The sequence below is a fragment of the Enterococcus avium ATCC 14025 genome (genome assembly GCF_000406965.1).
Classification (GTDB): Bacteria; Bacillota; Bacilli; order Lactobacillales; family Enterococcaceae; genus Enterococcus_A; species Enterococcus_A avium.
On sequence record NZ_KE136357.1, the window covers coordinates 1016853 to 1073670 of the forward strand.

The 56818-nt window shown below is 39.7% G+C and carries 62 protein-coding genes and 2 tRNA genes (1 of these 64 running past the window's edge); 16 read left to right on the forward strand and 48 right to left on the reverse strand.

Annotation, left to right across the window (positions count from 1 at the left end):
- Positions 1-103 precede the first annotated feature (103 nt).
- Both OMU_RS04785 and gad read right to left on the reverse strand, forming a co-directional pair.
- Positions 104-421: a DsrE family protein gene (locus OMU_RS04785; protein WP_016178837.1), complete on the reverse strand. Its 318-nt coding sequence runs from the start codon at positions 419-421 to the stop codon at positions 104-106.
- Positions 422-444: 23 nt separating this feature from the next.
- A complete protein-coding gene (gene gad, locus OMU_RS04790; protein ID WP_016178838.1) occupies positions 445-1845 on the reverse strand; it encodes a glutamate decarboxylase in 1401 nt (466 codons plus the stop codon).
- A 267-nt stretch (positions 1846-2112) separates the two neighbouring features.
- On the opposite strand from gad, the gene OMU_RS04795 reads away from it, so the two are divergent.
- On the forward strand, positions 2113-3882 hold the full coding sequence (locus OMU_RS04795) for a Na/Pi cotransporter family protein (protein WP_016178839.1): 1770 nt from the start codon (positions 2113-2115) through the stop codon (positions 3880-3882).
- 185 nt (positions 3883-4067) lie between these two features.
- Positions 4068-4325, forward strand: coding sequence for a hypothetical protein (locus OMU_RS04800; RefSeq protein ID WP_016178840.1), 258 nt, complete (start codon positions 4068-4070; stop codon positions 4323-4325).
- 42 nt (positions 4326-4367) lie between these two features.
- On the opposite strand, the gene ade is transcribed toward OMU_RS04800, so the two are convergent.
- The 6 genes from ade to OMU_RS04830 form a co-directional block, all read right to left on the reverse strand.
- A complete protein-coding gene (gene ade, locus OMU_RS04805) occupies positions 4368-6107 on the reverse strand; it encodes an adenine deaminase (RefSeq protein WP_016178841.1) in 1740 nt (579 codons plus the stop codon).
- Positions 6108-6349: 242 nt separating this feature from the next.
- Positions 6350-7795, reverse strand: a complete 1446-nt coding sequence (locus OMU_RS04810) for an FGGY-family carbohydrate kinase (RefSeq protein WP_016178842.1) — start codon at positions 7793-7795, stop codon at positions 6350-6352.
- A 41-nt stretch (positions 7796-7836) separates the two neighbouring features.
- Positions 7837-8613, reverse strand: coding sequence for an SDR family oxidoreductase (locus OMU_RS04815; protein ID WP_016178843.1), 777 nt, complete (start codon positions 8611-8613; stop codon positions 7837-7839).
- Positions 8614-8655: 42 nt separating this feature from the next.
- Positions 8656-9582 carry an electron transfer flavoprotein subunit alpha/FixB family protein gene (locus tag OMU_RS04820; protein WP_016178844.1) on the reverse strand — a complete coding sequence of 309 codons (927 nt, stop codon included), beginning with the start codon at positions 9580-9582 and terminating at the stop codon, positions 8656-8658.
- Positions 9582-10370, reverse strand: a complete 789-nt coding sequence (locus tag OMU_RS04825) for an electron transfer flavoprotein subunit beta/FixA family protein (protein WP_016178845.1) — start codon at positions 10368-10370, stop codon at positions 9582-9584. The genes OMU_RS04820 and OMU_RS04825 overlap by 1 nt, the downstream gene beginning before the upstream one ends.
- A gap of 373 nt (positions 10371-10743) precedes the next feature.
- Positions 10744-12231: an FAD-binding oxidoreductase gene (locus OMU_RS04830; RefSeq protein WP_016178846.1), complete on the reverse strand. Its 1488-nt coding sequence runs from the start codon at positions 12229-12231 to the stop codon at positions 10744-10746.
- 213 nt (positions 12232-12444) lie between these two features.
- Here OMU_RS04830 and OMU_RS04835 point away from each other — a divergent pair, with 213 nt between their 5' ends.
- A complete protein-coding gene (locus tag OMU_RS04835) occupies positions 12445-13161 on the forward strand; it encodes a MurR/RpiR family transcriptional regulator (RefSeq protein WP_016178847.1) in 717 nt (238 codons plus the stop codon).
- Between the two features lie 19 nt (positions 13162-13180).
- On the opposite strand, the gene OMU_RS04840 is transcribed toward OMU_RS04835, so the two are convergent.
- The 6 genes from OMU_RS04840 to OMU_RS04865 all read right to left on the reverse strand — a co-directional run bounded on the left by OMU_RS04840 (position 13181) and on the right by OMU_RS04865 (position 17997).
- On the reverse strand, positions 13181-13798 hold the full coding sequence (locus tag OMU_RS04840; RefSeq protein ID WP_016178848.1) for an ABC transporter permease: 618 nt from the start codon (positions 13796-13798) through the stop codon (positions 13181-13183).
- Positions 13798-14706 carry an osmoprotectant ABC transporter substrate-binding protein gene (locus OMU_RS04845; protein WP_016178849.1) on the reverse strand — a complete coding sequence of 303 codons (909 nt, stop codon included), beginning with the start codon at positions 14704-14706 and terminating at the stop codon, positions 13798-13800. Before OMU_RS04845 ends, OMU_RS04840 begins: the two co-directional genes overlap by 1 nt.
- 4 nt (positions 14707-14710) lie before the next feature.
- Entirely contained in the window at positions 14711-15331 is a 621-nt protein-coding gene (locus OMU_RS04850) for an ABC transporter permease (protein WP_016178850.1), read from the reverse strand.
- An 11-nt stretch (positions 15332-15342) separates the two neighbouring features.
- The gene (locus OMU_RS04855) at positions 15343-16464 is read right to left on the reverse strand and encodes an ABC transporter ATP-binding protein (protein WP_016178851.1); all 1122 of its coding nucleotides are present in this window, start codon (positions 16462-16464) and stop codon (positions 15343-15345) included.
- A gap of 77 nt (positions 16465-16541) precedes the next feature.
- Complete coding sequence (locus OMU_RS04860) at positions 16542-17318, reverse strand: SDR family oxidoreductase (RefSeq protein ID WP_016178852.1); 777 nt, start codon at positions 17316-17318, stop codon at positions 16542-16544.
- A gap of 106 nt (positions 17319-17424) precedes the next feature.
- Positions 17425-17997, reverse strand: coding sequence for a glycerol-3-phosphate responsive antiterminator (locus OMU_RS04865; protein ID WP_227132110.1), 573 nt, complete (start codon positions 17995-17997; stop codon positions 17425-17427).
- Positions 17998-18421: 424 nt separating this feature from the next.
- On the opposite strand from OMU_RS04865, the gene OMU_RS04870 reads away from it, so the two are divergent.
- The gene (locus OMU_RS04870; RefSeq protein ID WP_016178854.1) at positions 18422-19681 is read left to right on the forward strand and encodes an MFS transporter; all 1260 of its coding nucleotides are present in this window, start codon (positions 18422-18424) and stop codon (positions 19679-19681) included.
- Positions 19682-19725: 44 nt separating this feature from the next.
- Here OMU_RS04870 and OMU_RS04875 read toward each other — a convergent pair whose 3' ends face one another.
- Both OMU_RS04875 and OMU_RS04880 read right to left on the reverse strand, forming a co-directional pair.
- Positions 19726-20133, reverse strand: coding sequence for a pyridoxamine 5'-phosphate oxidase family protein (locus OMU_RS04875; protein ID WP_016178855.1), 408 nt, complete (start codon positions 20131-20133; stop codon positions 19726-19728).
- Positions 20134-20153: 20 nt separating this feature from the next.
- Positions 20154-21041: a diacylglycerol/lipid kinase family protein gene (locus OMU_RS04880; RefSeq protein ID WP_016178856.1), complete on the reverse strand. Its 888-nt coding sequence runs from the start codon at positions 21039-21041 to the stop codon at positions 20154-20156.
- 191 nt (positions 21042-21232) lie between these two features.
- On the opposite strand from OMU_RS04880, the gene OMU_RS04885 reads away from it, so the two are divergent.
- On the forward strand, positions 21233-21556 hold the full coding sequence (locus OMU_RS04885) for a DUF960 family protein (RefSeq protein ID WP_016178857.1): 324 nt from the start codon (positions 21233-21235) through the stop codon (positions 21554-21556).
- 20 nt (positions 21557-21576) lie between these two features.
- Here OMU_RS04885 and OMU_RS04890 read toward each other — a convergent pair whose 3' ends face one another.
- Positions 21577-22014 carry a universal stress protein gene (locus OMU_RS04890; protein WP_016178858.1) on the reverse strand — a complete coding sequence of 146 codons (438 nt, stop codon included), beginning with the start codon at positions 22012-22014 and terminating at the stop codon, positions 21577-21579.
- A gap of 206 nt (positions 22015-22220) precedes the next feature.
- On the opposite strand from OMU_RS04890, the gene OMU_RS04895 reads away from it, so the two are divergent.
- From OMU_RS04895 to OMU_RS04910, 5 genes are all read left to right on the forward strand, one after another.
- Entirely contained in the window at positions 22221-22592 is a 372-nt protein-coding gene (locus OMU_RS04895; RefSeq protein WP_016178859.1) for a hypothetical protein, read from the forward strand.
- Positions 22593-22654: 62 nt separating this feature from the next.
- Positions 22655-22737: transfer RNA gene (locus OMU_RS23155), tRNA-OTHER, on the forward strand.
- Positions 22738-22906: 169 nt separating this feature from the next.
- Positions 22907-24574 (forward strand): autotransporter outer membrane beta-barrel domain-containing protein, encoded by a 1668-nt coding sequence (locus OMU_RS04900; RefSeq protein WP_196004055.1) that lies wholly within the window; start codon positions 22907-22909, stop codon positions 24572-24574.
- A gap of 188 nt (positions 24575-24762) precedes the next feature.
- Entirely contained in the window at positions 24763-25017 is a 255-nt protein-coding gene (locus OMU_RS04905; protein ID WP_016178861.1) for a DUF5960 family protein, read from the forward strand.
- The gene (locus tag OMU_RS04910; RefSeq protein ID WP_016178862.1) at positions 25004-25264 is read left to right on the forward strand and encodes a hypothetical protein; all 261 of its coding nucleotides are present in this window, start codon (positions 25004-25006) and stop codon (positions 25262-25264) included. Before OMU_RS04905 ends, OMU_RS04910 begins: the two co-directional genes overlap by 14 nt.
- Before the next feature lie 27 nt (positions 25265-25291).
- On the opposite strand, the gene OMU_RS04915 is transcribed toward OMU_RS04910, so the two are convergent.
- Positions 25292-25717 (reverse strand): universal stress protein, encoded by a 426-nt coding sequence (locus OMU_RS04915; RefSeq protein WP_016178863.1) that lies wholly within the window; start codon positions 25715-25717, stop codon positions 25292-25294.
- A 625-nt stretch (positions 25718-26342) separates the two neighbouring features.
- Entirely contained in the window at positions 26343-26603 is a 261-nt protein-coding gene (locus OMU_RS04920) for a hypothetical protein (RefSeq protein ID WP_016178864.1), read from the reverse strand.
- Positions 26604-26728: 125 nt separating this feature from the next.
- Here OMU_RS04920 and OMU_RS04925 point away from each other — a divergent pair, with 125 nt between their 5' ends.
- Positions 26729-27412, forward strand: a complete 684-nt coding sequence (locus OMU_RS04925; protein ID WP_227132112.1) for a hypothetical protein — start codon at positions 26729-26731, stop codon at positions 27410-27412.
- A 56-nt stretch (positions 27413-27468) separates the two neighbouring features.
- Here the strand turns inward: OMU_RS04925 and OMU_RS04930 are convergent, their stop codons facing one another.
- Positions 27469-27831 (reverse strand): universal stress protein, encoded by a 363-nt coding sequence (locus OMU_RS04930; protein WP_016178866.1) that lies wholly within the window; start codon positions 27829-27831, stop codon positions 27469-27471.
- 227 nt (positions 27832-28058) lie between these two features.
- Complete coding sequence (locus OMU_RS04935; RefSeq protein ID WP_171030556.1) at positions 28059-28796, reverse strand: C39 family peptidase; 738 nt, start codon at positions 28794-28796, stop codon at positions 28059-28061.
- Between the two features lie 183 nt (positions 28797-28979).
- Here OMU_RS04935 and OMU_RS04940 point away from each other — a divergent pair, with 183 nt between their 5' ends.
- A complete protein-coding gene (locus tag OMU_RS04940) occupies positions 28980-29540 on the forward strand; it encodes a GNAT family N-acetyltransferase (protein ID WP_016178868.1) in 561 nt (186 codons plus the stop codon).
- A gap of 21 nt (positions 29541-29561) precedes the next feature.
- Here the strand turns inward: OMU_RS04940 and OMU_RS04945 are convergent, their stop codons facing one another.
- Both OMU_RS04945 and OMU_RS04950 read right to left on the reverse strand, forming a co-directional pair.
- The gene (locus tag OMU_RS04945; RefSeq protein WP_016178869.1) at positions 29562-29990 is read right to left on the reverse strand and encodes a universal stress protein; all 429 of its coding nucleotides are present in this window, start codon (positions 29988-29990) and stop codon (positions 29562-29564) included.
- Between the two features lie 66 nt (positions 29991-30056).
- Positions 30057-30488 carry a universal stress protein gene (locus OMU_RS04950; protein ID WP_016178870.1) on the reverse strand — a complete coding sequence of 144 codons (432 nt, stop codon included), beginning with the start codon at positions 30486-30488 and terminating at the stop codon, positions 30057-30059.
- 616 nt (positions 30489-31104) lie between these two features.
- On the opposite strand from OMU_RS04950, the gene OMU_RS04955 reads away from it, so the two are divergent.
- Positions 31105-31320, forward strand: a complete 216-nt coding sequence (locus OMU_RS04955) for a hypothetical protein (protein ID WP_016178871.1) — start codon at positions 31105-31107, stop codon at positions 31318-31320.
- Positions 31321-31406: 86 nt separating this feature from the next.
- Positions 31407-32135 carry a class I SAM-dependent methyltransferase gene (locus OMU_RS04960; RefSeq protein WP_016178872.1) on the forward strand — a complete coding sequence of 243 codons (729 nt, stop codon included), beginning with the start codon at positions 31407-31409 and terminating at the stop codon, positions 32133-32135.
- A gap of 27 nt (positions 32136-32162) precedes the next feature.
- On the opposite strand, the gene OMU_RS04965 is transcribed toward OMU_RS04960, so the two are convergent.
- From OMU_RS04965 to OMU_RS04975, 3 genes are all read right to left on the reverse strand, one after another.
- Entirely contained in the window at positions 32163-32438 is a 276-nt protein-coding gene (locus OMU_RS04965) for a holin (RefSeq protein ID WP_016178873.1), read from the reverse strand.
- The gene (locus OMU_RS04970) at positions 32431-32646 is read right to left on the reverse strand and encodes a BhlA/UviB family holin-like peptide (protein ID WP_016178874.1); all 216 of its coding nucleotides are present in this window, start codon (positions 32644-32646) and stop codon (positions 32431-32433) included. The genes OMU_RS04965 and OMU_RS04970 overlap by 8 nt, the downstream gene beginning before the upstream one ends.
- Before the next feature lie 271 nt (positions 32647-32917).
- Positions 32918-33307, reverse strand: coding sequence for a hypothetical protein (locus tag OMU_RS04975; RefSeq protein WP_016178875.1), 390 nt, complete (start codon positions 33305-33307; stop codon positions 32918-32920).
- A gap of 207 nt (positions 33308-33514) precedes the next feature.
- Here OMU_RS04975 and OMU_RS04980 point away from each other — a divergent pair, with 207 nt between their 5' ends.
- Together OMU_RS04980 and OMU_RS04985 are read left to right on the forward strand one after the other, a co-directional pair.
- On the forward strand, positions 33515-33841 hold the full coding sequence (locus OMU_RS04980; protein ID WP_016178876.1) for a helix-turn-helix domain-containing protein: 327 nt from the start codon (positions 33515-33517) through the stop codon (positions 33839-33841).
- A 4-nt stretch (positions 33842-33845) separates the two neighbouring features.
- Positions 33846-34313 (forward strand): ImmA/IrrE family metallo-endopeptidase, encoded by a 468-nt coding sequence (locus tag OMU_RS04985; protein ID WP_016178877.1) that lies wholly within the window; start codon positions 33846-33848, stop codon positions 34311-34313.
- A gap of 100 nt (positions 34314-34413) precedes the next feature.
- On the opposite strand, the gene OMU_RS04990 is transcribed toward OMU_RS04985, so the two are convergent.
- The 22 genes from OMU_RS04990 to OMU_RS05090 form a co-directional block, all read right to left on the reverse strand.
- Entirely contained in the window at positions 34414-34647 is a 234-nt protein-coding gene (locus OMU_RS04990) for a hypothetical protein (protein WP_016178878.1), read from the reverse strand.
- Between the two features lie 75 nt (positions 34648-34722).
- Positions 34723-34923, reverse strand: coding sequence for a cold-shock protein (locus OMU_RS04995; protein ID WP_016178879.1), 201 nt, complete (start codon positions 34921-34923; stop codon positions 34723-34725).
- Positions 34924-35360: 437 nt separating this feature from the next.
- Entirely contained in the window at positions 35361-35642 is a 282-nt protein-coding gene (locus OMU_RS05000) for a DUF1905 domain-containing protein (protein ID WP_016178880.1), read from the reverse strand.
- A gap of 123 nt (positions 35643-35765) precedes the next feature.
- Positions 35766-35862 (reverse strand) — tRNA-Sec (locus tag OMU_RS23160).
- Positions 35863-36014: 152 nt separating this feature from the next.
- The gene (locus OMU_RS05005) at positions 36015-36368 is read right to left on the reverse strand and encodes a DUF1622 domain-containing protein (RefSeq protein WP_016178881.1); all 354 of its coding nucleotides are present in this window, start codon (positions 36366-36368) and stop codon (positions 36015-36017) included.
- Positions 36369-36831: 463 nt separating this feature from the next.
- Positions 36832-38898: an LTA synthase family protein gene (locus OMU_RS05010; protein ID WP_016178882.1), complete on the reverse strand. Its 2067-nt coding sequence runs from the start codon at positions 38896-38898 to the stop codon at positions 36832-36834.
- A 265-nt stretch (positions 38899-39163) separates the two neighbouring features.
- Positions 39164-40966, reverse strand: coding sequence for an FtsX-like permease family protein (locus OMU_RS05015; RefSeq protein WP_016178883.1), 1803 nt, complete (start codon positions 40964-40966; stop codon positions 39164-39166).
- Between the two features lie 11 nt (positions 40967-40977).
- On the reverse strand, positions 40978-41730 hold the full coding sequence (locus OMU_RS05020; RefSeq protein WP_016178884.1) for an ABC transporter ATP-binding protein: 753 nt from the start codon (positions 41728-41730) through the stop codon (positions 40978-40980).
- An 80-nt stretch (positions 41731-41810) separates the two neighbouring features.
- Complete coding sequence (locus OMU_RS05025) at positions 41811-42170, reverse strand: YxeA family protein (RefSeq protein WP_016178885.1); 360 nt, start codon at positions 42168-42170, stop codon at positions 41811-41813.
- Between the two features lie 483 nt (positions 42171-42653).
- The gene (locus OMU_RS05030; protein ID WP_016178886.1) at positions 42654-43199 is read right to left on the reverse strand and encodes a CD3073 family putative ECF transporter S component; all 546 of its coding nucleotides are present in this window, start codon (positions 43197-43199) and stop codon (positions 42654-42656) included.
- Complete coding sequence (locus OMU_RS05035; RefSeq protein ID WP_333493918.1) at positions 43192-43695, reverse strand: CD3072 family TudS-related putative desulfidase; 504 nt, start codon at positions 43693-43695, stop codon at positions 43192-43194. The genes OMU_RS05030 and OMU_RS05035 overlap by 8 nt, the downstream gene beginning before the upstream one ends.
- Before the next feature lie 16 nt (positions 43696-43711).
- Positions 43712-45088: an L-seryl-tRNA(Sec) selenium transferase gene (gene selA / locus OMU_RS05040; protein ID WP_016178888.1), complete on the reverse strand. Its 1377-nt coding sequence runs from the start codon at positions 45086-45088 to the stop codon at positions 43712-43714.
- Between the two features lie 15 nt (positions 45089-45103).
- A complete protein-coding gene (locus OMU_RS05045) occupies positions 45104-46228 on the reverse strand; it encodes an aminotransferase class V-fold PLP-dependent enzyme (protein WP_016178889.1) in 1125 nt (374 codons plus the stop codon).
- On the reverse strand, positions 46229-48118 hold the full coding sequence (gene selB, locus OMU_RS05050) for a selenocysteine-specific translation elongation factor (RefSeq protein WP_016178890.1): 1890 nt from the start codon (positions 48116-48118) through the stop codon (positions 46229-46231).
- 4 nt (positions 48119-48122) lie between these two features.
- The gene (locus OMU_RS05055; protein ID WP_016178891.1) at positions 48123-48389 is read right to left on the reverse strand and encodes a putative Se/S carrier protein; all 267 of its coding nucleotides are present in this window, start codon (positions 48387-48389) and stop codon (positions 48123-48125) included.
- An 82-nt stretch (positions 48390-48471) separates the two neighbouring features.
- Positions 48472-49062 carry a sulfurtransferase-like selenium metabolism protein YedF gene (gene yedF / locus OMU_RS05060; protein ID WP_016178892.1) on the reverse strand — a complete coding sequence of 197 codons (591 nt, stop codon included), beginning with the start codon at positions 49060-49062 and terminating at the stop codon, positions 48472-48474.
- A 42-nt stretch (positions 49063-49104) separates the two neighbouring features.
- Positions 49105-50127 carry a selenide, water dikinase SelD gene (selD, locus tag OMU_RS05065; RefSeq protein ID WP_016178893.1) on the reverse strand — a complete coding sequence of 341 codons (1023 nt, stop codon included), beginning with the start codon at positions 50125-50127 and terminating at the stop codon, positions 49105-49107.
- Between the two features lie 210 nt (positions 50128-50337).
- Positions 50338-51906: a hydantoinase/oxoprolinase family protein gene (locus tag OMU_RS05070; RefSeq protein ID WP_016178894.1), complete on the reverse strand. Its 1569-nt coding sequence runs from the start codon at positions 51904-51906 to the stop codon at positions 50338-50340.
- Positions 51894-52991, reverse strand: coding sequence for an S-methyl thiohydantoin desulfurase family protein (locus OMU_RS05075; protein ID WP_016178895.1), 1098 nt, complete (start codon positions 52989-52991; stop codon positions 51894-51896). The genes OMU_RS05070 and OMU_RS05075 overlap by 13 nt, the downstream gene beginning before the upstream one ends.
- Positions 52992-52994: 3 nt before the next feature.
- The gene (locus OMU_RS05080) at positions 52995-54287 is read right to left on the reverse strand and encodes a cytosine permease (protein WP_016178896.1); all 1293 of its coding nucleotides are present in this window, start codon (positions 54285-54287) and stop codon (positions 52995-52997) included.
- Positions 54288-54420: 133 nt separating this feature from the next.
- Entirely contained in the window at positions 54421-55911 is a 1491-nt protein-coding gene (locus OMU_RS05085; protein WP_071879931.1) for a PucR family transcriptional regulator, read from the reverse strand.
- Between the two features lie 179 nt (positions 55912-56090).
- Positions 56091-56818: the 3' portion of a sulfite exporter TauE/SafE family protein gene (locus OMU_RS05090; protein ID WP_016178898.1), read on the reverse strand. Its footprint extends 154 nt past the window's final position; 728 of the gene's 882 nt are visible here — the last part of the coding sequence; its start codon lies off the right edge, out of view — the gene reads right to left on this strand; it ends in the stop codon at positions 56091-56093.

Sequence of the window (56818 nt, forward strand, 5' to 3'; positions counted from 1 at the left end):
AAAAAATATGCGGCGCACAGAACGCGCCGCATATCAGACTAAGTTTTATTCAAATTTGTCTTCACCAACACGATTTGACGAAGAGCCCGTTTTGATCGATAATTTAACACTTAATATAAGAATACCCACGCTCCTGCAACTCTACTAAACCAATCACTCCAGATTCAATGATCTCCACTTGCTCGTGCATTTGTTTTGAACGGACATGGAATGTGCGCATCGAATGATGACAGGCTTGATAAGTGATATTCGGATACTCCTTCATAAACTTGATCACTCGCGGCAGTAAATATCCTTGAATCGCTTCACCATTCATCAATAGTACGATATCCGCATCTGGCTCTGACAACAGGATATGCTCGATATCATGACGGGCCTCTCTAATCATTCCCAACTCATCAACATGAAAAACGACTTTCATTTGTAACGCCTCCTCTGATTCAATTAATGGGTAAATCCATAATTTTTTATTTCAGTCTCTTCATGAAAAACTAAGTGACTATTTTCCAATTCTTTGATCGCTTCCTTCAGATCTTCAATAAAATCATAAGCCATATTCATCCCAAAATCACTGCGCACCACAATTCGTTGAATAACTTGATACTCCAAATTTTTAGGTAGCGGATAAGAAGGAACCTGCCACCCCTTCATTAATAACCGATCGGATAAATCATAAAGCGTCCACCTGCGCGCTTCATCTTTTGCCAATTTATAACAGACTAGCGGCAATTGACTACCATCATTGATGATCTCAAAATGTCGTGAACGTTCGATTTCTTTCGCTAAGTAAACTGCTACATCATGCGTTCGTTGATGTATGCTCTGATAACCATCAAAACCAAAACGTACGAAATTGTAATACTGACCGATCATTTGAGCTGCACTGTGAGAAAAATTGATAGCCATCGTTGGCATTTCTCCACCTAGATAACTGACTTTAAAAACCAACTCCTCCGGCAAATATTTTTCATCTCGCCAAACGATCCAGCCAACGCCAGGATAGACCAGGCCGTATTTGTGTCCGGAAGTGTTGATAGAAATCACGTTTTTTAACTGAAAATCCCATTCTAGCTCTGGTTCGACAAATGGCGCATATAGCCCACCTGAAGCTGCATCCACATGGATATAAACTTTGTGTTGCGTTTGCTGATTATATTCTTCAACTAATTGATCTAATTTTTTGATATCATCATATTGTCCTGTGTAGGTAATTCCTAAAATACCCACAATTCCAATCGTATATTCATCTACAGCTTCCAACGCCTTTTCAACGTCCAATGACAAGTGGTCCTCTGACATTGGAATTTCTCGCAGCTCAATATCCCAATAGACGCAAAATTTTTCCCAACAAACTTGGTAGCCTGAAGAAATAATCAGATTGGGTTTCTTCGCTTGGATATTCACCCCAAGTTTCTCTGCTCGCTTGCGCCAAGCAAATTTCATCGCCATACCGCCTAACATACAGGCTTCTGATGAGCCAATCGTAGAAGTACCGATGTATTTTTCTGGTCCTCGCGCATGCCACAAATCAGCAATAATGTTTACACAACGATTTTCCATTTCTGCGGTCCGAGGATACTCCGATTTATCAATCATGTTTTTATCCAGTGTCTCACTCATTAATTTGACTGCTTCTGGCTCCATAAAGGTTTGGCAGAAGGTTGCTAGGTTCAAACGAGAATTTCCTTCATCTAATAGATCATCCTTGATCATTTGGTATGCAATTCGCGGCTCAATTGATTTTTCACCTAACTGATAAGAAGGCAATAATTCATCTTCATTCACTGAACCAAAAATCGGTTCCAAGTAACTTGCCTCGCGTCGATCTTTCTTTCCATAAAGCATTCGACTACATCTCCTCTATTTATAAATAATGCGCGTTCCATTCCGATTGAAAAAACTTTTTACTACTTTAAGAGTAGCTGAAAGCGCTAAAAATTTCAAAAGAATTCCATCCATTTAACTGCTTCATCTAGTATTTATTTCAATTCCGACAAAATAAATCGGTTTTTTCAAAAAAAATAGCGCTTTTTTAAATAAAAGACTTTCTTTTTACTTGTGAATCTATTATTTTGGTAGTAGCATGCAAAAAAAATTAGCGGAGGACGCATTATGTCTTATCAAGAAATGCTTTTCACCTTCTTAGGTGGACTAGGAATTTTCCTTTTCGGGATCAAATATTTAGGGGATGGTTTACAAAAAGCTGCCGGAAACCGACTAAGAGAAATTCTAAATCGCTTCACTTCAACCCCTTTTCGCGCTGTATTGGCCGGAATCATTGTGACGGGCTTGATCCAAAGCAGCTCAGGTACCACTGTCTTAGCCGTTGGACTGGTTAGCGCTGGCTTCATGACCTTACGACAGGCTATCGGAGTTATCATGGGGGCGAACGTAGGGACGACTGTCACCGCTTTTATTATTGGATTTAATTTAAGTGCATACGCGCTGCCGATCATTGGCGCGGGGGCGATTTTGCTCTTTTTCTCGAAACGAACCTCTTTACAATCAATTGGGCAGATCTTATTCGGATTTGGTGCTCTTTTTTATGGTTTAAAATTAATGGGAACTGCTATGGACCCACTAAAAGATTTGCCGCAATTTAATCAATTAATGCTTAGTGTTGCTGATTATCCTGTCTTGGGTGTTGGTATCGGTACGCTCTTGACGATGGTTCTACAAAGCTCAAGTGCCACGATTGGTATTTTACAACAATTGTACATGCAAGGCAGTGTCACGCTAACTGCTGCACTTCCAATCCTCTTTGGAGATAATATTGGAACGACTATTACAGCGATCATCGCCTGTCTTGGCGCCAGTGTTTCCGCAAAGAGAACCGCAGCCTCTCACGTGATTTTTAACCTTGTAGGTGCGATTATTTTTACCTTGCTACTGTCACCATTTACAAAACTGGTTATGTTATTCGCAAATTCATTGGGATTGAATCCTGCCATGCAGATAGCCTTCGCTCATGGGCTTTTTAATATGTCAAATTTAGCAATCCAATTCTGGTTCATCCCTCAAATTGAAATGCTGGTGAAAAAGATTGTCCCTGGTAGTGAGAAAAATTTAAATATTCGTTCTGTCACTTTAAGTGAACCAATCATTCATACATCTTCAGTTATGGCGATTGAGCAAGCCAAAGGAGAAGTCATTCAAATGGGCCGCTACGTTCTTTCCTCAGTAAAGTCTGCGCGCAAATACTATAACGATACAAAAGAAGAATGGCGCGATGATGTTTTACAATACGAAGATGCAATTAACCAATGCGATATTGAACTAACCGAATATTTAGTCAAAATCTCTGCGACTGTTCTTACACCCTTGGAAAGTCAAGAACAAGCAATGCTGCTGGAGTTCACTAAGGATTTCGAACGCATCGGGGATCATTCAATGAATATTATACGCTACGTTGAGGAATCGATCGCTCTTGAGGAGAAACAACGAGCAAAAGATAAGCGGAATCGAACCAAATCCAATAGCAACCGTGAGACCTTCTTGCTTCACGATGAACATCTTGAATTGCTTTTTGATAAAGTGTTAAAAAATATACGCGATGCCCTGCAAGTCTTAGAAAATGACGATATCGAACTTGCACAAAAAATGTTAGACCGTGAAGAAAATATCAATGAACTCGTAGAATTACTGCGTAAAAAATACATTCGTCTAATGACCAAGGGCGAAGGTCGTGCCGCAGATGGTGTTTTACTGATCGATATCAGCTCCAACCTTGAACGTTCCAGCGACCGCACACTACACATCGCGAAGTATTTCTTAGGAAATAAATACAACTTCAAATACGATACATCAAACTTCCATTATGAAAAACCGGAAGGGGAAACTTCAGACGATTCCATTGGCGATAATGGTGAAGTATTAGATTAAAAACGCCGCCTACTTTTCTTTAAAGGAGAAGTAGGCAGCGTTTTTACTTATCACATTGGTTCTAGTTTTTTTTCATCCATTTATTTCAACCTTTCACAATCGTAAGTCCATCACTGCTTTTGTAAGTATTTTAGCCTCTATTTCCTTGATATGATGAATACATCAAAGAAAGGGAGTTGGAATTTATGGATACATTTACGATTGTTTTGTTGGGCTGGGGACTTTATTCAGTGATTAGCTACTTTGAAAAACGCGGTGAACGAGGTAAAGCGATCCTTTCAACTATGCTAATCAGTTTCGTCATTGTTTTAGGAAACTCGTTTGGTAATTTTTCTGGTATATCGCAACTAGGGTTACCAAAACTAATAGTAACAGTTGGAGTGAGCGTACTAATTCTTTCATTCTTCATTTTCTTACCCGTACTTTTTAAAGCAAAAAGATAAAACTAGGACAAAGATTCGCGAATGAATCTTTGTCCTAGTTTTTTATGCTTCTACCGAGACCGGTACAATTTCGAACTTCGTTACATCTACTAACCCAATGTCTGTAATTTTTAAATTAGGAATGACTGCTAGAGACATAAATCCTAATGTCATGATGGGATCAACGTTATTTGAAACTCCTAATACTTCATGAGCTAGTCGATTAATTTCCGCTTCTTGCTGGGCTACTTCTTCACCAGTGAGATCGCTCATTAGTCCTGCGATCGGTAACGCCATATTACCAATGATTTTTCCTGATTCAATCAGAACTACGCCGCCCTCTTGCTCTTTGAGGGCTTGAACGGCTGCCGCCATATCTTCGTCGTTCGTTCCAGTTACAATCAAATTATGAGAATCATGGGCAATTGATAGACCAATCGCACCTTTTTTCACACCATACCCCTTCAATAATCCCACAAAAGCATTGCCTGTATTATGATGGCGTTCAATAACCGCGATTTTTGTAACATCTTGCTTTGGATCAAAAACAAACTGACCCTGGTCATCTCTTTTCACAGAAACAATGGCTTCATTAGTTAAAGCTTCTTGCGGAATCACTTCAATCGCCCGTGCTTTATCGCTAGTTAGGTTCAACTTCAATTGTTCCTTTTGAAATTTATCGATATGAACACTTGATTGCACCTTTTCTGTTGAAATTCGTTTCACAGTTGGTAGATAGGTACCTTTTTCAGCAACTAACTTCCCTTTAATATAGGTCGCTTCAATTTCTGGCTGAGCCAAATCAGAAAAGATAACTAAATCCGCCCTTAAGCCTGGTGCGATGGCTCCGCGATCTGTTAATTGGCAGCATTGAGCCGCATTGATGGTCGCCATTTGGATTGCTCTCAAAGGTGAAACACCTTCTTCAATACAAATTCTAATGCTATTGTCCAAGTGTCCTTTTTCTAGTATCGTTTTCGCTTGCAGATCATCTGCTGATAAGACACAACGCTGATAATTATTATCCGTTACTCCGTTTAATAGCGTCCGTAAATTTTGCGTAACTGATCCTTCTCGTAAGAAGACGTACATTCCACGAGCAATCCGATCCTTAAGTTCCTCCACTGTAGAGCATTCATGATCATTGGCGATACCCGCCGCAGCATAAGCATTTAATTCTTCATTAAAAACCATCGGCGAGTGTCCATCTATTCGCAATCCTCGTTCTTTTGCGGCTAATAGTTTATCCAGAACCTCATCTTGAGCGTGGATCACTCCGGGAAAATTCATGAACTCCGCTAATCCATCTACCTGTTTTTTTTCAAAGGAAGAGATCATATCTGCCGCTTCTATTACAGCACCAGCATTTTCCATATTCGTAGCCGGTACACATGAAGGCATCATGTAGCGTATATCCAGCGCCGTTTCCTTTGCGGCCTCTATCATATAATCCAATCCTGACAGGCCAAGAACATTAACAATCTCATGTGGATCCGCTAGCACCGTTGTCGTTCCGTGAGGGACCAGCAAGCGACTAAATTCCTCAGGTGTCACGTAAGAGGACTCCACGTGGATATGGGGATCAATAAACCCAGGCGCTACAATTTTTCCTTTAAGATCGATGGTTTCTTTACCCTGATACTCCCCATTGATCCCTGCGATCTTGCCATCAACGATCGCTAAATCGCCAGAAATCATCTCTGCTTGATAGACATCGATCACGTTTGCATTTTTTAAAACTAAATCAGCCGGTTCACGACCTGCTGCTACATCGATCAATCGTTTTAACGCCTTTTTATCCACTTGCTTCTCTCCCTTTTGTAAATATTTTTTCTATTATATCAGGGTTGAGGATACGAATCACTAGCAAATGTGTTATTTTAAAAATAATTCTTAATTGAGAAATTTCGTTTCTTTTATTTCTCTGTTTTTCACAAATATATCCATATTTCAGATATGCTTGCATCCCTACTTATAATAAAAAGAAGCAATTCCCTTTTGAACGGAACCGCTTCTTCGTAAATTACACACTATATATCAAAAAATTAGCCTTCTGGATGCAATACATGATAGGTTTTCTTCAACACTTCATCGGTGTAATCCGTCAAACTCTGATAAACCTCTTCATTTAACTGTTTATAGACCACCACATTGTCTGGGTTTGGAGTGAACACATCTTTTACTTTTACCATTTTTTCAACAGCTTCTTCATAGGTTTCATAGATTCCCAAGCCAACTGCGGCATTGATCGCAGCCCCAACGCTGGCGCTACCGTTCACCACATTTCGTTTGACCGGTAAATTGAAAACATCCGCAAAAATCTGCATCAGTAAATCACTATTTGAACCACCGCCAGTTACGATAACTTCGTCGATTGGATGGCCCATTTCGTCCGTCATGTTAGTCACATTATTTTTCATTGTGTAGGCAATACCTTCCAAGATCGAACGGTATAAATAACGATAGTCATGATGAGCGTTGAAGCCGATCATCACACCGCGTTTGAATGGCTCCCAAGGATTCGCCAACCAATCCAATTTCGTCATCAATCCATCACTGCCCGCTGGGATATTGGCAGCCTGTTCATTCAAGTATTCCTCTTCACTGATCCCTTGATAATTCGAACGAATACTGATTTTCTCGCCTAAAAGATCTTTGAACCAAGAGACGGTCCACATCCCACGCCGAATACCATAGCCTTCATAAATATAGCGATTCGGCATTGAGGATAGGATGCCCCAATAATTGACCGCATCACTCGGAGGCATTTCTTTGCCCATCATCATGCTGCAAATATATGTCCCTAGAGATACCAACGCGCTTGAATCCTGAATCAATCCAGCACCTAATGCCTCAACAGCCTTGTCACTGGTTGTCGCAAAAACTGGCACTCCTTCAGGCAAGCCTGTTTTCTCACTGGCTTCTTTTGTAATTGTTCCTAATTGATCTCCTGGGTTCACTGTTTCAAATAACATGTCTTCGGGAAGATTGTATTGTTTCAATACCTCTTCATCTGTCGACCAGTCCCATGTCTGATAATCAACGGGCCATTGCCCAAAGTTATTGCCGATATTATCTTTAAACTCACCCGTCAAACGATGCGTGATGTATCCGCTCGTTGACGTCACGTATTGAACTTCAGGATTGTCATGGACATAAGGTGTAGACGTACGTTTGTCCATCCAGCTGATGACTGGCTGAGCTAATGTACCATCCTTTTTCAAAAGCACGCGGCAGCAGCGGATAAAACCTAAGCCGATTCCCACAATATTTTCTTTCCGAATACCAAATTCATCCATCGCTTTCATTGATGCACTGCATAACGCATCCCATAAATCATCACCAGGATGCTCCACAACCACATCATCACCTAAGTGCATCGGACGCAATACTTCTTTTCCTTCACCCACGATATTGCCTTCTAAATCAAAAATGACGATCTTGGCACTCTGGCTTCCACCATCAATACCGACGATATATTTCTTTTCCATAGTCTCTCCTTTTTGATTTTTTCTTCTATTATATAGATAAACTATCGTACTAAGAATCCACCATCGACAGCCAAGATATGTCCGTTAACGAAATGTGAGGCTTCCGAAGCCAAGAAGGCTGTGGCACCCATCAGATCTGCAACATCTCCCCAACGTCCTTCTGGTGTGTGATCCACGATCCATTTGCTGCGTTCTGGGTCTTCGATCGACGCTTTTGCCGCATGGGTCTTGAAATACCCCGGTGCGATACCGTTTACTTGAATATTGTATTGAGCCAATTCATCACAGTAAGCTTTGGTCAAACCAGCTAAACCATGTTTAGAAGCTGCATATGCTGGCGCCCACTGTCCTCCTAAAAACGAGAACATAGAACAGATATTGATGATTTTTCCGCTCTTTTGAGGAATCATTACTTTCGCTACTTCATGACTCATGTCAAAAGCGGCTGTCAAATTGATACTAATGGTTGGGTCCCATTTGTCACGACCATAGCTCACTACATCATCACATGGGCAAATGCCGGCACAGTTTACTAAAATATCCACCGAACCAAATTCAGCTACACATTTTTCGACGACTTCTTGGCATACGCCGTCTTTGGTAATATCCGCTTCCATATATGCCGTTTTCGCGCCACGTTCAGCTAAGATCGCATTGAATTCTGGATCATCTGGCATGATTGACGGCATAAAGATATTTGCGCCTGCTTCTGCCAATGCCAATGAGAATGCTTGCCCTAGTCCAGTATTCCCTCCAGTTACGATTGCATTTTTCCCCTTGATATGAAACATGTCCATCTTAAAGTCTTTGATTTCCATTTGTTTACCTTCTTTTCCTTTTATTTTTTTACCCGATTGGGATTATTCCTTAAGTTTGGTACTTAGTTTCCTTGCAAATTCCGCCGCATCGCCATGAACGACGAGGCTGGCTAAATAATTCATTGGTGCCCCAAGATCCGTATTCACCGAAATAATCTCTTTTACATTTTTTAACCCTTCAATATGCTGAGTTGATCCATAAATCCCTAAAGCGATATAGAGTTCCGGACTGACAGTCTTGCCCGATTGTCCCACTTGGATTTCCCGCGGGGCTTTTTTACGATCCACAAGCTGTTTCGATACGGCGACAACGCCGGTCAATTCCTTCGCTAAATCCTGCAATTGTTCGATCGGCTGGGTAAAACCGCCGCCCGCTGAAACAATCACGTCAGCCTCGCGAATATCTGTTGCCGTCTGTTCACTCTCTATAATTTCAAGCACTTCGATTGATGACGCTTTCAAATCTGTCGGTATAAATTTGACGATCTCTGGTTCTGTACTCAAGTCTTCTGTGTGAAAAACATTCGGATGGACACTAGCCATGATCGGTGAGGATTCACAGACGATACTTGCCATGATATTGCCTGAAAAAGCTGGCCGGATCAATTTCTTCCCACGTTTGTCGACATCGATATCGGTAATATCAGCCACTAATCCTACCTCAAGCCGCATCGCCAAACGTGGTGCTACCATTCGTCCAAAATCCGTTGCGAGAATAATAATGCTGTCAAATTGATATTCTTCATGGACTTGCTGAATAATATCCGTCAATACGCGACTATCCTTCATTTGGATAGCTGGTGCCTCAACGCTGATCACCGCATCAAGCCCCTTAACTTTTTCAGACAAATTGATTCCTAAACCATAAATATAGGCTTCTTCATTGCCGGCCAAACGTCTCACTACATCAATCAAGTCCAATGAGTAGTTTATATTTTCATTATCAATCAAAATGAGTCCTTTAAACATTATAAGTACCCCTTTTCTTTGAGAAAACAAACCACTTCATCGATACCTTCGTCGTCGACCTTCACTACCTTATGTTCTACCTGCTTACGTTTTACCACGATATTTTTTCTTACCTTCGTTGGCGAGCCCTTACCGCCAATCTGCTCTGCCGGCAACTGCAAAACTTCATTATCTACCAATGCAAATTGGTCATCCACGTTTCTACCGATATTTTCATAACGTACAAAACCTAAACGCAAGTTCATTTGATGCGTCACACTTAATACACTGGGATTTTGAATTTTCAAACGGTAAGTCATTTCTTCCTGCAAAGCCTCCACAATCGAAAATTCCTGCTTCACTTCTTTGATGGCGATGATATTAGAAAACTGATTCAATCCCAATATTTCTGCGATTTGCGGACCAATATGTCCGGTTCCTCCATCTAAAGTATGTGTACCAGTAAGCAATACATTATACTCTTGTGAAGCCAAATAACTGGAAATGATCCGACTAGTCGCCAGCGAATCGCTCCCAGCAAACCGTCGATCACTTATCAGAACAGCTTTATCAGCACCTAAGCGAACAAAATCCTTCATTTCCTCTTCCAATTTCAACGGTCCCATCGAAACGACTTCTACAAATGTGGAGGGATCTTGTTTTTTCTGCTTCATGGCCCATGCCAAGGCATTTTTATCATCTGGATTTAGAATCATACGAGAAGTCTCACGATTGATCTTATCCGTTTCATAATCGTATTCAAACTTCTCCGTATCTGGCACAAATTTGACTAAACAAATGATTTTCATTCAAGCCCTCCTTGTTCACTTGTTCATTTTAATGGATTAATTTTTTTCCAAAAAATTAGTTTGCTTTTCACGCCGTATATTATTCTGCTATACTGTTCGATTGGTGCATTTGCCTGACATATATTTTAACGCGCTCTGTGCGTTATATACTGCTAAAAGCAGAACTGACATCCTTGTTCATTTTAATGGATTAATTTTTTTCCAAAAAATTAGTTTCTTTTTCACGCCGTATATCATTCTGCTACACTGTTCGATTGGTGCATTTAGCTTGACATATATTTTAGCGTGCTTTGTGCGCTATATACTGCTAACAGCAGAACTGATATTTTTATCCTTTCATTCAAGGGCAAAGATTCGCCCTTGAACAAATCATTTATTTCTGATACTTATAGCCTTCTTGAACTGGGTAGATATTTCCGAAACTCATAACACCTTTTGGATCAAATGCTTCCTTCAAGGTTTCTAGCATGTAGTACGCCGATTGATGTTCTTCTTTTGTCCATTCATTTCGATATTTCCCAATCCCGTGATGGTGACACATCGAACCGCCTAATTTCAGTGTTTCTTCCACAATGATTGCTTGAATCGGATGATGGTAGATCTTCATTTCATCCTCTGGTTCACAGTTAATCTCGTAGTTGTAAACAAAGTACATATTCGTTCCGTTCAAATAACTATGAGAAGAGTGTCCGCCCAACATAGTTAAATCATTCGCACGCGGAAATTCGTTGCGAATTCTATCAATAACGTTGTTGTAGATTTTCGTAATTGTTTCCCAATCTGCGGAAACTTCGGTGGTGTAGCCGTCGTGCTTGTCGTTGTCGATCATACCTTGGATCTCATCGTCAATCGTTTGTTGTGTCCAGTTTAATTGATTAAACCAGTTTTCGATCAATTGAGAATCGACCTGCTTGACGATGCCGTCTTTGAATTTTTCAACCGCTTCTTCGATTCCTTTACCCGTTGCCTCGACAATTCCTGCAGGTCCTTCTGCCATAAAAATCAAGACGCATTTTCCTTCATAAAAATGATAGAAATGCTGACGCGCATCTTCTGGCGAATAGGTCCGAGCAACCGATGGACGATAACCGTTGACCATTACTTCACGCAGGACTTTTACACCATCTTCTACATCGTTTACTAGATAGCCATAAAATTTATTATTATCTGGATAATATTTAAAGATCTTCACCGTAACTTCCGTGATGTAGCAAAGCGTTCCTTCATTCCCAATCACGATGTGCCGAATATCTGGACCGCCTGCACGACGAGAAATATTTTTGATGCGAGAAATGTGACCATTCGGGAAGACACATTCAAGTCCCACCACCATATCTTCGATCCCGCCGTATAACGTTGAAAATTGTCCAATTGAACGTGTTGCGACTAATCCGCCATATTGTGCGATTGGTTTTGATTGTGGCGAATGACCTGTCGTGTAGCCGATTTTTCTTAACTCATCTTCCAACGCCTGCAGCGGCACACCTGCTTGAACAGTCGCCTGCATGTTATAAGGATCGATTTTCAATATCTTATTCATGTGAGAACCGTCGATCACTAATGCCAAGTCCTTCCAGTTTTCCAAGCCACCCTCAGTCGCAGTCTGACCACTTCGCGGAATCACATTGATATCGTTCTCGTTGCAATACATCAATAAATTTTTGACTTCTTCGACATTGTTTGGATAAACGACTGCAGTCGGCAGCGGATTATCTAAAACACCTTTTGCTTTCATGTATTTACGATAACGGTCAGAGGCCGCGTCGTATAAAGTCTCGTGATCTGTGACGACTTGTTTGTCAGAAACAATATTTTTTATATCTTTGATAATTGCTTCTTTCACCAATGTTTCAGAATTCATTCAATTAACTCCATTCATCTTTTTTAGAAAGCGCTTTTCTTGAATTCAGTATAAAGGGCTAAAAACCATTTTACATTAAAATTTAATTAGATTTTCTATGTTTTTGCGATTTTATTTATATATTTGGAAAATTTTCCATAAGATGATTGCTTTTTTTAAATAGACTATGCTATTCTACTGTCAAGGCATAGAATGTAAAGGAGCCCATTCAGAATGAAAATTCAATTGGATCGTTTAAACGATTTGGAAATAAAAATCCATAACCGTCTGATAAAAGAAAGTCAGTCTCAGCCAAACTTGACAATTACCGAAGCAGCGAAACTGACGGAGGTTTCCCCTTCGAAGATTTCTAAGCTGGTTAAGAAAATGGGCTTTTCCGGCTATAAAGAATATTTTCGTTTTCTGACCGGAAAAGAATTAATCAAACAGAAGAAATTAAATAGCGAGTTTGCACGTATTCAAAATTTCATGGAGAATTTCGACGAATCCTCGGTCGACTATCTAGCCGATCTCATCCAGCAATCAGAGAAAATCCTGCTTTTTGGCTATGGCCCGACCAATTTCTGTATGGAATACTTTGAATACAAGCTCAATTTTACCTTGAACAAAAATGTCATCCGCGTCAGCCAACCTTCACTAATTCCAGATTTATTGACGGAGAATTCCTTGCTGCTAATCTTTTCAGTTGCTGGGAAATTCGCCAGCTTTGATCCCTTGTTTGAGGAAGCCAAAAAGCACCATGCAAAATCCTTACTGGTGATGGAAGAAATGAACACGAATTTATCTTTAGATGCCAGTGAGATTATCTTTTTAACCAAGTCGCATCAAGACGAACAACTAAAATCTCATGAAAAAACGCGGACAATCCTGCTGATGTATATCGAGGAAGTTGTTCGAAAGTTAAGTATAAATAAAGAAGACGATCGCTAATAATCGCGACCGTCTTCTTTTATTTCATCATCCAATCAAACAGCCAATCCATCATCATGGCGATAAAGGCGCATAAAACAGCGCCGACAATAATGATCGGTCCGCCATCCGTGATCGCGATTCCCCGCAAGATCACGTCACCGACGCCACCTGCACCGACAAATGAACCAATTGTCGTGATCCCGACTGAGATTACCAACGCATTGCGCACACCAGCAAAAATTACCGGCATGGCCAAAGGAATTTTGATCATATACAAGATTTGATAGCGATTCATCCCAATACCCTTGGCACTATCAATATACATCGGGTCGACATTGACTAATCCAACATAAGTATTTTTCACAATCGGTAATAACGAATACAAAACAACTGTTGCCACCACTGTATTTTGTCCCAGCCCCATCAAGATCAATAACATAGTCAGCATCGCGATTGAAGGAATCGTCTGAATTACGTTGATAATTCCGATTACGATATCCGAAATTTTTGGCCGTTCAGACAATACTATTCCTAAAGGAAACCCAATCAAGAAGGTCAACACAACACCAATTACTGAGATATAAACGTGAACACCGAATTGTGTGATTAGGTACGAGGAGTTCTCACTTAAATATGTCACTAAATTGTCAAACATTAGCTTCCCTCCTCAAAAAAGTTATGTTTCTCCAAAAAACGACGTGCGATAATCTTCGGCTCCAACAATTCATTATCTGATTCGTAATTCAGCTGTTGCATTGTTTTGGTATCAATCGTGTCCTGTAATTTCAACAAGATCGGTTTGAGTTCTGGATATTCTTTCAGTGTCTCTCCCGAAACAACGACACTCGCAGTATAAGGCGGGAAAAATTTCAGATCGTCTTCTAGCATTACAAGGTCATAGCTACCGACCCTTCCATCGGTCGAATAGCCTAAAATCACATCCAGTTCATTAGCAACTAAAGCATCATAAAGCAAGCCCACCTGCATTGGATAAACTCGTTGGAATTTCGTGTCATAGGCTTCCGTGTATCCCTTATATCCATCACCTTCTCGTTTATACCAGGTTTGGTCGGAGCCTAACCGCATTTTACTTGCACATTTTTTTAAATCACTAACTTTTTTTAAGCCATACTTCTTCGCCGTTTCTTGCGTTACCATAAACGTAAATTGATTGGAAAACCCGTAACTTGGAAACCAGTCAAAACCAAAGCGTCGATCGAACTCTCGTTGAACAATTTCTAAGGCTTTATCCGGCTCCTTTTCCGTGGGTAATCCAAGGGTTCCAATCAGGTCTGTTCCAGTATAACGAGTTGGCGCTATATCTAAATCGCCTCGCAACATTGCTTCATGCATTAAGTTGGCTGAACCTAAATTATTTAGATAAACAACATTGTGGTCGGTCGAATGTTGCAGCAGTTCCACCACAATATTGCCTAAAATTTGCGACTCTGAAGTTACTCCGCCAGCCACCGTAAGTGTGTCATCTTTGGCGGAATAATTACTCACAATAAAGCTTCCAAAAAGCAGAAGTATTGCTGCTAAAAGTACTATTCGCTTTTTCATCGACTCACCCTCGATCCATCGTCAGTTTTTGTTCAGAGTGTTTCAATAATGCGTCAGAAAGCAAGGCCAATAGCGTGATCGGAATCGTCCCCATCAACACTAGATCCATTCGATAAAGATTCAAACCATTAAAAATATAATCACCCAATCCCCCTGCGCCTATATATGCAGCTAAAGTCGTCCAAGAGATCACATAAACTGTCGACACGCGAATCCCCGCCATGATGACACCCATCGCTAAGGGCAATTCAATTTGTAAAAGGCGTTGCATTTGCGACATACCCATTCCTTTAGCAGCATCTAAATAAGTCGCATCAACAGATCTTATCCCGACATAAGTATTTCGCAGGATCGGCAAGAGGGAATACAAAAACAAAGCGATCACTGCTGGAATTTTGCCAATTCCAAAAAAAGGAATCATAATTGACAGCAACGCTAATGACGGGATTGTTTGAAATACCCCCACCACTTTTATGACGGTTTCAGAGCCTTTTTTTAAGCGAGTTAGTGCTGCTCCTAAAGGAACGGCAACAAGAATACCCAAGAAAATTGCCAAAAAGGACAAATAAAAGTGCTCCCAGAGTTTCAATAAGATTTCACTGCCGTATTCAGACCAAAAATTCACATTACCACCTCCTATTGCAATTGTTCCTGTACGAGCGAGACCAACGACGAACGAGTAACGATTCCCACAAGATGATCCTCATCATTCACCACTGGCAAATACTTATACGTGTGATTAATTAATGGGCCGATCACATCAGCTACTCGTTCCTTTTGATTTACACTAGCCGTGTCTGTTTCCATTATCTCGAAAACAGAGGTGTTTGGTTTCAGCTTGGAGATATTCCGCTCAATAAAATTAATATCGACAAAACCTTTCAAACAGTACTGATCATCCACTACCAGCAGTGTATCAACTTTATTTTCTGACATCTGCCGAATCGCATCAGTGATTGATTTACTAATAGAAATTGCTTGCACGCGATCTACCATCAGATCTGAAACCGTCATTTCATTGTTGTAATAACTATTACGTTTTCGTTTACCAATCAATTCTTCCACAAAATCATTGGCTGGGTGCTCTAAGATTGTTTCAACAGTGTCGTACTGAACAATTTCTCCATGATCCATAATAATGATCTTGTCAGCCAACTTGATCGCCTCGTCCATATCATGTGTCACAAAAACAATTGTCTTCTCCATCTCCTGCTGTAAGCCTTTGATCATCTCCTGAAGCGCATCACGAGTGATGGGATCTAACGCACCAAAAGGCTCGTCCATCAAAATAATATCTTGACTAGCTGCTAACGCCCGAATGACACCGATCCGTTGCTGCTGGCCTCCTGAAAGATTTTTCGGTTTGCGTTCCAAATAATCCAACGGTAGATCAACCCGTTGAATCAATCGTTCAGCAATTCCCGATTTTTTTTCATCACTCCATTTCAGCAGCTTCGGTACAATCATGATATTCTCTCGAATTGTCATGTGGGGAAATAGTCCGATATTTTGAATCACATACCCAATTTGTCGCCGTAGTTCGTCTTCGTTTAGTTTTGTGACATCCTGTCCGTTAATCCTGATACTGCCTTTTGACGGTTCGATCATCCGATTGATCATTCGTACCAACGTTGTTTTCCCACTCCCGCTAGTGCCAATAACACAGATAAATTGATTATCTTCGATCGTCAAATCAAAAGGATGGACAGCGATCGCATCTTCTCCATACCTTTTTTCTACTTGTTCGAACTCGATCATAGCAATGATTCCTCCATCCATTATGTAATTCATTGCAACGAAGATAATTCGTCGCAATGTTAGAAGTTAACGTACAACTAACGTACTAAGTAGCCGCCATCAACAGGCAAAATATGTCCATTAACAAAATTTGAGGCGGAACTTGCCAAATAGACTAATGCCCCCATCAAATCTGCTGGACTCCCCCAGTAATTGGCCGGAACGTGAGCCAAAATCTGTTGATTTATTTCTGGATCTTCACGGTCATTTTTCATCATATCCGTTGTCAAGTACCCCGGAGCGATACCATTGACTTGGATATTATAGCCAGCAAGTTCATCACAATAAGCTTTGGTCAAACCAACTAAGCCATGCTTAGCTGCAACATTCGCTGGGGATTGCTGTCCGCCTAAAAATGAAAACAATGAACAGATATTAATAATTTTGCCGCTTTTTTGTAAAATCATTACCTTCGATGCTTCATGAGACATCTCAAATGCCGCCGTTAAATTCAATTGAATCATCGGATCCCATTTTGAGCGGTCAAACCTGAGTACATCGTCTGAGAAATAGAGTCCTGCGCAATTTACTAGCACGTCTACTGTACCGAAGACTTCGACACAATGCTCTATAACCTGTTGAGGCACCCCTTCTTCTGTCAAATCTACTTCCATAAAAACATAACAGGAACCCGTCTCTTCAATAATTTTTTGTGTCGTTCCATCATCATCGATCAAACTTGGAACAAGAATGTTTGCTCCGCATTTTGCTAGAGCCAGTGAAAACGCTCGGCCGATCCCAGTATTTCCACCTGTTACAATAGCTACTTTTCCTGCTAATGAGAAAAAATCCATATTGAATTCTGTGATTTCCATTTGTATCCCTCCGTTAGTAATAATCCAAAACAAAAAAGCGAACACCAAATAAGCTGGTGTCCGCTTTTCTCTGTCCTCTTAGCATCAACTACCGTTTTTTATTTTTTTATATTTCCCAAACATCCATATTGGTTGTTGAAATCGCCACTGCTCCTGCTTGTAAGGCGGTCATTACTAGCTCCTTATCACATACTAACCCGCTAGCAATGATCGGCACATCCACGACGTCTTGCACCCAAGATAAAACTTTTGGCATCGCTCCTGGTAAAACCTCCACTACATCCGCCTTTGAGGTTCCCAGTTGTTTCGGCAGATTATGATAGGATTTCGAATCAATCAAAAAGAATCGATGAATGGTAAATAACCCTCGCGCATTCGCCGCTCTTAGTAAGATTGATTTTGAGCTGATAATCCCATCGGTTTTGGTGGCTCGTTTCAAATAATCGACAGCCGTCTCCTTCGTGGCTAAGCCATCAATCAAATCAACATCTACCATAACGATCTTACCTGCCTCTTTCAAGCGATCAACAATGTCAACAATACTGCAAACATCTCCATACAAGACAAAGATAATATCACTATCACAGGTTAAGGCCTTTTCAAAACTACGTTTACTATTGATGGCAGCAATCAATGGATTGTCCTCCATCATCTGAATAATTTTTCTTTTCATTTCCATCCTTATCCCCATCAAGTAATTTAATACGCTTTCATTAAAGATGATATCACAAACTCGTTCACAATAATTTACAATACAAGCTATGAATATTGTAAAGCATATTTTTTCATTTTTTCGATTTTATTTCTTTTTGAATCTCTGTATTTTCACAGTCTAATGGATAACGCTAGTTTCGTCAATCCTATAATAAAAAAAGAAACCTGGAAAACACATTGAAACATCAGCATTTTTTAGACTTTATTCTAAAAAAATTTAATAGAATCTAGCACATCGATTCTTTTTTATTTCAAAAATCATTGACATCGCTTTCATAAAATTCTATACTTTGGGTGTTACTGGAGAGCAGAGAGAAGTAACGCTTATTTAAGCGTTGCTTCTTTTTTGCGTTTTTTTACAGAACAATTCACAAGCAGGAGGGTGTTATATGAACAAGCAAGCAGTAAAAAAATGGGGAACGTTGTTACTACTTTCAGCCGGTGCTGGGATTATCTTTCAGCTTCCTTACATTCGGGAAACCTTTTATGTACCAATCCAAAAAGCAATGGATCTGACCAATGCACAAATGGGGATGCTCTCGTCAGGTTATGCTACAATGGCAACATTTTCTTACTTTGTCGGTGGGGTCGTTGCAGACAAGTTCTCGGCTCGAAAATTACTGACGGTTTCATTCCTAGCAACTGGTGTTTTGGGGTGGTGGTTTTCGACATTTCCAGGTTTTCAGATCAGCCGGATTATTTTCATTTTGATGGGAATTTCTACAATCATCACCTATTGGTCAGCCGCAATCAAGGCTACACGAATGTTGGGTGACAGTTCCGAACAAGGACGTTTGTTTGGTTGGCAGGAAGGTTTACGTGGACTTTTAAATGCCTTATTGGTATTTGGAATGACCGCTGTTTACAGTCGTTTTTCAAATGAGATTCTAGGGACAACTTGGGCAATTAGAGTATGTGCGATCACAGTTTTTATTATTGGTATTTTAAATTGGTTTGTTATTGAAGACACAGCAGCAGAAACACATACAGAACCACTCTCTAAAATCGTCATCGGTATGTTCAAAACATTGAAAATGCCTCGAACTTGGGTATTAGTGGCTATTGTTTTCTTTGCTTACAGTATTTACGGAATTTTAGGCTATATCAATACGTATGCAATCAATGTGTACGGCTTGTCTGTAGCAGGTGGAACGAAACTTGGTGGAATACGTTATTTAGTTCAAGCGGCAGGCGGAATCATCGGTGGGATTATCGCCGATAAAATGGGCTCTCGAATCCGTGTAATTATTGGTGGTGCCGGTCTGCTGACGCTTTGCTTCGCTGGTTTTCTCATATTGCCAGACAGCGCTGGTCTTTTGACCGCTATCATTGCGAACTTCATCTTCGGATTATTCCTAATCTATGTAGTACGCAGTCAATATTTTGCGATCATTGATGACGCTGGTTTCCCAGTTGAACTGACTGGTAGAGTTTCTGGAATTGTTTCTTGTTTAGGTTATCTGCCAGATGTATTCATGTATACCATGATTGGTGGCTGGCTAGATGCAAATCCTGGTAAAGCAGGTTTCAACATGATGTTCATGTATGCGATCGCCATGGGGATTGGCTGTATTATCTTCTCTGTCATCCTCACGACAATCATTAAAAAAGCAAAAGCTTCAGGTACAATTGCAGCTAAGGTCGATTAAGCAAAAAAGTCTCTCCCACAACCTAGTTGACGGGAGAGACTTTTTTACTGCTCAGGTACATCTAGAAATTCTCCATGCATATTTTCATAGTGTTTGACACTCAAGGTCTCAAAAACGGCAATAACTGGATGTTCATAATTCAAATCTTTTTGAAATTCGTTCAGCTGGGCGGCCAATTTTTTATACTCAACTAACTCCTCAACAAACAAATAGCCCTTTAATGCAATACTTTCATGCTTGTCTTTGTCAAAACAGAAGAGACTGCCAGTACGATTGTGTCGAATGTTTTCAGCAGTTCGACCATCCCCATTAATATAGAACTTGAAATAGTAAAAGCCATTCCGCTCAAGCGGCGGTGAAACAGCAATTGCATTGGGAAAACCACGATTATCAATCGTGATCAGTGTAAATGTATCGGCATTAGCTAATAATGTTTCCATATTTTTATCCATTTCCAAAAGCCTCCTATCTTTTACTTTTTATTTTCTGGTACATAAAGCGGCACAAAATCTGCCATAAATTCCACTGTTAACGGTAAAGCTGGGCCTTTATCGCCATCGATTCGAGAATAAATCTTTTTATCTGTTAAAGGCGTTAATTCCAACGTGCTGGTTTCTAAATACGTCAGCGTATCTGAATCTTTTAAACGTCCCGTAAAGATAAGTCGAATAAGCTGGAATAATTTACGAAAACGCATGTTGTGCAAAATGCTGACATGAAGTTCATCATAATCTGAATCCACATAAGTCCTTCCGCCAATTGAATGAGTAGTCGTCGCCAAGGAGAACCAGACCTCCAATTTTTCATGAAAATTATCCGTCTTAATCTCTACCGGATAAGACTTATCTTTGCCAAGCTGCTTCAAGGCCTTTAAAGGATAGACGATTAAACCGAATTTCTTTTTTTCGCTCTGTCGAACCTCATTGGAAATATCCGCAAACGATCCGAAAGTAAAAGAGCTGATAACAGCTTTTTGCCGATCTTGACAGGCTGCGATCCCAACCTTACGTTGATACCCTGCAATGATTATATCCATCGCTTCCTCTTCATCCATTGGCAAATGCCAGCGTTTGGCAAAATTATTAATGGTTCCGCCTGGGATAATTCCTAGAGGTATTGCCTTTCCTGCTTGAACAAACGCTGTCCCCACGATGTTCAGCGAACCATCTCCGCCAATCGCCACGATTCCGTCATACTCTTCAATGGCCTCTTTCACTGTTTCAACTGCCTTTTCAGGATCAGGGGCAGTCAAAAATTCACCTTCGTGTCCAGCCTGTTTAAATTTTTCTTGCATTTTTTTTGCTAATTTTTCAGCATTCCCATTTCCTGCATTCGGATTAAAAAAAATTCCATAACGCATCTTTTTCACCCTCGTTCATTTGTTAAGTAAGAATTTTTTTATCAGTTAAAAATCTTTATCTGTTCCCTTTCACCTTATCATTTTTAACCTAAAAAAACTGTTTCGACGAACTAATTTGTAAGAATTTGATTGCTTTGACTTTTTTTCTTCGTAAAACCTGATATGATAAAGCTAAGAGAGGGTTGAGAAAAATGTTTGAACCGACAAAACCACGAAGAAGTGAGGTTCCTTTTAATACTGTTCCTGAACATATGCAGCAGGAAATATGGCATATGATTTTTATGCGTCCGATGAAGGGGTTGCCGCTTACCTCACCACAACGTTTTCACTTTTTTAAAAACAAAATTGCTCGTACTTTAAGTGTCGTTTACTCCCAAAGTGAACCTTACTTTTCAGACGGGATCACTGCACCTTATGTTGAAGCATACGAAGAGATCGAATTTCCTAAAATCATGTATGTCTATGATGATGGAAATGAATTGATTATGACACTAGATGAAAAAACGTCCGACTAAGTCAGGCGTTTTTTTTGTGCTTATTTTACGACCATTACATTACAAGGTGCTTGATTAACCACATAAGCAGTTGTAGAACCGACCAGTAATAAGGAAAGCGCGCCCAATCCTGTTGCCCCCATCACAATCAGATCCGTATCCAGTTTTTTCGCCAATTCAACAATCTCTCGTTTAGGATTACCAGCGATGATCTGAGAAGTTAGGTGAACTTCCTGCTCCTCTGCTATCCGATGATGCTCTAGTTCTGTGATAATCCCTTTCGCTCTTTCATGGACTTCCTGCATCAATGGAATTGAATTTCCGCCGGTTGTTCCACTGAAACTAGCCGTATCAATCACAGTTGCCAGAGTTAACTTGCCCCTATTTCTCTTCGCGATATTGATCGCTTCATCAAACGCCTTTTTTGACTGCTTTGAACCATCTACAGCAACTAAAATATTTTTATATTCATCAACCATTTTTGCCGCCCCTTTCACCTTTATTTTATCATTCTACTGATTCTTCGAAAAATGAAAATGACCATTTCTCTTTATTTTTTCACTGTCTAATCATTAAAACTGCTTAAAAAACCAGCTGAAAAATTGTACTTTTTGTGATGAAATGCTAGACTTGCCTCAATCCAATTTTTTACATGAATTATCCAGAGAAGTAAGGAGAATCAGAGATGAATAAAACCCAAAGAAGAAAAGCCCATTTCATTATTCATAGCGCATCCACTGCCGCAGCAGGTGTTGGGGCAGGAATGGCACAATTGCCTTTTCCTGATGCCACCGTTTTATTACCAATCCAAACCGCTATGGTGATTGCTTTGGGAAAAATTTTTCATATTAAACTCGAACAGGGTGCCGCAAAAGCTCTTGCCACCCAATTTCTAGCTCAAAAAGCTGGACAAATGACCGCACGCTTCCTTGCTGGAAAACTTCCTGTTGCAGGTAATATTGTTAATGGCTCCACCGCTGCCGCCATCACTGAAAGCTACGGCTGGCTCATTGCAAAGGAATTTTCAGAGGAATACGAGAAAAAACTCAAAGTATAATATTTTTTAAATTGCTGAGAGGCCTCTTTCAAATCCACACAAGATTCGCTATACTTGTAATCGTGGATGAACTTGGTGTTTTACTCGTTCAATGATGTAGTCCGCATTTAAGATAGAGGTGCAGGTTCGATTCCTGTCATCCACATAATTCAAAAGAAGCTGAGAAGCTTCTTTTTTTTCGAAAAAAATCAATGATTCAACCTTTTTAGGCTCATTTAAGGTTCTCCTTCTACAATTGACACAAGAAGAAATTAGTAGGAGGCGTTTTTTTGAAAAAAAAGCAGTCAGTAATCATTACACTAATAAGCACTTTAATGTTAAGTACAACCACATTCCCTATTATCGGATTCACTAATGAACAAAGCAGTGTTCCCGCCGCTCCACCAGATGGCGGTGGAATGGGTGGCGCAGATACTATGACTTATGATTATACAGGAGAGTTGAAGGGCAGCTTAATCGCTGATAATCAGGAAATAGAAGCTAATTCCGAAAAGCAACGCTCTGACGGCAATGACGAAAATACTGCCTTAGTAAAAAATGGTGGAACCTTGTCGCTTGAGAAAAGTACATTAGAAAAAGCCGGCGCAAGTGCTAACGATGACAATAGCAATTTCTATGGATTGAATTCAATCCTGTTGGCAGTAAACGAGAATTCCTTTGCGTATCTTTCTAACAGTCAATTAACTGCTAACGATAAAGGAAGTAATGGGCTTTTCGCAACAGATAGCGGAACGATTTATGCAAATGACAATACCATCGCGACAGAATCGGACAATTCTCGGGGGATGGATGCAACCTACGGCGGCACCATCATTGCCAACAAAACCTCCGTCAGTACCAAAGGCGATCATAGCGCGGCGTTAGCAACAGATCGCGGCGGCGGAAATGTTTCAGTCACTGATAGCCAGCTTGCAACACAAGGCTCAGGCTCACCTCTACTATATTCCACGGGTGACATTGAAGTGAGTAATGTCAAAGGTACGGCTACGGGCAGCCAGATTGCTGGTATGGAAGGCTATAACTCCATTCAAATCTACAATTCTGAATTAATCAGTAAGTTAACCGGAACAACAGGCAGTGATCCTGTCGCAAACGGTGTAATTATTTATCAATCCACGTCAGGTGACGCCGAAGCATCCACTGGTGAAACAGCAAATTTTGAAGCCGTTAATTCCACTTTGAAAAGTGCCACTGAAGGAACGATGTTTTATGTAACAAATACTGAAGCAAACATTATCTTGAAGGATAATACGTTAGATTTTGATAGCGATAAGGCAGCGCTATTAACGATTCAGGGAAATAATGCCAATAATTGGGGGACAGCCGGCAGTAATGGCGGCAAAGTGAACTTTATTGGAATCAATCAAGAATTGTCCGGTAAGATCAGTGTGGACTCTATTAGCAGTCTCAATCTCGTTTTAACCAAAGAAACGACTTACAACGGCGAGACCGAAATCACTGCAAACGAAGTGAATACCGCAGCCAGTGAAACCCCGATCACTGTAACAATTGATAAAACGTCTAAATGGGTAATGACCGCCGATTCACAGATAACCAACTTAAATTTGGAGACAGGCGGCGAAATTGTTGACGAGGATGGAAAATCCGCGACGATCATAGCAGATGGCGAAACCGTCGTAGAAGGAACTGGTTCAACAACATTAACAGTCACTGGAACATACTCGACTCAAACCAATTTAAATGAGAACAACCAATTAAGCGAACCATCTATTGATCGAACAGACTTTGACCAGCATTATCATTTATCAACCTCCTTTACCAACGAAAGCAACACAACCAAAACAAGCAACACAAAGAATACCGTAGCTGAAGTTACATCTAGCGTGAAAAAACCTACTACAGCTGTCAAATCTAATAAACAAGAAAACTATCCTCTATGGATTGCTTTCGGTGGGGTAATCATTATAGCAGGGGCATTAGTCCTGAAAAAAATGGGAAAAAGAACCAAACGTAGACACTAAATACTTTTAAAAATACGTAGCACGCTTGTCCTTTGCAAGCGTGCTTCTCTTATCTTTCAGCCTTAACTTTCATATGACATGCTCGAAGCAGAATTTCTCATTTCTTCGCGTATTTTATTTTAAAAGACTTCAACTTAACACTTTACTTATCGAACAAATGTTCGTATAATAATCTTGAGGTGATGACCATGTCTATGATTAGTCCAGATTCTGTTGAAATATTTTACCGAACGTATGATTCTTTAGTAAAAGACTCCCTGCCACTAGCTTTATTTTTAAGCCAAATTACCGCCAAGATGGATGCCGAAAATCGTGATTATTTTGTCATCCCTGCTAAAAAGACCGGTCGCAAAAAGGATATCTATTTTCAGTTTGAACGTAGAAATGACGAGCTCGTTTTCAAAGGCATTCATACAAGGAGGAAAAAGGATGGAGTCAATTAAAGGAACTGTCACGAAACTAAAAATCATTCAATTCTCGCAACAGCCTTTAGTTTATTTTCAACTCGCAAACATCAACTGTCTGATTGCCACCCATTCATTAAATTTTTTGGCAGATGTCGAAGCTGGTATGAAAATTGTTGTATTAGGAAAACGAAATACCCGAGGACAATTTATTGTCGCAAAATACGCGGTCTTAGGCAGAACCAAATTAATGAATGATATTCAAAACTATCAAACAGCAAGCTAAAAGCCAGCAAATGTGCTGGCTTCTTTTTTATCGAACGACCATTACGTTACATGGTGCGTTATTGACAACATATGCTGTTGTAGAACCTAATAATAACCGAGAGAAAGTTCCCGTTCCGGTAGCGCCCATCAAAATCAAATCAATTTTTTTCTCTTCTGCAAAAGCAACAATTTTAGCTTTTGGATTTCCATCATCAACGACAGTGTTATAGGATATATCCTCTGGGATCGTTTTTTCTAATGCTTCCACAACAGTACTTGCAGCTTTTTGTGCTTCCTTTACGATATGATCTACAGCGTAAGGTTCAGCTCCTAAATGATTGGTGTCAGATACGATTAAAATATACAAATGTGCATCATTTCTGCGGGTGACTTCGATAGCTTCCTGGAAGGCTCGACGTGCCTGTTCGGATAAATCAACTGCGACAAGTATTTTTTTGTATGATTCCTTCATAATAAGACCCCCTTTTTTCTATTGTAACGAATTCAGACTATATTTGTACAGCAAATAGTAAACGCTTTCTTTATTAAGATCTTTTAGGACACGACGACTTTACTAGATATCCTTTTTTAATAAGAAAACCTACAGATCAATTATCGTTAATAATTACTTCAGGATAAAATCATTGTTCATTTCCTCATATACCACCCACAAAAGCAGAACATGCATATACTTGTTGTAAAGCGATTCAATCATGTGAAAATTTAATACTTTTCCTATAACCAAAAAAAGCACCTTGATCACAAGGTGCTTAAAGGGGATGCTAGTCAAATAAAACTAGCTAAGAAAGATTGAGAGAGGTCTTCCTCATATTCATATTTTAACAGATTTCTTTGCAATTTTGGTGATTTTACGAATTGTTTTTTTAACATTTTTAAATTTATTCTGAATGTTACTAAATATTTTTATTCCATGAAAGTATTCCCTTTTTTTAATTACATTAGAAATAAATTATAAAAATTACTTTTATCAATATATTTAGCCGATTTAGTTCTTATAAAAATATCCTTGAAGCATATTACTACAAGGATATTACTATTCTAGTTTGATAATATTTTCACAAGAAAGATGAAAAAAATTAGATTTTTACGTATTCTAGTTCAACACCAGCATTTCCATTTTTGGTAGCAACTCGATAAGCAGTAGATAAGGTCTCCATGGTGGTAGGATCCAAAGCTAACTTAACAAAAGTCGGTAAATCTAGTTTTTCAACGTCCACTTCTTTCTCCGTTACTAATGGCTGCATCATCTTAGCAAAGCCGCCCGTGATTGAAATATTTCTTTTCTCGCAACGAATAGCATCTCGCAGCTCCATTGGATTCGCGACTACTTTTTTCATACCCATCACTCCTTCTTTTTTCGATAATATCATAGAGAGTATCAGAAATCAACGATTTTGTGAATAAAAACACAAAATTATATAACGAGAATTTCTGTTATACTCTTAAAAAGGGAGTGGATCACTTGGATAAATATATGCAGCGTAAACGACGTGGATGGGCTGAAAATAATGAACTCTTTCCATATAAAGAGAAACAACTTGCAGAATTAATAGAGTTACTTTCCTCAAAAGAAGCCCACGAACGGACTATCTCTGCAAAGCTTTTGCCAATAAATTGTGATACAGTAAACATTTTATTGCATTCTTTGATAAAGGAACCAGCCCTCTACACTCGATTAGCCATTACGGAAAAACTAGAAAGCGGCGATTCAATGACTGCTCAGCAAATGATTCCTTTTCTTGCCGAAATTGGAACAAATCAGCACCGTTTCCCAGTGGCTCCTTCAAAAAAGAAATCTTTTCCCTTGCCGCGAGATTTGATTGCTCGATCACTGGGACGTATGAAACCAGAGATTTTTCCAGTTCTTTTAAAAGCTGCAACACAGCTTCCAAATTCGAAGCTGCGGGAGTTGATTGATGCGATCGGTTATATGGCTTTTTATAATCCCAGTTTGGCAACTGTACAAAATTATCAATCTCTACTTGAAATTAGAAATTCATACAAATCAGACTTATTGATTCAGTGGAAATTTTTGATCTGCTTTTCAGCTTTTCCCCAAAGTAAAGCACTTTTAGTGGAGGAAGAACAATTTATTCCTGAGGCACAACGATCACTAATAATACTAAACACAAAAAGGGTTGAATAATCTATCAGCCCTTTTTAGATGTTTTAAGTTGTTTAATTTGGATTATAAATCTATTTTTATCTCACGACCATGACATCGCAAGGAGCATTATTGACAACATAATCGGTGGTTGATCCGACAAGCATTCGTTCAAGCCTTCGCTTACCAGTAGCGCTAATATAGATCAGATCAATCTTATATACCTCAGGTAGTTCAAAATAAAGAGCCTTTTTAGGACTTTCCACACAAATGATCATTTGTTTATTGTAATATTCAATTCCTGAAAACTCTTTTTCTAACAGTTTGAGTGCGGCTTTCTTCTCTTCTTCGATTATTTGGGCGATTGGCGTTGCACTATTTAGTAGTAAGCCGCTGCTATTAATCACCTGTGCGTTATACAAACGTGCGTTATTTCGACGTGCGGCTTCAACAGCTTCCATTTATGCTTGATGAGCCTGTGGCGATCCATCTACCGCAGCCAAAATATTGTAATAGCGTTCATTCATAAGCCTTTCCCATTTTTATTCTAGTATAACAAGCGGGCAAGCATTTGTAAGCTCTTTTTCACCGTGATAAGCCTATAATACCAATGTTCCTCACAACGAAAAATTTTATTCACAGAACATTAAAAAACCACCTCAAAATGACTTGACGTGGTAAAAAATGACTAATTTTTTTCTAAATACAATGACTGCTGATCAGATTCCTCATAGACTTGCTTCATATCAGACCAATCAACTTCACGATTTTGATACCCATAAGGATCATTAACGTAAACAATTTTTTCCTTACGATCAAAGCCAGTAATAACGGCTGAATGGACTAATGGCGTGACATACATACTTCCTTGATCTGTCTCCCACAACAACCAGTCATTGTCCTTTGGCACTTGGAAGTCCACCGTCGCGACGATCCAGACTGGTGTGCCGCCGGCTACGATAGCCATGATTTTATTGAATGATTTTTTGTTACTCGCGACTACACGATAATCATCCTCCACATATTCTTTAGCTAATTTTGCAATCGGCTCTACAGCTACACCCATCGCTTCATCTCCACCGGTAATGTCCCCTACGAATCCTAGATGGGGATTTCCATAATTACCAGATTCTGTATACAACGGCTGATAATCAAGTTCGTCTGCTAATTCATTTTTGTCTGTATCGTAACCGTAATACTGCAATAGCATCGAAAGAGCCGTAACCTCACAACCATTTTCCAAGGCAACATCATCAAACTGGCTCTCTAAGGGAACATCTAACACGATTTTATTTTTTTGTTGAGGTGTCACAATCCGTTCCGTCAGTTCATTCTTCCCTTGGGCAAAATAAATTCCTCCACTAACCACTGCTAGGAAAATTAGCAGAATCACGATTCTTTTTTTCTTCATTTCATCACCTAACATTAATAGTCCATCCGAAATTATACGGTTTATAATGAAAAGCAACAAAGAAAAGCCCTCGAAACAGCTAAATTTTAAGTTGTTTTAACCTTTCAATTAATAAAAATAAGGATTTGCTAGATACTTTTTTGACATTCATTTCTAAGACTGATATGTTGGATAAAATAATCTTTGGAGGATCTGACTATGAATGCCTTTACTTATCAAATTGATGATCATTTAGCTTTTGCCTTTCCTCAGCTAGAAGCTGCTGAAGAACTTTTAGCTTTGATTGAGTCTGATCGATCGCACATTGAAGCCTTTATTGATGTCATGGCGGAAACGAAAACGATTGAGGATGAAAAGGACTTTATCAAAATGAAATTGCATGGATATGCGGATGGTACCGATTATCTTTTTTTCATTCTACAGGGCCAAAAGATTTGCGGCTGTATCGATATTCATAATATTGACCCCAAAATTGGGAAAGGCGAAATCGGTTACTGGCTGCACTCCTCTTTTACCAAGCGCGGAATCATTTCAAAAAGCGTTAAAGCCCTTTGTCATTTGGCCTTTAATGATTTCGGAATGAACAAACTGTTAATTTGTGTCGATGTCGACAATGCTCCTAGCAATCGTATAGCCCAACGCTGCGGTTTTACCCTAACTAGTACTGAACCTCAAGATGCACTGCTTCATGGAAAATTGAGAGACATGAATCACTATACTTTATTGAAAAAACAATTTAAAAAAGGTTTTGACGAATAACTCCTTCGTCAAAACCTTTTTTTATCGTACGACCATCACATTACATGGAGCATGATTAACAATATATCCGCTAGTTGAACCAACTAGTAGACGTTGAAAGCGCCCCTTACCTGTTGCACCCACGTAAATCAAATCAATACCATATTGCTTCGGCAATTCTTCTGTTAATGCTTTTTTGGGATTACCAATGTATTGAATAAGTTCCATGTTTTGATAGCGACCACGTTCCTTTAGTTTCTCTAGGTATTGTTTAGCTCGTTGAGATTCCTCTGCTAGGATATCCTCCATCGGCTGCGCGCTGCTCATTAAAATACTAGAATCATCAATCACCTGAACGACGTACAATTTAGCTTCATTTCTTCTTGCTGCACCGATCGCTTCAAAAAAAGCGCCCTCCGATTGATCAGATCCATCCACAGCAACCATAATATTCTTATATCTACTGATCATATTATCTGCTCCTTCAAACTAATGAATTTATTTTTTCCCTATACCATTCTTTTATTATCAAGACATCTAACGAATGACAGTCACGCTACATGGGGCATGGTTAACAACATAAGCTGCGGTGGAGCCAATTCGAGACAGGCGAATTTCGCCTTTTCCGGTAGCACCAAGATAAATCATATCAATGTCATTGTCTTTTGCAAACTCAATAATTTTTTCTTTTGGACTGCCCAATTCAACAAATGGTTCCACATTCTCAAGTTCTTTACGCGCTGCGTCATGAACTTTTTTCAACATTTCTTTTTCAATTTGCTCTTTTTCCGCCGCATAGATTTTGCTAAAAGAAAAAGCGCTGGTGGAGAGTTCACTGTCATTAATGATTGAAATAACATTCAGTTTGGCATCGTGACGTTTGGCTGCTTCAACGGCTTCATCAAAAGCATGCTCTGAATGTTCAGATCCGTCGATCGCTACTAAAATATTTTTGTATTTACTCATCATTGTAACCGCCTCCTTTATTAAATTATAAAGGAAAATAAACGATCTGTGAAACGAAATCAACTTTTTACTTAGTATCTCCTTCGTTGAACTGCGTACAAAATTATCACTATTAGAAAGCTATCGACATAACTAACCATTTTACCCTCTTCAATCTTATCTACTTAAATAAATCATTTGTTTATACTATTCTGCTATTCTCTGAGCATTTTTCTTGTATCTTTTTCGACAATCCATTAAGGTTACAGTAGTTCATTTGTTTATCCGAGTTCCTTCCCAGGACTCCAGCCGTCGTTGCCCTGCGACGGCTCTTTTTGAGCAAAAAAATTGCCAAGAAAGCCTTTTCCTATTATAGTAAAAACTGGGTATTACCCATCCTTTATAGAATTTGTTTTTTTCACTTGTGGACCGTTGCCATCTTTGGCCGGTCTTTTTTTCGGTCCTCATTTTCTCAGTTTGACTACTTACGAGATACTATCTAGCTAGATCCTGAGAACGGTGAAGTTCAACTTCTTTCTTTACCGAAAAGGATTTTTTAAACGAAAATCACTTCTTTTTCTCCGGTCTTTGTGTGTTAAACTATGTACTGTGATACACAAGTACAAATGGAGGAACAGACATGTATAAAGCTAGTTTAAAAAATATCCTCACTCGAAAAGAAGAACGAACCATTGATCTTACACTACTTCCTAATGTAGGTGACACGTTGCAGCTAAGACAGCCTGACAAATTTTTGCTGGTTCATGGAATTACTCATATTATTGAAAACGAATCCATCGCATTCGAGATTTTCGTCGAACCGATTGATCGCACCTATTGGATGAATGAAATCTAACGAAAGCGAGGACTAACAATGATCGCACATAAGAGAGAGTTTCTCCATGTAGTTTAACCAAATACAAATTACATGGAGGAATTACAATGAAAAACATTTATAATAATGAGAAATTTTTTGAAAGCTACAGTCAGATGACTCGCAGTCAACAAGGCTTGGATGGGGCTGGCGAATGGCAGACGTTAAAAAGATTGCTGCCTGATTTTAAGAAAAAGCGTGTATTGGACCTGGGTTGCGGTTATGGCTGGCATTGTCTTTACGCAGCAGAACACGGCGCAGCTTCAGTCATTGGTGTTGATATCTCCGAAAAAATGCTAGAGGTCGCATGCAAAAAAAATACCTTTGACAATATTTGCTACCTTCACGACAGCATTGATAAAATCACTTTTGAGCCGAATAGCTTTGATGTCATCATTAGCTCCCTAGCAATCCATTATATTGAAGATTTCAAAAAATTGGCAAAAAATATGGCAGATTGGTTGGTTTCCGGCGGACAATTCATTTTTTCCGTTGAGCATCCGATTTTTACGGCAGAAGGTTCTCAAGACTGGATTTATGATGCAAATGGTACGATTGTACACTTTCCTGTCGATAATTACTTTTATGAAGGAAAGCGCAACGCGCATTTTCTCGGTAGTAATATCACGAAATATCATCGCACTTTAACCACCTATTTAGATGATTTGATGACGAATAACTTTCAAATTAAACGCATTGTCGAACCAATACCGCCTGGGAATATGCTGGATATCCCTGGAATGAAGGATGAAATGCGCCGACCCATGATGCTGATTGTGAAGGCGGAGAAAAACTAAAAACAAATCCCTGAAGATAATAGGTCTTCAGGGATTTTCTCTGTTGTGTCCATATTTATTCGTAGCATCATACAACCCACAAGCCATACCACCAGCAACAAGACCTCCGAGCGCCAATTTCCCTAGCGATTGATTGAAAAGAAGCCCCATCGCTACTCCTAACCCTGTGCCAAGAATTAATGACACTATTGGTAAATACCGTGTAGCTATTAATCTTGTCTGCTTCACACCCTCTGTTATGATCATCATGATCGGTGCAAAGCTCAACCCTGTCGCCAAAATATGTGTCAAAATCTCATCCATTTTCACCTATCCTTTCACGTATTCGATTGACAATTGTCTCGATTCTCTCAATTTGTTTAAGTGACTCTGTTAAATCGTCGATCGTGTTCAAGTAGCGCTCTTCACGTGCATTATTTTGCTTCATCACCCAAACTAATAAAAATACAAAAAGCACTGGAAATCCGATGCTTTCCGGGTTGTTAAGAACTGTTGAAATAAAGTTATCCATGCTTCATCGCTCCTTTAAAAATTAATCATCTATCTCCATCTAGACTTCAATTTCATTCAGAAGGGTTAAACTCTACAGAAATTTCTTTATTTCCTTATACGAACAACTTATAGCCGTCAAAGAGTAGGAAATCCACCTGTCAAAAAACCTCCAAACAATCAAAGCCCACGCTGTTAAATTCATCAAATATATTGCCTGTTCATCCCCCCTCCATTTGATCTACTTACACTATATACGAACGTATGTTTGTTTTAGTGCCAAAAAAAAGACATCATATCCCTAGATGTTCGGCTAGTTCTTCAAAAAAAGCATCCCGTAAACGAATGACTTGCCGTTTACTTAAAAAAACTTGATCAGCTACCAAATCGAGATTAACCTTTCGATGATTCGTCATATAAAGCAATTTGATAATTTTTCTTGTCTCTTCCGTCGAATTTTCTAAACACAAAGAAATGATTCGCTGATTTCGCTCCAAGTTAATCAGTTGCCGATCAAGGGAAATTGAGATTAATAACTTCTTATCCTTGGTATCTGTATTGGCTCGTTGATGTGTCTTCTGATTATGCAAAAGTAGCTTTTCTTTTCTTTCCAAGTAATAGTCTTCCATCTTAGGATAATCTTGTAGGATGCCCTTCAAGTAATCTTTCTTCCATTTCTCCATCGTCTCTCCTCCTTAAAATAACTAACGTTCCCCACTGGTTACAGGGAACTTCGGATTAATTTTAATGATACATAGCTTAAAAACGTAGTTAACTATTTTTTCTAAATTAATGGTAATACATTTCGCGTACTTTGTAAATTTATTTATTCTATTTTGTAGATAAATTAATACGAATCGTGCTATTATAGAGTGAAAAGGAGTGTGTCTATGTTTGCTCAACAATTGAAGGATTTAAGAAAAAAAACACCTGGTTTGACTCAGACTGATATGGCAAAAAAATTGGGAATTGCGAAAACGACCTACGCTTCTTATGAACAAGGAAAACGAACACCTGATATTGAAACACAAAATAAAATTGCGGACTTCTTTAACGTTTCGCTGGACTACTTGCATGGCCGAGAATCGAAGAACTCTTTTTCAGCAAAACAAATGACTGTCGCAGCTCATATTGACGATGAAGTGACCGAGGAACAGATGGAAGATATTTTGAATTACATCGATTTTATTAAGCATAAGCACGTGAAGAAGGATTGAGCAGATGGATAAAGCAGAAAAACTTATGGCCAGTTTTCAGGGAATCAACTATATTTTCGATCCTTCCATGCCAGATGGACAAAAAGGATTGTATATTGACAAGCATGTCTACTTAAATCCTCGTCAAACCTCCGAAGAGCTGACAGATACGGTTGCCGAAGAAATTGCCCATTATTTAACTAGCTCAGGCGATCTAATAAGTCAGGATACGACTGAGCAGCGAAAACAAGAACAACGAGCAAGGGATATTGGCGCTACCTTGGTCGTCACTCCAGAAGATATTATTGCTTGCTACAAAGAGCGTTTTTCAAACGTATGGGAATGTGCGGAGTTTTTAGGAGTAAATAAGGAGTCCTTTGAGCATGCGGTCAAAGTCTATGCAAGAATGTATGAAAAGGGGTTATCCTATCAAAATTACCGCATCCTTTTTCGAGCAAATGGTACGATTGGAGTATTTGAATTTTTTGAATAAAAAATAAACGATCCTAGGCTAGGGTCGTTTATTTGAGCGATTTCAATTAACTATCTTCATGTCAGTAATCGTAATTAGTTCAAGGAAAAATCATTCATTTTTAAAAATCTGTTTTCGGATCAACTAAGCTATCGTAACTAATTACTGTTGTGAAATCATTCAGATCCTCTGTTTCGCTTTTTATGATTTGAACAATTGCCGAGTTATTCAACTTATTTTTTACAATGCCTCGTTGTGTTTCTTTTTTATATTCGAAAAATACCTCTTGGCCTACCGAGAAGCGCTCCCCTAAAAAAGAGGGATTTGGAGATTTAAATCCATAAGTGCTTGCCATGTGAACATCCTCCTTCAAATATTAAAAAAAGAAGATCGTTTCCGATCTTCTTAGTCATCCGTAATTAAACAAATTTTAGTCTTTTACAATGTTTGAAGCTTGTAAGCCGCGTTGGCCTTCTTCAACATCAAAAGTCACTGCTTGGCCTTCATCCAAAGATTTAAAACCTTCACCTTGAATAGCTGAGAAATGAGCAAACACATCGTTGCCATCTTCACCAGTGATAAAACCAAAACCTTTTTCTGCATTAAACCATTTTACTGTACCTTTATTCATGTAAAGTACCTCCAATTACACATCAAATGTGTTTATTTGTAATAAAAAATGACGTGTAATAAAAAAGTATCTTAATAAATATAGATAACCAACTAGTCACATATCAAAGTATTACTTAGTTACCTTACCACGTATGGAGAGTAAAAGCAAACTTAATATGAACATTTACCAACTATAACATCTAAAATATTAAGTTTTCAGTTTTTTTCTTAATAGATCTGGACATGAGGTTATTTATCTTGACTTATTAAGATAAGCCTAACGCATTCAATTTCTATTTAAATAAATTTAGAAATAGCAGAAAACACGAACAATAACTTTTGAAGCTAAACAGTCATCTAAAATAAAAAATATTAAACGTATTTCGTTCTACATTCTTTCTTATTGTCTTATTTTTCCAATATTGTGCATTACACGAGAAAATATACTAAGTTAATCTATAGCGCCTGAACCACAATTTCTACCACATCTCCAATATCCTTTCCTATCTCCTTGCGAATATCTTTTCGAATTCCTAAAATATAGCAAATACTACCATCCTCATTTTTTACCCCCATATTCACAATACTTCCATCATAGTCAACACCATCAAACGTCGCACGTACCTTGACACGGCCTTTACCAAATTCTTCCCGAACATCATAGGGAAAGATTACGTAAGCACCGCCTTTTCCTACTTCTGATGCATAGATTTTAGAATCAAACTTGTATTCCTTCATTTCTAAACTCCTCTTTCTTAGGTTTTGAAAATTTCTATTATAAACTTCTAAAATATAAAAAAGTCCGGCAAACACTGCTGAGATTGGCGTCAAATCAGTGTTTGTCAGACATAATAGTTTAATTGGCGGGAATGTGTAGGAATCGAACCTACCCAAGAAGCTCCTAACTCCTCATACTGGTTTTGAAGACCAGAGGGAACACCAGAACCCATCCACTCCCGAAACAAAATAATCATACCACTCCTTCAAGTTGGAATCAATAACAAAATGAAAAGAAAAAAAGAAAGAATTCACCTTATCTTAAATGCTTCTTTCTTTTTAAAAATTACTAAATTATTGGATTCAAAGTAGGATGATCTTTTCCTCAAAATCTTATTGATCGACGGAAAATTCACTTATTTCTTTATTTAAGAAATAAGAAATCATCGTTCGGATCAGCACGATCATCGCTAACTTGATAATATCCTGAAAGGTGGGATTGATGATTGATTCAATAATGTCTGCAACAATCAAAAATTCCAGGCTCAGCAAAATATAACTGCCTAAATAGGCTTTAATACACTTGTTTTTGTGCAGCACAGAAGAATAATCCTGCTCACTTCTCGATTGGATTAATTTAACAAAGGAAAAAATTGCCCCATATAAAATGATAAAAATCGAGATGGCATCCAGTGCCAAAACGATGGGATGAAAAATAAGCTGAAGTATCTGTTCAAAATTTTCCATAATAATCCTGCCCTTTAAACTTTATATCTTTATTTTAATCTGAAATAGATCACGAAGCAATCGGATTTTCTGTTGAATAATTTAGACTTTCTTAGCTCTATTTAAGTAGCGCGTAAGTTTCGCTGCTTATGGTAAGGACATTATTGATTCGAAAGGATGATTCTTATGATGAACTCGTTAAAGAAAAATACGGCAAACCTTTTGAAAGATACGTTTTATGACTTAACGGTGTTGCTTATTTCCCATTTGCTTTATCAAATTATCACTCAGTTAATGAACTAAATGGCGGGAATGTGTAGGAATTGAACCACCTAATACAATCCTTCTTTTTCCGAATAAACGGTGTTCCAGAAGTAGCTTCTTCGGAAATAAGCCGAAATTTCACAAAAATTTGAGAAACAATTTTCGGAAATTTCTTCTTATTTCTTGAAGCTGACCACTTCTGTCACAACCTCTACGTGTACTATTGAATTGGCGGATACAATGCAGCTGTTGTCTTGTTGCCATTTTTTGAAAAAAGACTGGTTGATTGATTGCCTTTTTCCTTTTCGATTGCCGTATTTTTCTTATCAAGATCATGATAATCGTATTTCTGCGGATCAATTGGTGTGAAGCCTTCTGGCGTGTAAAAACGTAAGAGATTTTCTTGGTTCAGCTTATCAGATAGACTCAATGCTTGTTTGACCTGTTTTTGTTCCTTATCAATCTCTGATGCGATACCTAAAGCTTTCACATCAACCTTTTCACCCATTTTATTCTCGTAGGTCTCGCCCCCTAATTCGGTATAATTTGGTGTAATAAAGTCGCCGTTACGGAAGGCAACTGTTTGATCATGTTTTGGTGAAAATAGGTCTGTACCGAATTGAATATATTTCTGACTATCGATGCCCATTAAGTGTAACAATGTAGGTAAGACATCAATCTCACCACCATATTGATGTTGAAGCCCACCATTTGTATAGCCAGGAATATGGAACATCAATGGTACACGCTGCATTTGAGCGTCATCGAATTTGTCCCAAGTCGTTGGATCTTTTCCTAATGCTTTGGCCAAATCTTTGTTGTTGCTGTCGGAGATACCGAAATGGTCCCCATAAATCATAAAGATCGAGTTTTGATAAACACCGGAAGCTTTAAGATAATCAAAAAATTGACGCAGCGATTCATCCAAATAATGCGCGGTTCGGACATAATCATCCACCGTGCTATTGCCTGTTTTTAAGGCAGGAAAATTAAAATTCTTATCGTCAGTCAAATAAGGGGTATGATTGGTTACCGTCAAGAATTTCGTATAGAATGGTTGCTGCAAATGCTCTAAATGACCAACCGTTTCCTTCAACATATCCTTATCTAAAATTCCGTAGCCTAAGTTTTCATCAGCTTGGTTAAAGTAAGAGCGATCAAAGAAGTTTTGATAGCCGAGATTCTTGTATACGTGATCGCGATTCCAGAAGCTGCCGACATTTCCGTGGAAAACAGCGCTTGTATAGCCCGCTTCCTGATTCAAAATTGCCGGAGCGGCTTGGAATGTATTGTCAGATCCTAATTGAGTAAATAAAGAGCCTTGAGACAATCCGAAGGTGCCTGTTTCCAGCATATTTTCTGCATCGCTGGTTTTCCCTTGACCGACCTCATGGAAGAAATTGTCGAAGGCTAATGTTTGCTTATTGTCATTTTCTAAACTATTCAAAAATGGTGTTACCTCTTGTCCGTCAACCTTCATATTGATCAAAAATTGCTGAAAACTTTCCAAGTGGATCACGATAATATTTTTGCCTTTTGCGATACCGTATTTACTTGGATCGGGCGCTGCATAATGACTCTTCGTATATTTTAGAATGTCTGTTAACCCATTACTTGAAGCGTGAGCCCGCACGCTGTTGGTCTGCTCAGTCTTGATCCCATCATAAACAGTAAAGGCATCCAGGCCTAAATATTTAACGATATAAGAACGGTCAAAGGTTCGCTGCAGCAATTGTGGGCGATTGGCCTCGCTTAAGGATAAATTGATTGAGAAGGTCAATGCTGCTAGACAGCTAACTGCCACTGCAAATGTTTTTTTGATCGGCTTGCTGGCAATTTCTTTGTGTTCAGCAAAGAGATAGATCAGAATGCCTAAAAATATAATTACGTCCAGCCAATAAAAAATATCATGCACCTTCATTAAGGCAAAGGAGCTGCCTGAAATTCCTTGTGAAACTTTAGAAAAACCAAGAATTGATTTGATCGTAACAAAATCAGTAAATTCACGATAAAAAATCACATTCAAGTATAAGATCAAGGTATTTAACAGATCCATTAAAAACAACACGATCAAGGCTGGCTTAAATTTTTTTACGTAAAGGAAAACGCCAAACAACAGCAAGGTTGTAGCAATTGGATTGATCCACAAAATGAAGGTCTGAATGGACCCTTCCACCCCTAATGAAAAATCTACATAATAGGCTAAAATTGTTTTTGCCCAAAATAGCAGACTAACTGTCAGTAGGATCAGCCAACGATTGCTAAACGCTTTTTTTACCCGGTTCATCCGGATCACTTCTTTCTCTATTAAATTGTCCGTTTCTACTATAGAGCAGAATATAAAAAAATGCATATTTATTTGTATTGAAGGCTCAATCTTATTTTTTGGCTTAAATAGCGGTTTTTCCTTTAAAATTTAAGGAAAGACCCGCGAATTTTATCGCTTTTTCAGGTCAAGTGAAAATTTCCTAAGACATAAAATTTTCACATTCTTAATAATTATCCATAAAATAACAAAAACACCTTCCAGCGACTAACTGAAAGGTGTTTTTTTAGGCTTCGCGTTTCATGACAATCCCTGTATATATCCATATAGTTAATACATAATAGATAAAGTATAAAACAAAGAAGATCAAAAATGGCAGCCAAATGTTGCTGTAAGGTTCAGACAAAAGTGTAGTGAATAACTGCAGTCCAAACAAGACATGCGTGACTCCTAACAAGCCTGGAACCAAAAATAAGATACCGATCTCTTTGCGAATTGATTGCTTCAACAACTGACGGCGTGCACCGATTTTTTCCAGCATGCTGTAGCGTTGGATATCACTTTTTGCACCAGATAAAATTTTAAACATCAAACAGCTGGCTAACATGGTTAGAAAGGCAATTCCCAAGAAGAAGCCCATAAATTCAAAGCCTGAGAACAGCGCATTGTATAGCTCATAAACCAGAGCCTTTTGATTCATGCCTGCTGAATTTTTATCCAACGTCGGATTTTTATGAAAATTTTCTTCGGCTAAATTTTTCAAAGCATCCTTATCTTTGGCAAAATCAGCCACTGTAATCAACCGTATCTCCGTTGTGTTACCAGGTAATGCTGAGAATGCTTCACTAGATAAAAATTGATGCTTCTTCGCACTTTGCTCTGGTAATTCCAACGATCTTAATTGATCCGAGGCTGACAAATCGTTTGCCAACTGTTCTCCCGTATAGCGCACTTCTTTCGTTTGACGGCTAGCCGTAAACTCCTTGACCTTCAAAGGGGCTTGATCAAATTGTGAACGATCATAATAAACGGTCTCATTATCCTCTTTTTGTTGATAAACAGCATCAGAAGTTGGTGTGATTTTATCAAGCTCAGTTTCACTAAAGCTTTGTCCATTGTTTAATACTAAGTCATAAGCAGAAGTTGCTTCAGTCATTTTCATGATTTCATTATGGAAGCCTAATCCAACAGTAATGGCACCGAGAGCTAGAGCAAAAAGCATCGCCACCATCGATAGAATTCGCGTATAATCTTGAATCCGGAAGCTTAATTGCGACAACGTAAAATTATTCAGCTTCTTTAAAGCGATGCTATCACGTCGTTTCAGTAAATCCAGTACGAAAATCAAAATTGAATGAAAAACAAAATACGTACCTAAAATAATGGTAATCAAGGCAATAATCAAGGCCAGAAAAGCTAGCTTCATTAATTGCGTCATCATGAAGTAGCCGATTCCTAGGAAAATGATTCCTGCCAGAACCTCCAATACTAACGTAAAAAGCTTACGATTAGCAGGTAGAGGCGTTTCACTAGCTTTTAGCAAATTCAAGATTGGCTTTTTCACAATCGTCATGGCATTTACGAATGCTGCCAATAAGAAAATCACGGTGAAAAAAATCAATGTAAATAGCACGGCTGAAGAATTTACAGCGGTGAAATGAGTGATTTTAATGTCTAATTGTTTGACCAATAATTGCTGCACAACACCGCTTAATCCAATACCAAGCAAAGTGCCGACAACAGTCGCGCCAACACCTACCACAAAAGTTTCAATAAAAATCAACTGTGCGATTTTACGGCCTTTTGCTCCTAACATCATAAACATCGCGTAATCCTTTTGACGCATCGTCATCAGAAAGGAGTTGGCGTATAAAATGTAGACGAAGGTAATAATTGAAAGTAGGACGGTTCCTAAATGAAAGATCATTACTACCGATGAGATCATTGAATTACTTTCCAAAAAGGTCTTATTCGTTGCTAGACCCTCAAACATATAAAAGATTCCTGAGGCTACTACAAGTCCTGAAAATAAGACCACATAGTCACGCAAGCGTCCTTTGATTCCAGCAAGTGATAATTTTAAAAGCATCGAATGACCTCCTACTGTTCCAGATTACCGAGAATGCTTAAAATTTGACGATAAAAAGCTTCCCGAGTTTGGTTTTCTCTTTTTACTTCTTGATAGATCACGCCGTCTTTAATGAACAAGATCCGTTGACAATAACTAGCAGAAAACGGATCATGTGTTACCAATAAAATCGATACTTGATCCCTTTGATTCAATTCCTCCATCGTGTCTAACAGATCCCTTGCACTGTTAGAATCCAACGCACCTGTTGGTTCATCTCCCAAAAGAATAGTTGGCTGGGTAATCAAGGCGCGCGCCGCAGCAACCCGTTGCTTTTGACCACCAGAGATTTGGGCCGGGTAGCTATTTAAAATACCATCGATTGATAAACGTTTTGCCACTTCAGCAACTCGCCGATGGATGACTTTGCTCTTAGCCCCTTGTAAGGATAATGGAACTGCGATATTTTCTGCTGCTGTTAAATTTTCCAACAAATTGAAATCTTGGAAAATAAAACCAATCTCGCGACTACGGAAATCGGCTAATTGATTGCCCGATAATTTGGTTACATCCGCCTGATTAATCTGAATTTTGCCGTCAGTTGGTTTATCCAATGTTGCTAATAAATTTAATAAGGTTGATTTACCAGAACCAGATGCTCCCATGATTCCGACGAATTCACCCTTTTCTACTTCAAATGAAATACCTTTCAAGGCCTGAGTTTTTTTCTGATTGCCTTTTCCGTAGGTTTTCTTTACCTCATTTACTGATACGATTTTTTCCATACTTCCACTCCTCGTAATTAAACTAAGAGGGTCATTTTTGATGACCCGTCTTCTTCCTCAATACAACAGTCAAGGTTAAATTAAACACCTAATTTATCCGCTGCTTTTTTAGGTAGATCTTTTTGTTGGACCTCTTCATAGGAAGTCACTCCTTTTTTCTTGTTCCAGGTAACTTTAAGAAACGCTTCCCGACGCAGCGGACGGTCTTTATTTGCATTAAAATCTAACTCTTTTTTGTTTCCATCCTTGTCATAGCCTGGCAACGAGTATTTGTAATCAACGTAATTATTGCCGCTGTCATCTTTTTCTTCCACTCGTTGACCATCTGTTGTGACCTGAACGAAATACTCATCTCCACCTTTGACGACTTTATCTGCTATTTGTAAGCCTACAAAGGCGATAACAATTAAACTAACTAAACCGATTAAAAATTTTTTCATAACTGATTGCTCCTTTTTGATTTCTAGAGCAACTATACAAAAATTCTGAAAATCCAACCATTGAAACCTACTAAAAACACCTAACATTTTTGTCATTTTGAAGATTTTTCGCCGACAAAAAGCTACCCTCAACTTTTTTGATACCAGCTTTTCATCCCAACTAACCAAATTTTGTTCCCTTTATTGATGGTCAGCGTCAAATCTTTAAAAACAGGTATTATACTAAACTTTTTCGTAATATTATTTACTTGAATCAGCATTTTATTATTTTGAAATTCCAAAAAAAGAATTTTACCGCATGATCATGCTTTTTCTTTAAATTCAGATACCTTAGACAGACTTCTCCCTTAAACACTGATTTAAAGTTACATGAATGACAAAAATGAACATAAAAAATAAGCTAGCCTCAACACTGTTTCCGTTGATTCTAGCTCACTTTAAGATTTCCAGACTAAGCACCTTAGTCTTAGACGCCGTTCATGCTCATTTTACGGCGAAGCGTTTCATCTGCGGCAGCTTAATAAACCAAGCTACTAACAGACAAGAAACAATTTTATCCACTAGATTACCCGTCACTGCGCCCCAATAGGTTGCAGAAATCATTTCCTTACCAGACGCTCGCAATGCCATGATGACGACATCCGTTCCTGAACCGGTAAAACCGCCAAACAGGGCCAATCGAATTGGTGCGCCAATCATTGGACAAATAAAGGCTAACAAAAGACCTGCGATTACTGCTTTTCCAAAACCAAAACCATTTTTCGCTAATAAGGCGACGATAATCGCGACAGCCACATTCACTAATGCGAAAGGAATCGCCGTCACTCCGCCGATCAGCCCCATCAATAAGTTGGTGGTCACACCGGTTAAGATTCCATAGCCCATTCCAAAATTGGCCGCGATAAAAATCGTCCCCATCGTATCTAAGAACAATAATGGAATCCGCAGCATCGACACTGCTTCTCCTAACACCACATTTAATCCTACCGCGATGGCACACATCGCGATCACTTTTGCTTTACTATTCATTGTCTAGTCCTTTCTCTAAAAAACGTTGCAACTGTTCATCAAAATCCCCTTGATCCTCTTCACTGTAAGACGTAGGCACCTCCAAATAATTCGTACCGATTTTGGCCTGCCGACATTCTGCGAAAAACTCTTCCATTAAGACACCTCGTTGCCCGCTGATGGAACAATTCGGGCTTTCATGGATGCCGATTATTCCTAGATACTGATAGCCTTCTGCTTGATACGCTTGAATCTGCTGAATGATCGGCTGCAGCATTGTCTGGCATTGATGACGATAATCAGGCAAATCACGGTATTCTTCATAAGTCATCGGCGGACGATCTCCGCCTAAGACGATAAACTCAGGACACGGCAGCTGTATCAGCGCAATCCCACTGCGCAACAACTCGACCGCAAAAGGGAAGGCTCCTCGTGCTCTTTCCCACCCGTGAATCACAGCATTTTGATTCAAAACACAATGAGACACAGCTACTAATTGCTTCTGTGGTTCTATAATCCTATCTCCTTTCTTTTTAGTTAAAAATCTCCTGCAAGCTTTCCTGAATTGCTGCGAATTCTTCTATCGCAATCGTTCGTACGTCCAAGAAATTGCAATCATCCTTGATCCGGCTAATGATTGGTGTAGCAGCTAATCGCAGTTTTTCTTGCAGCGTATCCGCAGAGAATTTACTACTGCTTAAAGCAACAGCATAGGTCGGCAATAAGTGCTCTGGGTAAGAACCGCCACCGATTTTGCTACTGTCCTTTTCGATCTTTACACTTAGCTCAGTGATTGATTGCAGCATCGCTGCTAGTTCAGCTGCTTTACATAAGCAGTCCTCTTCACTTTGTCCGATCATTTGTAAGGTTGGCACGGATTTTAAAGCTTCTTTTTCATCAAGATATAAAGACAGCGTTGCTTCCAGTGCACTTAAAGTCATTTTATCGATACGCAAAGCTCGCAATAATTGATTTTTCTTCATTTTGTCAATGTATTCCTTTTTCCCAACAATGATACCCGCCTGTGGACCGCCTAATAGCTTGTCTCCGCTGAAGGTTACAATGTCACAGCCTTGATCTAGGACCTCTTTCACTGTGGGTTCGTAAGGCAAGCCAAACGGTCGCATATCCATCAGTAACCCGCTGCCTAGATCATTAATCAATGGTAAGTTCTTGGCATGGGCCAGCTCTGCTAGATCATTTAACACCGGTGTTTCGGTAAATCCGACGATGCGATAATTACTGGTGTGTACCTTTAGAATCGCACCCGTTTCTTCGGTTAAGGCTTTTTCGTAGTCGGCTAAATGCGTCTTGTTGGTCGTACCCACCTCCACGATCGTGCCACCGCTTGACGTAATTACATCAGGAATGCGGAATGCTCCGCCAATTTCCACCAATTCGCCTCGTGAAACTAACACTTCTTTTTCTTGTGTCAAGGTACTTAAAACGAGTAGTACGGCTGCTGCATTATTATTTACTACCAGAACATCTTCGGCTCCTGTGAGCTTCTTCACGATTGATACTAGGTGACTATAACGCGACCCGCGCTTGCCACTTTCTAAGTCAAATTCTAGATTTGAGTAATGAAAGCTGGTTGCTAGGAGCTGTTCTTGTGTTTTTTCGCTTAATGAAGAACGCCCTAAATTCGTATGGATTACAGTTCCGGTCCCATTAATTACGCGTCGTAGTGAAAATTGTTTTTCTTCGAGCTGCTTGTGAATCAGTTCTACGACCTCTTTTTGGTCAATCACGGTTTTTCTAGTCCCGTCAACTACTGCTTCTCGAAAACTTGCTAAAACCTGCTGCGTAGCTTCTTTGGCTTTTCCATGAGGATAATTTGAATCAATCTGCTTCAATAGAACATCTACGGAAGGCAAACTTGCTAAAATATTCTGAATCTCTTTTGACATAGGCCACCTGCTTTCTTAGCGTAACGCCAGATTTTGTAATGCTGCTAAGACTGTATCAACCTCAGCCTTAGTGGTAAAACTCGAAAACGACAAACGCACCGTCCCACGATCCGCGGTACCCAATGCTTCGTGCATTAAGGGCGCACAATGATACCCCGGTCTGGTCGCAATTTCAAACTCTTCCCATAATAAATCACTGACGATTGCCGATTCCGCATCTTTGATATTAATCGAAAAAACATCCACTCGCGGACCGCTGAAATCACCGTAAATCGTCAGACCATCAATTTTTTTGAGCTCATGATAAAAATAATCACCCAATGTTGCTTTTTCTTCTTTTTCTTTTACCCATTGAACACTAGCGGCCAAACCCGCTAAGCCAGGGATATTCAAGGTTCCAGCTTCTAATAGAGTGGGGAGTTCTTTCGGCTGAACCTTTGAAAAAGACTGCATCCCGTCGCCGCCCGTGAGCACTGGCTCCAAAGGCAGATCCTTTAGCAGACAAACGCCGCCAGTCCCCTGTGGACCATAAAGTGATTTATGTCCCGTAAAACAAGCGGCGGCGATTTTCCCATCACTGAGATCAATTGGAACTACTCCGGCAGTTTGCGAAACATCAATAATCAAATAAAGCTTGTGCTCTACGCAAAACGTCTTGACCCATTCTAGATCCAGTAGATTCCCTGTAACATTACTCGCATGATTGCAAATCACAGCCTTCGTTTCTGGACGAAGCTTTTCGGCAAATTCTTGATAGTTAAGACGACCAGTTAATGCTTCGCTAGAAACCACATCAAAGCTGGCACCTGCGGCTTCTAACTGATACAGCGGTCGTAAAACAGAATTATGCTCCCAAGCAGTCGTGATTACATGATCTCCCGCCTGAATCAAGCCCTTCAAAACTTCATTCAGAGCGACCGTCGCATTATTTGTAAAAGCGACCTCATACCGTTTATCTGCTTTGAATAGCTCCTTCAGCTGATTACGGGCTTTTTCCGCCACACGATAACCCGCTAGAGAGTACCCGTGAGCACCGCGAGAGGGATTGCCATATTCACCTGTTAAAATCGTCGTCATCGCTTCTGCCACGACAGCCGGTTTTTGAGCAGTCGTAGCGGCATTATCCAAATAAATGCTCATTTATTTTCCCTTCTCTCCTAGCACACGATAGTTCTCCACACGTTTTGTAATTCCCTGCTTGTCCATATATTCAAGAATCAGCATGGAAGACTTACGACTGGAATCTGTCAAATCGCGAAAATCTCCTAGCGTCATTTGCCCGTGTTCTGCGATATATTTTTGAATCAATCCCACTGATTGATCAAAAACCTTCCCTAACAATACAAACTCATGGGTTAAGAAGACCGCCGTATCGCCGTTTAAGGCTTCCAAGACTTCCTCTGCATTTTTATCTAAGTCGAATAATTCTTCTTTTTTAACAGGTGTATAGCCATTTTTAGCAAGTGTCTGTTCGATTTTTTCTTTCGCGGCCTGCTGATATTTGTTGAAGCTTACTTCGAAATCGGCTAAAGCAATTTTATCATTGGCTTCCTTGACAAGATCCACTTTCATCAACAGGATCAGCGCGGAGATTTCCTTCTCCGCTAAAACACCCCGCATCCGCGAACGAAATTCTTCTAACGGCATCCCATAGCGCAACCGATATTGCTTATGATAGGCTGACAGGATTTCGGTTGCCTGCTCCACCAATTTTTGATAGCTAGTCTGAGCTAGATAGCCGACCTTGGTTTCAATTACACGACCTGCTGTTAACATCTCCGTTAAAATCGGCTGCAGCTCTTCTTTACCCACACCTAAGTATTCTAATAATTCTTTTTCTTTCGTAAACGGCTGCTTTTTATTAATCATGAAATCTGCGATTAGTTCATCTAAGCTGCCCTCTTCTTTAGCCTTTAAGCTTTCCAGAATTTCAACTTTGAAACGGCGATGCTTATGTGGTGCCGCATCTAAAACCTCACCCCCAGCAATGGTATGCATTGGAGAATAGGTTCGTAAAATGAAGCGATCCCGCTCTTTTACTGCTACCTGCTCTTCCAGCCGCAGTTGCAGGAATCCGTCTTCTCCCGGACCAATCCAGTCAACACCTAATGGGACTGTTCGTGCCATTACTTCCCGCGTACCAACTAGCAAGCGGACCCGATCCCATAAGCCGATCCCGCCCTCTACTTCAGGCAGGCAGGTAACTTTTACATCCAGCATCCAGGTGTCCTCCAGCTTCTCTGAAACAGACAAGACATCGCCTCGTTGGATTTCATCAGTTGCGATATTCGCTAAATTCAAAGCTGTTCGTTGCCCCGGCTGAGCGCTTTTCACATCTGTCTCATGAACCTGAATGTTTCTTACTCGCGTTTTTTTCTGGCTTGGATAAAGGTACAGATCATCCCCAGCATTGATGGAGCCATCTAATAAGGTCCCTGTAACAACCGTCCCAAAACCTTTTACGCTAAAGACCCGATCCACATTCAATCGCGCGGAGCCGCTAGCTGTACGTTCTTGTGCTTCTTCTGAGTGCTCTTGAATTTTGGCCAGCAGTTCTTTGATTCCTGTACCAGTCACCGCATCTGTCTCGATTAAATCCGCTTCAGCTAACGGCGTATCTGCTAATTGTTCACGGATATCGTCCACGACCAACTCCTTCAAATCAGGATCAACAGTATCCACTTTGGTCAACACGATCAAGTAATCACGAATCCCTAATAACGTTAAAATATCAATGTGTTCCTTCGTTTGCGGCATGATTCCTTCCGCCGCATCAATCACCAGCAGAACCAGATTAATACCCGGCAAACCAGCGACCATGTTTTTAATAAATTTTTCGTGCCCCGGCACATCTACGATCCCGACTCGCTTCTTATTCGGCAAATCCAAATAAGCAAATCCCAAGTTGATCGACATCCCGCGCTTTTTTTCTTCACTGGTGGTATCCGTTTCGATACCCGTCAGCGCTTTAATCAACGTGGTTTTTCCATGGTCGATATGCCCAGCCGTTCCTATCACAATATTTGCCATCTGCTTATCCTTTCTGAACCAATATATAGTTTGTCTTCAGGCCTTCTTGGGCTGCATGATAAAAGCCCTCTGAGGCAATCTCTGCCGCTGTAAGCAAAGACATTAATGCCTCCTCTTCTTTCAACGGATATTTCAAAGAAAAGCCGCAACTAGCATGAATCTTTTCCGGTGTGGGAATGATTCGAACGGCAAGTTGGGCTTCCTTCGCGATTTCCTCAGCTTTCATGGCCTCCCGGGTTGAATAAAACAACGCAACACCGTACGTCTGCATAAAAACTGCTCCTCTTTTCATAATACTGTAATCAATAAGCTACAGCTTCAAGCCATATTCCTCTAATGATGCTCTGCACCCTCTATGGTTTAACGATTCTCGGTGCTTGGCGCATCATTTCCACGATGCGATACATATTGGTCACTTCGCCAACTGCTGCGGTCAACTCGTAAAAATTCAAACAAGCTCCGCAGGCGTAAATTTCCACACCTTGTTCTGCTAAGCCTTTCAAATCCTCCAGCGAATCAGAACCTTCTATCACAGAATGCACACCGCCATTATAAAAAATGACTTTTCCCGGCAATACATCTTGTTCGGTCAATGAATAGATAAAGCCCTTCAACAGATTTTTACCTAATTCATCTGAGCCGCGTCCCATGATATTCGTATCTACGACCACGATATAATCGTCCGTTGTAACCATTGATTCAGCTGCTTGAGGTGCTTCTTCAGTCAGAGCCGCATTTCCTTTTGAAATAACCACAGTATAATGATTCGGCGCATCCTGATCCATTTGATAGATATAGCCAAGTTGCTCCGCCATTTTTTTCAAATTTTGCGTAGCGATCTCATTATCCACCAGTGTTTGCACAACTTCATGCTCCCGCAGTGCTTTTTTTGTTTCGATGACTGGTAACGGGCAAGCTTTGCCTAACGCATCAATTTTAAACATTTCTTCCACTCCGATCCTCAATTGACTTTCGTCTTCTTGCGATTAATAAACGATCAATTCCTTCTCTTGCTTCTCGATGACAACACCAAAATCTTGTGCCGGAATATCGGCAGCTTGTAATTCCTGTACTAGCGTGTCCGCTTGATCTGCAGGAACGCTGACTAATAATCCCCCAGAAGTTTGTGGATCAAACAACAATTCTTCAATCCCAAAATCATCAAGCTGAAAATCCATCTTCTGTTCCATGTAATTTCGATTACGTTGACCGCCAGCAGTTAAAATAAATTCTTTCGCGCCTTGATACGCCTCTTCAAAATACGGCAAATCTTTCGAATGAATTTTCGCGCTAAAACGTTCGTTCATCATTTCATGTAGATGTCCAGCCAAGCCGAAGCCGGTCACATCGGTACAGCTGTTGATCGGGTACTTGCGAATAATATCCATCGCATACTTGTTCAATGTCTCCATGCTCGTGGTAGCTTTCACAAACGCTTCTTCACTGATTTCTTCAGCACTGTAGCCTACCGTGATGATGCTGACGCCCAATGGCTTCGTCAAAATCAGGTGATCGCCTAGCTGACAGGTATTGTTTTGATAAATTTTATTCGGATCAATCGTCCCTGTTACAGACAAGCCGTATTTCACCGACTGGTCATGAATCGAGTGGCCGCCAGCCAAGATTGCTCCAGCTTCTTGCACCTTTTCAGCGCCGCCTCGTAAGATTTCTTTTAATATATTCAAGTCCTTTTCTTCTGGGAAAGCGACAATATTAAGAGCGGACAAAACCTCGCCACCCATTGCATACACATCGCTTAGCGCATTTGCTGCAGCGATTTTACCAAAAAGATAAGGATCAGTCACCATCGTTGGGAAAAAATCTAACGTTTGAATAATTGCTAAGTCATCACGCAGTTTAATAACAGCGGCATCATCTGTCGAGTCAAATCCTACCAGTAAATTTTCATTGGTCGCTTTTGGTAAATCCGCCAGTAGCTCCCCTAAATTCCCCGGTCCGATTTTCGCATTGCAGCCACCGCAGACAATCAATTGTTGAGCTGTCTCCATGCTTTCCACCATCCTTCACGTTCTCTATTATAACAGTTTACTTTTTGTTTCTCTACGTATATTTCCATCCAATTTATAACGATTTTAATCTCTCATAAAAACGTTTTTAATTTCTGTGATGATTTCTTATTTGAGGATGAGAACAGCATTAAAAAATGCGTTTCCTAAACAAAATAGGAAACGCATTTATGCTCATTTAAGCGGATGATTTTAGCTCTTTATTGATGCAAATACCTCAGAGAAGCTCAATTTACCAGCAACCTTAACTTTAATATTAACGGCCTGCTTAGGCAGATAGGCCAAAGGAATGACTTCGACAAAAATTGTTTTCAAAGTATCAACGGACGCGCCTGAATCAATCGCTTCTTTTCGAGCAGTGTCGATCGCCAGACTCACTGCCTCCTCTTGCGTTTGATTTTCTAATGAATAGACCGAATTTACTTCACCTGAGACTTCCCCTAAAGCGGCTCCGATCGCATTAGCAGCATCATAATTTTCTGGAACAATTACTTCTGACACCCCGTTCATTTCTTTGGGCAGAATGATGCTGCCTCCACCAACTAAAATAACAGGAACCTCTTTGCGATCTGTCTTCATTTGATCAATCGCATCTTCAATCAGTTCTCGTATTTTTTCCTTTGTTTGATTCACTAGATTCACCTCTAAATCAGGTGAAATAGCTCCATCTACCGGATGATTCTTTTGATTAGCGATCGCGATATCTGTCGTGCACAAGACATCGCCACCAAAAGATAAACTTTCTTCCAAAATTCGATAGCCTAAGCTTTCTGGTCCGACTCTAAGTTCGTTTTCCACATGTACAATCGTTCCGCCACCTAATCCAATCGATAGAACATCTGGCATCCGGAAATTTGTTCTGATTCCACCAATCACAGTTGCTAGTGACGATTCGCGGGGAAATCCCTTTTTCAAAACCCCAATATCTGTTGTCGTTCCGCCGACATCGACAACTAACGCATTCTCCAAGTTGCTTAAATGCGCGGCTCCACGAATGGAATTGGTTGGACCGCAGCCGATCGTTAATACAGGATAACGCAAAGCTTTTTCTAAATTCATTAATGTACCATCATTTTGGCAAATAAAAACCTCAGCAGTCAGGTTATTATTACTTAACGCTTGCTTCAATCCACGAATCATTTGCTGAATCGTTTGTGTTAAGGCAGCATTTAAAATACTAGCATTTTCTCTTTCCAATAGTCCAATAGAACCAATCTCGCTAGATAAGGTTACCGGAACTGCTAACTCTTCTTCTACAATAGCGGCAACCTGTTTTTCCTGCTCTCTGTTGACTGGTGAGAACACACCAACTACTGCTACGGCTTCTACTTTGCCTTTCATATGTTGACAAACTTCACGAATCTCCGTGTCATTAACTTCAGCAATTTTATTTCCATTGTATTCATAGCCGCCTGAGACAATAGCTGTCTGCGCGTTCATTTTTTCGGCAAGATCCTCCGGCCAGCCAACCATGGGAGCAACCGCAGTGGTGGCTGGTTTGGCTAAACGAATGATTCCCACCTTGCTCATTTCTTTTCTCTGAACAATCGCATTCGTACAATGAGTAGTCCCTAACATGACCACACTGATTTTATCCGTTGGGATACGCGTTTCTGCTAAAATTTTTTGAATCGCCGCATCAATTCCTAGACTAACATTCTCCATCGTAGGGCTTTTGATTTTTCCGATACAGTTTAAATTCTCATCTAAAATCGCGCAATCCGTATTCGTTCCGCCAACATCAATCCCTAATCTATACATATCGCTTCTTCTCCCATCAGTTCTTCCACCGGTCTGTACTCTATTTCGTATCCAAAATAGTTCGGTCCGGCTACTTCTATGCCTTTTTTTGTTCGCCATTTAGCGTCACACGGTAAGGCAATCACATGAATACGCGCACCATAGCGCAAGGTTTCTGTCGTAATCGGACGGCCGGTCTCATAATCCAATGCACAAATCAAATCAGGGGTCGAAGCAAGAACTTTTCCGTCTTTTTTGGCTAGCAACAATTCATTTTGAAAAAGAACCTCTAACTCCTCACCTTTATTCTTACCGATACCGGCACACGTCGCACTGCCGCGTGTAAAGCCGCCTTCCACATTCCGTTCAATATTCTTGATCTTCCCTTCAAACAAGGAATACCCCTTCAACGTAGATAATAGACGCTTAACTGGAGCTGTAGTCTCTTTCGAATCGGTTAATTCTTCACCAATTTTTTTAGCTAAGCTCAAAGTTCCGCGAATCCCACATTCTTTCACGACTTTTCCAGGAAAAACATTATCCACCATATTGGCGCTGCCACCCATCACATCGGTAATCGCACGAGCAATTTTTTCAGACCATTCTCCATCTTTTGGATAATAGATGATTCGATTTCCCTGGCTATCAGCCATCGCCACAATCTCAGGCTGATAACCCTTTAAGAAAAAGGTAACCATTTGTGATTCTGGAAAAGCCCGACCCATGGCATCAGCATCCACGATCGGCAATCCCATTTTTGCAGCGCAGGCAATCGGCAGCAAGGAGTTTCCGCCGCCAATTTCAATCGGCATAATCGCTTGTGTTCTTTCAGGAAAAGTTTCCTTTAATACTTCGGCAGGAGCATAGAGTTCTTCTTCTGAAGCAATTTTCTCGTTCGAAACAGAAGGTGCACCAATCGATCCAACAGGCATAACTAGAGCATCATCATCCAAGTCTTCTACTTTTAAAACCCTCACTGGACCATATTTTTGAAGCGCCTGCAGCGCCATCAATCGACCGACAAACGGATCTCCGCCGCCACCGGTTCCCAGCAACGTTGCACCGATTGAAATATTTTCTAAATCTTCTACCGTAATCCATTCCATGAGTTATTTCCGTCCTTTAGTCAATTTTGTCACAATAAAATAGCAAAGCCCCGCCACTAAAATACCGTCTAAAGCTGAAACATTCGTTAGCGTAAACAAGCCAAAGCCGGCTGGCGGCTGACTAGTCATAAAGGCAACTGTACTGCCGACTACCCAAGAAAAAATAGAAATCGGATAATAGTCCTGCAGCTTTTCTTCGTAAGAGAAATCATACTTCTCTTTGTATAAGAAATAGTCAATCATGTATATCCCAGCAATTGGTGAGACTAAAACCGTCACGATCGATAGAAAGTTTTCAAACATGCCATAAATCCCAAACATCGCCATTAAAATACCCAATGTACCGCAAACAATGGTAATTAGTTTAGGATTAATATTTTTAAACACTATCGAAAAGTCCAAAGAAGCGGAATAAAGATTGTTTGTGTTCGTCGTCCATTGTGCAAGTGTTAAAACTAAAATAGATGGAATACCTAGACCTAAAGTAAAGAAAACTGCCGTAAGATCAGCCGTATTCATCACCTTGACTAAAATCAGGGAAATGATAATCATAAAACTATTCCCGATAGTAAACCCTACAAAGCCAGCAATCATTGCCTGCTTTGGATTTTGTGCCCAACGTGCAACATCCGGTGCCATAACAACTCCCACCATATACACACCAATAACAAGAGAAACCGCTAAGCCAAAAGAGAGGTTGGAGCCTTGAGGTGCACTAGCCAAGCCAGATGTCCCATTCCGATTTAAGGACATGAGGGTTGCAACGATGATTAATACAGCTAATAATGGAACAGAATAAGTACATAACTTCTCAATCGCCTGATAGCCCCAGAAGGCCGAGAGCATCATTAAACTCCCGCCAATCAATGACAACAGCCATGAAGGTGTGTTAGCACCCGTCAATTGATTAATCGCCGCACCAATATTTTCAGCAAAGAACCCAATCTGCACACCAAACCAGCCCAAAGAAGAAATCCCCATGATTGCCCCCATCAATGAAGCACCCTTCTTTCCAAAAGAGATTCTGGAAATCATTCCCGTTGATAGTCCAGCCTTCGCGCCAATGTAGGTCGCACCAATTGCCAATATTCCTAGAATAACCGATCCAATAATCACTGCATAGATAGCCGTCCAAAACGCCATCCCCTGCGATAATGCAACCCCCATAAACATTCCAGACAAGTCAATCCCGATAGCAATCCACACCATACTAATGGATAACCAGCGCTTTCTGTCCTTTTCTGGTACACGTTCTCTTTCATAATTTCCCGAATTTGTTTCCACTGTTTCTTCCATTTAACACCCTCATTTCTGAATATTCTGACAAATAAATATTTTATCATTATAGCTAAATGAGAATTCTCTGACTATGTTAATCTGACAAAATAGAAGAAGCCGTCTTGTCAATATTGACAAAAGCGGCTTTCCATCAGTCTTTATCCGAGTATTTTCGATAATAAATTAGATTTTTAATCAACAAATAACGCGAAGCTGTATGTGAAAAAGACATTCCTAAGCGTTCTTGTGCTCGTTTCAATCGATACTTAATCGTATTATTATGCAAAAAAAGTTGTCTCGCTGTATCATTAATATTCTCATCGCAATCTAAAAAGAAAACTGCTAACGACTCGATGAAATCCTCCTCTAAATACGACTCTAAAAAAATCGATTCCGTCTCCTGCGTCACATCTTTCAACAGATATAGCTCTTCTGGATAAAAACATCTTTTCTTCGGAAAAACCTTTTTACTGTCTTCGATCTGATCCAGAATAAATGACATCTGTTTAAAAACAGATGGTAAACCTAAAAACTCTCTACCAATATAAAAATAGTCTGTCTTAACATCATATAACGGAAAAATTGCCGTAGCTGTCAGGTCCAAAGAATTACTAATCAACCACTCCAGATCCTTTTCCTGATAATAAATCCTTTTCATTTTATAAGCAGTTCTGCCTCTTTTAGGTGTTCCATTTTGTATACAATACAATTTTAAAGGCTGATTCACGTCAATTCCTTCTTTTTGAGCTAAGAGCATAGCTGTATGAAAATCCTCTGTTTGACAGGCAGAGAAAAACTGTTGGCCAGTATTCAGCAGCTGTCCCTCGCCAAAATACTTAATCATTTTTTCGACGACTGTCCTTATTCCATCTATTTGCTTGTCTGCCAAGGGTTCTCTTCTAAAAATTGCTAAGTAATAATGGTGCTCCAAGGAAGACAGCGATAACTGAATATCCGTTTGAAAATAATAATTTTGATTTACCTCTACAGGAGTATTTTTTTTAGCTTCCTTCTCCCTTTTATTAGCAATGACCTCTCTTAAATTATGATCAAGACTTCGCGGCCACGCCTTTGATAACAAAACCTCGTCTTCCTGACTTTTAATGAACAAGCTGCACTTGAACTTGTCTGATAAAATACTTAATCCTGTTTCAATCTGATTCGGTGCAGGCAACTGTCGAATCGTCTCAAGCAAAACCTCTTGTTGAGGATCTAAATCCGCTTCCTCTTTGCTGATATAAGACAAAGCTTCAGAAATTACCTCGCTATATCTCAGATCCATTCGATTGATCGGCATTAAAATCAAAACCATTTCCAATTCGTTCATCTTAGCAATTACTTTTTCTGAAACTTCGGGCATGATCAGACCAACATAGTATAAGATAATCCCTAACTGGCTGTGTTGATGAAGGATCGAGATAATCTCAAGCTGCTTATCAACATCATGAGCGATTTGAGCAAAAGAAGTAAGAACCAGTTCGTTTCCGGAGTATTCCCCTTTAATCGGCATTCCGCCATACAGTTTTGGTTCAGAAACCTCCAAAACAGAAATCGTAGTGACCAAACGCTGTCTTTGAGATGCACCAGCGATTATCTTTGCTCCCTTCATGGAAGACAATCTCAATATATCCTGAACGTTCAACGATATTCCCCCTTCACGAAAGCGTTTGAATCATTCTATCAAAAAATGAAAATAATATCATTTAGTTCTTAATTTTTTATTAGAATAAACCGATTAAAATTTTCTTTCGCGTCTAAAACTCCTTTGTATACCAAAAAAACTACCTACTCAAATCGAGCAGGTAGTTTTGACGATGAACTTTACTGTGCAGTCTGAGCTGCGTTCATACTCTTGCGAATATACATTACACCAGTAATAATGATAACTACGATAATAATATAAGTAAGCACATTTAAATCTAGTCCAGTTACGAATTTAGCAGCAACAATTACCCCAATAATCCCACCGACTGTAATCGCTAAACTTACTTTTCGTGCATAATCGCCTGTCTTAACGAAGTTCAAACTTGCAACCGGCATCAAGCCAGCACAAGAACCCATCATTACAGGGAAAGCAACTAGCGGGCTTAAACCTAACATATAAACCATCGCCATACATGGTGCATACAACCCAACACCGATCGTCATCAACGCGCCTAGGATAAAGTTGATTACCACACCAATCACTAATTTGATACCAGTCAAAGCAGTTGCCGTATTATCTGCTCCTAAAACATCAATCCAGCCTTGTTGACGAGCGAACATCAAAACAGCTGTGATGATCAATGCCCAGCCCATCCAAAGCTGAACTTTCTTTTCTGGTAAGCCTGTAACAAATTTTGATCCAATAAACGCACCAACTGTTGCTGAACCAACCAAAGCGAATAAAGTCACTGGTGATACGTCGACAACCGTTGTAAAGATAAATGCTTCTACCAACACGGGAATTCCGTGACCTACATTTAATGTACCTGGTAATAAACGGTCAGAACTCAACTGTTTGGTCATATTCAAAAGCAATGTCGTCGGCGCAAAACTTCCAATTCCCA

Excerpts from the sequence above, each read along its gene's own strand:
- OMU_RS04785 (WP_016178837.1), bottom strand. The coding sequence starts at position 421 with ATGAAAGTCGTTTTTCATGTTGATGAGTTGGGAATGATTAGAGAGGCC.
- gad (WP_016178838.1), bottom strand. The coding sequence starts at position 1,845 with ATGCTTTATGGAAAGAAAGATCGACGCGAGGCAAGTTACTTGGAACCG.
- OMU_RS04795 (WP_016178839.1), top strand. The coding sequence starts at position 2,113 with ATGTCTTATCAAGAAATGCTTTTCACCTTCTTAGGTGGACTAGGAATT.
- OMU_RS04800 (WP_016178840.1), top strand. The coding sequence starts at position 4,068 with ATGGATACATTTACGATTGTTTTGTTGGGCTGGGGACTTTATTCAGTG.
- OMU_RS04810 (WP_016178842.1), bottom strand. The coding sequence starts at position 7,795 with ATGGAAAAGAAATATATCGTCGGTATTGATGGTGGAAGCCAGAGTGCC.
- OMU_RS04815 (WP_016178843.1), bottom strand. The coding sequence starts at position 8,613 with ATGGAAATCAAAGACTTTAAGATGGACATGTTTCATATCAAGGGGAAA.
- OMU_RS04820 (WP_016178844.1), bottom strand. The coding sequence starts at position 9,582 with ATGTTTAAAGGACTCATTTTGATTGATAATGAAAATATAAACTACTCA.
- OMU_RS04825 (WP_016178845.1), bottom strand. The coding sequence starts at position 10,370 with ATGAAAATCATTTGTTTAGTCAAATTTGTGCCAGATACGGAGAAGTTT.
- OMU_RS04830 (WP_016178846.1), bottom strand. The coding sequence starts at position 12,231 with ATGAATTCTGAAACATTGGTGAAAGAAGCAATTATCAAAGATATAAAA.
- OMU_RS04835 (WP_016178847.1), top strand. The coding sequence starts at position 12,445 with ATGAAAATTCAATTGGATCGTTTAAACGATTTGGAAATAAAAATCCAT.
- OMU_RS04840 (WP_016178848.1), bottom strand. The coding sequence starts at position 13,798 with ATGTTTGACAATTTAGTGACATATTTAAGTGAGAACTCCTCGTACCTA.
- OMU_RS04845 (WP_016178849.1), bottom strand. The coding sequence starts at position 14,706 with ATGAAAAAGCGAATAGTACTTTTAGCAGCAATACTTCTGCTTTTTGGA.
- OMU_RS04855 (WP_016178851.1), bottom strand. The coding sequence starts at position 16,464 with ATGATCGAGTTCGAACAAGTAGAAAAAAGGTATGGAGAAGATGCGATC.
- OMU_RS04860 (WP_016178852.1), bottom strand. The coding sequence starts at position 17,318 with ATGGAAATCACAGAATTCAATATGGATTTTTTCTCATTAGCAGGAAAA.
- OMU_RS04865 (WP_227132110.1), bottom strand. The coding sequence starts at position 17,997 with ATGGAAATGAAAAGAAAAATTATTCAGATGATGGAGGACAATCCATTG.
- OMU_RS04870 (WP_016178854.1), top strand. The coding sequence starts at position 18,422 with ATGAACAAGCAAGCAGTAAAAAAATGGGGAACGTTGTTACTACTTTCA.
- OMU_RS04875 (WP_016178855.1), bottom strand. The coding sequence starts at position 20,133 with ATGGATAAAAATATGGAAACATTATTAGCTAATGCCGATACATTTACA.
- OMU_RS04880 (WP_016178856.1), bottom strand. The coding sequence starts at position 21,041 with ATGCGTTATGGAATTTTTTTTAATCCGAATGCAGGAAATGGGAATGCT.
- OMU_RS04885 (WP_016178857.1), top strand. The coding sequence starts at position 21,233 with ATGTTTGAACCGACAAAACCACGAAGAAGTGAGGTTCCTTTTAATACT.
- OMU_RS04890 (WP_016178858.1), bottom strand. The coding sequence starts at position 22,014 with ATGGTTGATGAATATAAAAATATTTTAGTTGCTGTAGATGGTTCAAAG.
- OMU_RS04895 (WP_016178859.1), top strand. The coding sequence starts at position 22,221 with ATGAATAAAACCCAAAGAAGAAAAGCCCATTTCATTATTCATAGCGCA.
- OMU_RS04900 (WP_196004055.1), top strand. The coding sequence starts at position 22,907 with ATGTTAAGTACAACCACATTCCCTATTATCGGATTCACTAATGAACAA.
- OMU_RS04905 (WP_016178861.1), top strand. The coding sequence starts at position 24,763 with ATGTCTATGATTAGTCCAGATTCTGTTGAAATATTTTACCGAACGTAT.
- OMU_RS04910 (WP_016178862.1), top strand. The coding sequence starts at position 25,004 with ATGGAGTCAATTAAAGGAACTGTCACGAAACTAAAAATCATTCAATTC.
- OMU_RS04915 (WP_016178863.1), bottom strand. The coding sequence starts at position 25,717 with ATGAAGGAATCATACAAAAAAATACTTGTCGCAGTTGATTTATCCGAA.
- OMU_RS04920 (WP_016178864.1), bottom strand. The coding sequence starts at position 26,603 with ATGAAAAAAGTAGTCGCGAATCCAATGGAGCTGCGAGATGCTATTCGT.
- OMU_RS04930 (WP_016178866.1), bottom strand. The coding sequence starts at position 27,831 with ATGGAAGCTGTTGAAGCCGCACGTCGAAATAACGCACGTTTGTATAAC.
- OMU_RS04935 (WP_171030556.1), bottom strand. The coding sequence starts at position 28,796 with ATGTTAGGTGATGAAATGAAGAAAAAAAGAATCGTGATTCTGCTAATT.
- OMU_RS04940 (WP_016178868.1), top strand. The coding sequence starts at position 28,980 with ATGAATGCCTTTACTTATCAAATTGATGATCATTTAGCTTTTGCCTTT.
- OMU_RS04945 (WP_016178869.1), bottom strand. The coding sequence starts at position 29,990 with ATGATCAGTAGATATAAGAATATTATGGTTGCTGTGGATGGATCTGAT.
- OMU_RS04950 (WP_016178870.1), bottom strand. The coding sequence starts at position 30,488 with ATGATGAGTAAATACAAAAATATTTTAGTAGCGATCGACGGATCTGAA.
- OMU_RS04955 (WP_016178871.1), top strand. The coding sequence starts at position 31,105 with ATGTATAAAGCTAGTTTAAAAAATATCCTCACTCGAAAAGAAGAACGA.
- OMU_RS04960 (WP_016178872.1), top strand. The coding sequence starts at position 31,407 with ATGAAAAACATTTATAATAATGAGAAATTTTTTGAAAGCTACAGTCAG.
- OMU_RS04965 (WP_016178873.1), bottom strand. The coding sequence starts at position 32,438 with ATGGATGAGATTTTGACACATATTTTGGCGACAGGGTTGAGCTTTGCA.
- OMU_RS04970 (WP_016178874.1), bottom strand. The coding sequence starts at position 32,646 with ATGGATAACTTTATTTCAACAGTTCTTAACAACCCGGAAAGCATCGGA.
- OMU_RS04975 (WP_016178875.1), bottom strand. The coding sequence starts at position 33,307 with ATGGAGAAATGGAAGAAAGATTACTTGAAGGGCATCCTACAAGATTAT.
- OMU_RS04980 (WP_016178876.1), top strand. The coding sequence starts at position 33,515 with ATGTTTGCTCAACAATTGAAGGATTTAAGAAAAAAAACACCTGGTTTG.
- OMU_RS04985 (WP_016178877.1), top strand. The coding sequence starts at position 33,846 with ATGGATAAAGCAGAAAAACTTATGGCCAGTTTTCAGGGAATCAACTAT.
- OMU_RS04990 (WP_016178878.1), bottom strand. The coding sequence starts at position 34,647 with ATGGCAAGCACTTATGGATTTAAATCTCCAAATCCCTCTTTTTTAGGG.
- OMU_RS04995 (WP_016178879.1), bottom strand. The coding sequence starts at position 34,923 with ATGAATAAAGGTACAGTAAAATGGTTTAATGCAGAAAAAGGTTTTGGT.
- OMU_RS05000 (WP_016178880.1), bottom strand. The coding sequence starts at position 35,642 with ATGAAGGAATACAAGTTTGATTCTAAAATCTATGCATCAGAAGTAGGA.
- OMU_RS05005 (WP_016178881.1), bottom strand. The coding sequence starts at position 36,368 with ATGGAAAATTTTGAACAGATACTTCAGCTTATTTTTCATCCCATCGTT.
- OMU_RS05010 (WP_016178882.1), bottom strand. The coding sequence starts at position 38,898 with ATGAACCGGGTAAAAAAAGCGTTTAGCAATCGTTGGCTGATCCTACTG.
- OMU_RS05015 (WP_016178883.1), bottom strand. The coding sequence starts at position 40,966 with ATGCTTTTAAAATTATCACTTGCTGGAATCAAAGGACGCTTGCGTGAC.
- OMU_RS05020 (WP_016178884.1), bottom strand. The coding sequence starts at position 41,730 with ATGGAAAAAATCGTATCAGTAAATGAGGTAAAGAAAACCTACGGAAAA.
- OMU_RS05025 (WP_016178885.1), bottom strand. The coding sequence starts at position 42,170 with ATGAAAAAATTTTTAATCGGTTTAGTTAGTTTAATTGTTATCGCCTTT.
- OMU_RS05030 (WP_016178886.1), bottom strand. The coding sequence starts at position 43,199 with ATGAATAGTAAAGCAAAAGTGATCGCGATGTGTGCCATCGCGGTAGGA.
- selA (WP_016178888.1), bottom strand. The coding sequence starts at position 45,088 with ATGTCAAAAGAGATTCAGAATATTTTAGCAAGTTTGCCTTCCGTAGAT.
- OMU_RS05045 (WP_016178889.1), bottom strand. The coding sequence starts at position 46,228 with ATGAGCATTTATTTGGATAATGCCGCTACGACTGCTCAAAAACCGGCT.
- selB (WP_016178890.1), bottom strand. The coding sequence starts at position 48,118 with ATGGCAAATATTGTGATAGGAACGGCTGGGCATATCGACCATGGAAAA.
- OMU_RS05055 (WP_016178891.1), bottom strand. The coding sequence starts at position 48,389 with ATGCAGACGTACGGTGTTGCGTTGTTTTATTCAACCCGGGAGGCCATG.
- yedF (WP_016178892.1), bottom strand. The coding sequence starts at position 49,062 with ATGTTTAAAATTGATGCGTTAGGCAAAGCTTGCCCGTTACCAGTCATC.
- selD (WP_016178893.1), bottom strand. The coding sequence starts at position 50,127 with ATGGAGACAGCTCAACAATTGATTGTCTGCGGTGGCTGCAATGCGAAA.
- OMU_RS05070 (WP_016178894.1), bottom strand. The coding sequence starts at position 51,906 with ATGTATAGATTAGGGATTGATGTTGGCGGAACGAATACGGATTGCGCG.
- OMU_RS05075 (WP_016178895.1), bottom strand. The coding sequence starts at position 52,991 with ATGGAATGGATTACGGTAGAAGATTTAGAAAATATTTCAATCGGTGCA.
- OMU_RS05080 (WP_016178896.1), bottom strand. The coding sequence starts at position 54,287 with ATGGAAGAAACAGTGGAAACAAATTCGGGAAATTATGAAAGAGAACGT.